The organism is Variovorax sp. F042 (assembly GCF_057814215.1).
The window spans coordinates 1-54,653 of sequence record NZ_JBVASX010000019.1 but is presented as its reverse complement, the minus strand read 5'-3'; the positions used below and the strand labels follow the sequence as shown (position 1 = coordinate 54,653).

52 protein-coding genes and 1 pseudogene (1 of these 53 running past the window's edge) are annotated in these 54,653 nt (G+C 67.6%); 33 read left to right on the top strand and 20 right to left on the bottom strand.

Translation table 11 applies throughout. The features are described 5' to 3' along the window. Both ACZYSP_RS33030 and ACZYSP_RS33025 read right to left on the bottom strand, forming a co-directional pair. Positions 1-770: the 5' portion of an amino acid ABC transporter permease gene (locus ACZYSP_RS33030; RefSeq protein WP_093076217.1), read on the bottom strand. The gene continues 1 nt to the left of window position 1, outside the view; the window shows 770 of its 771 coding nt (coding positions 1-770); the start codon lies at positions 768-770; its stop codon straddles the left edge of the window (only 2 of its three bases are visible, at positions 1-2). Between the two features lie 80 nt (positions 771-850). Further along, positions 851-1,609 carry a basic amino acid ABC transporter substrate-binding protein gene (locus ACZYSP_RS33025; protein WP_093055354.1) on the bottom strand — a complete coding sequence of 253 codons (759 nt, stop codon included), beginning with the start codon at positions 1,607-1,609 and terminating at the stop codon, positions 851-853. A 190-nt stretch (positions 1,610-1,799) separates the two neighbouring features. On the opposite strand from ACZYSP_RS33025, the gene ACZYSP_RS33020 reads away from it, so the two are divergent. After that, on the top strand, positions 1,800-3,476 hold the full coding sequence (locus ACZYSP_RS33020) for a M28 family metallopeptidase (protein ID WP_489018783.1): 1,677 nt from the start codon (positions 1,800-1,802) through the stop codon (positions 3,474-3,476). A 10-nt stretch (positions 3,477-3,486) separates the two neighbouring features. Here the strand turns inward: ACZYSP_RS33020 and ACZYSP_RS33015 are convergent, their stop codons facing one another. After that, positions 3,487-3,984 (bottom strand): Lrp/AsnC family transcriptional regulator, encoded by a 498-nt coding sequence (locus ACZYSP_RS33015; protein WP_093055358.1) that lies wholly within the window; start codon positions 3,982-3,984, stop codon positions 3,487-3,489. A gap of 178 nt (positions 3,985-4,162) precedes the next feature. Here ACZYSP_RS33015 and ACZYSP_RS33010 point away from each other — a divergent pair, with 178 nt between their 5' ends. Further along, complete coding sequence (locus ACZYSP_RS33010) at positions 4,163-7,774, top strand: indolepyruvate ferredoxin oxidoreductase family protein (protein WP_489018781.1); 3,612 nt, start codon at positions 4,163-4,165, stop codon at positions 7,772-7,774. A 22-nt stretch (positions 7,775-7,796) separates the two neighbouring features. Here ACZYSP_RS33010 and ACZYSP_RS33005 read toward each other — a convergent pair. After that, a pseudogene (locus ACZYSP_RS33005) lies at positions 7,797-8,881 on the bottom strand (PDDEXK nuclease domain-containing protein). Positions 8,882-9,246: 365 nt separating this feature from the next. On the opposite strand from ACZYSP_RS33005, the gene yajC reads away from it, so the two are divergent. From yajC to ACZYSP_RS32985, 4 genes are all read left to right on the top strand, one after another. Then, entirely contained in the window at positions 9,247-9,579 is a 333-nt protein-coding gene (yajC, locus tag ACZYSP_RS33000; protein WP_013544185.1) for a preprotein translocase subunit YajC, read from the top strand. A gap of 89 nt (positions 9,580-9,668) precedes the next feature. After that, the gene (gene secD / locus ACZYSP_RS32995; RefSeq protein WP_093055363.1) at positions 9,669-11,552 is read left to right on the top strand and encodes a protein translocase subunit SecD; all 1,884 of its coding nucleotides are present in this window, start codon (positions 9,669-9,671) and stop codon (positions 11,550-11,552) included. A gap of 18 nt (positions 11,553-11,570) precedes the next feature. Further along, positions 11,571-12,524, top strand: a complete 954-nt coding sequence (secF, locus tag ACZYSP_RS32990; RefSeq protein ID WP_093055365.1) for a protein translocase subunit SecF — start codon at positions 11,571-11,573, stop codon at positions 12,522-12,524. 157 nt (positions 12,525-12,681) lie between these two features. Continuing rightward, positions 12,682-15,087 carry a DUF1631 family protein gene (locus tag ACZYSP_RS32985; protein ID WP_489018778.1) on the top strand — a complete coding sequence of 802 codons (2,406 nt, stop codon included), beginning with the start codon at positions 12,682-12,684 and terminating at the stop codon, positions 15,085-15,087. Between the two features lie 13 nt (positions 15,088-15,100). Here the strand turns inward: ACZYSP_RS32985 and ACZYSP_RS32980 are convergent, their stop codons facing one another. The 3 genes from ACZYSP_RS32980 to ACZYSP_RS32970 are packed head-to-tail and all read right to left on the bottom strand — an operon-like array spanning position 15,101 to position 18,044. Continuing rightward, entirely contained in the window at positions 15,101-15,619 is a 519-nt protein-coding gene (locus ACZYSP_RS32980; protein ID WP_093055369.1) for a Smg family protein, read from the bottom strand. 34 nt (positions 15,620-15,653) lie between these two features. Further along, positions 15,654-16,793 (bottom strand): DNA-processing protein DprA, encoded by a 1,140-nt coding sequence (gene dprA, locus ACZYSP_RS32975; protein ID WP_489018775.1) that lies wholly within the window; start codon positions 16,791-16,793, stop codon positions 15,654-15,656. Positions 16,794-16,826: 33 nt separating this feature from the next. Further along, on the bottom strand, positions 16,827-18,044 hold the full coding sequence (locus ACZYSP_RS32970) for a LysM peptidoglycan-binding domain-containing protein (RefSeq protein WP_093055373.1): 1,218 nt from the start codon (positions 18,042-18,044) through the stop codon (positions 16,827-16,829). A gap of 159 nt (positions 18,045-18,203) precedes the next feature. Here ACZYSP_RS32970 and def point away from each other — a divergent pair, with 159 nt between their 5' ends. From def to ACZYSP_RS32945, 5 genes are read left to right on the top strand one after another with little or no spacing between them, the layout of a single operon-like run. Next, positions 18,204-18,722, top strand: a complete 519-nt coding sequence (gene def / locus ACZYSP_RS32965; protein WP_093055375.1) for a peptide deformylase — start codon at positions 18,204-18,206, stop codon at positions 18,720-18,722. A 5-nt stretch (positions 18,723-18,727) separates the two neighbouring features. Then, the gene (locus ACZYSP_RS32960; protein WP_093055377.1) at positions 18,728-19,240 is read left to right on the top strand and encodes a hypothetical protein; all 513 of its coding nucleotides are present in this window, start codon (positions 18,728-18,730) and stop codon (positions 19,238-19,240) included. Continuing rightward, on the top strand, positions 19,237-20,196 hold the full coding sequence (gene fmt, locus ACZYSP_RS32955; RefSeq protein WP_489018773.1) for a methionyl-tRNA formyltransferase: 960 nt from the start codon (positions 19,237-19,239) through the stop codon (positions 20,194-20,196). Before ACZYSP_RS32960 ends, fmt begins: the two co-directional genes overlap by 4 nt. Continuing rightward, positions 20,196-20,936 (top strand): AzlC family ABC transporter permease, encoded by a 741-nt coding sequence (locus tag ACZYSP_RS32950; protein WP_093055381.1) that lies wholly within the window; start codon positions 20,196-20,198, stop codon positions 20,934-20,936. The genes fmt and ACZYSP_RS32950 overlap by 1 nt, the downstream gene beginning before the upstream one ends. A 32-nt stretch (positions 20,937-20,968) precedes the next feature. Beyond that, positions 20,969-21,280: an AzlD domain-containing protein gene (locus ACZYSP_RS32945; RefSeq protein ID WP_093055509.1), complete on the top strand. Its 312-nt coding sequence runs from the start codon at positions 20,969-20,971 to the stop codon at positions 21,278-21,280. A 106-nt stretch (positions 21,281-21,386) separates the two neighbouring features. On the opposite strand, the gene ACZYSP_RS32940 is transcribed toward ACZYSP_RS32945, so the two are convergent. Genes ACZYSP_RS32940 through ACZYSP_RS32915 form a run of 6 tightly spaced genes read right to left on the bottom strand, consistent with a single transcriptional unit; the run spans position 21,387 to position 26,877 of the window. Continuing rightward, positions 21,387-22,361, bottom strand: a complete 975-nt coding sequence (locus ACZYSP_RS32940) for a Bug family tripartite tricarboxylate transporter substrate binding protein (protein WP_093076202.1) — start codon at positions 22,359-22,361, stop codon at positions 21,387-21,389. Between the two features lie 40 nt (positions 22,362-22,401). Next, on the bottom strand, positions 22,402-23,367 hold the full coding sequence (locus tag ACZYSP_RS32935) for an MBL fold metallo-hydrolase (RefSeq protein WP_489018770.1): 966 nt from the start codon (positions 23,365-23,367) through the stop codon (positions 22,402-22,404). After that, complete coding sequence (locus ACZYSP_RS32930) at positions 23,364-23,567, bottom strand: DUF2783 domain-containing protein (RefSeq protein WP_097197677.1); 204 nt, start codon at positions 23,565-23,567, stop codon at positions 23,364-23,366. The genes ACZYSP_RS32935 and ACZYSP_RS32930 overlap by 4 nt, the downstream gene beginning before the upstream one ends. Further along, on the bottom strand, positions 23,564-25,213 hold the full coding sequence (locus ACZYSP_RS32925) for an FAD-dependent oxidoreductase (RefSeq protein WP_489018768.1): 1,650 nt from the start codon (positions 25,211-25,213) through the stop codon (positions 23,564-23,566). Before ACZYSP_RS32925 ends, ACZYSP_RS32930 begins: the two co-directional genes overlap by 4 nt. A gap of 7 nt (positions 25,214-25,220) precedes the next feature. Further along, on the bottom strand, positions 25,221-26,342 hold the full coding sequence (locus ACZYSP_RS32920) for an alpha/beta hydrolase family protein (RefSeq protein WP_093076196.1): 1,122 nt from the start codon (positions 26,340-26,342) through the stop codon (positions 25,221-25,223). Continuing rightward, positions 26,335-26,877 (bottom strand): VOC family protein, encoded by a 543-nt coding sequence (locus ACZYSP_RS32915; protein ID WP_093055393.1) that lies wholly within the window; start codon positions 26,875-26,877, stop codon positions 26,335-26,337. The genes ACZYSP_RS32920 and ACZYSP_RS32915 overlap by 8 nt, the downstream gene beginning before the upstream one ends. Positions 26,878-26,968: 91 nt before the next feature. On the opposite strand from ACZYSP_RS32915, the gene ACZYSP_RS32910 reads away from it, so the two are divergent. From ACZYSP_RS32910 to pyk, 3 genes are all read left to right on the top strand, one after another. Beyond that, complete coding sequence (locus ACZYSP_RS32910; RefSeq protein WP_097197679.1) at positions 26,969-27,874, top strand: LysR family transcriptional regulator; 906 nt, start codon at positions 26,969-26,971, stop codon at positions 27,872-27,874. 91 nt (positions 27,875-27,965) lie between these two features. After that, positions 27,966-29,159, top strand: a complete 1,194-nt coding sequence (locus tag ACZYSP_RS32905) for a phosphoglycerate kinase (protein WP_093076192.1) — start codon at positions 27,966-27,968, stop codon at positions 29,157-29,159. Between the two features lie 89 nt (positions 29,160-29,248). Further along, positions 29,249-30,697: a pyruvate kinase gene (pyk, locus tag ACZYSP_RS32900; protein WP_093055398.1), complete on the top strand. Its 1,449-nt coding sequence runs from the start codon at positions 29,249-29,251 to the stop codon at positions 30,695-30,697. 6 nt (positions 30,698-30,703) lie between these two features. On the opposite strand, the gene ACZYSP_RS32895 is transcribed toward pyk, so the two are convergent. Then, complete coding sequence (locus ACZYSP_RS32895) at positions 30,704-31,720, bottom strand: 1-aminocyclopropane-1-carboxylate deaminase (protein ID WP_093055400.1); 1,017 nt, start codon at positions 31,718-31,720, stop codon at positions 30,704-30,706. Positions 31,721-31,856: 136 nt separating this feature from the next. Here ACZYSP_RS32895 and ACZYSP_RS32890 point away from each other — a divergent pair, with 136 nt between their 5' ends. The 4 genes from ACZYSP_RS32890 (at position 31,857) to ACZYSP_RS32875 (ending at position 35,440) form a co-directional block, all read left to right on the top strand. Continuing rightward, complete coding sequence (locus ACZYSP_RS32890; protein WP_093055402.1) at positions 31,857-32,342, top strand: Lrp/AsnC family transcriptional regulator; 486 nt, start codon at positions 31,857-31,859, stop codon at positions 32,340-32,342. Positions 32,343-32,377: 35 nt separating this feature from the next. Then, positions 32,378-33,307: an alpha/beta hydrolase gene (locus tag ACZYSP_RS32885; RefSeq protein ID WP_489018764.1), complete on the top strand. Its 930-nt coding sequence runs from the start codon at positions 32,378-32,380 to the stop codon at positions 33,305-33,307. A gap of 64 nt (positions 33,308-33,371) precedes the next feature. Next, positions 33,372-34,436 carry a class II fructose-bisphosphate aldolase gene (gene fba, locus ACZYSP_RS32880; RefSeq protein WP_013544161.1) on the top strand — a complete coding sequence of 355 codons (1,065 nt, stop codon included), beginning with the start codon at positions 33,372-33,374 and terminating at the stop codon, positions 34,434-34,436. A gap of 98 nt (positions 34,437-34,534) precedes the next feature. Further along, positions 34,535-35,440 carry a phosphoribosylaminoimidazolesuccinocarboxamide synthase gene (locus tag ACZYSP_RS32875; RefSeq protein ID WP_093055406.1) on the top strand — a complete coding sequence of 302 codons (906 nt, stop codon included), beginning with the start codon at positions 34,535-34,537 and terminating at the stop codon, positions 35,438-35,440. A 4-nt stretch (positions 35,441-35,444) separates the two neighbouring features. On the opposite strand, the gene ACZYSP_RS32870 is transcribed toward ACZYSP_RS32875, so the two are convergent. Beyond that, on the bottom strand, positions 35,445-35,888 hold the full coding sequence (locus tag ACZYSP_RS32870) for an META domain-containing protein (protein WP_093076189.1): 444 nt from the start codon (positions 35,886-35,888) through the stop codon (positions 35,445-35,447). 108 nt (positions 35,889-35,996) lie between these two features. After that, positions 35,997-36,917 (bottom strand): tetratricopeptide repeat protein, encoded by a 921-nt coding sequence (locus ACZYSP_RS32865; RefSeq protein WP_093076187.1) that lies wholly within the window; start codon positions 36,915-36,917, stop codon positions 35,997-35,999. 36 nt (positions 36,918-36,953) lie between these two features. Between ACZYSP_RS32865 and purE the strand changes: the two genes are divergently transcribed. The 3 genes from purE to ACZYSP_RS32850 are packed head-to-tail and all read left to right on the top strand — an operon-like array spanning position 36,954 to position 39,708. After that, positions 36,954-37,514 (top strand): 5-(carboxyamino)imidazole ribonucleotide mutase, encoded by a 561-nt coding sequence (purE, locus tag ACZYSP_RS32860; protein WP_093174286.1) that lies wholly within the window; start codon positions 36,954-36,956, stop codon positions 37,512-37,514. Next, a complete protein-coding gene (locus ACZYSP_RS32855) occupies positions 37,511-38,710 on the top strand; it encodes a 5-(carboxyamino)imidazole ribonucleotide synthase (protein WP_093076186.1) in 1,200 nt (399 codons plus the stop codon). The genes purE and ACZYSP_RS32855 overlap by 4 nt, the downstream gene beginning before the upstream one ends. After that, complete coding sequence (locus ACZYSP_RS32850; protein WP_093076184.1) at positions 38,707-39,708, top strand: L-threonylcarbamoyladenylate synthase; 1,002 nt, start codon at positions 38,707-38,709, stop codon at positions 39,706-39,708. The genes ACZYSP_RS32855 and ACZYSP_RS32850 overlap by 4 nt, the downstream gene beginning before the upstream one ends. On the opposite strand, the gene ACZYSP_RS32845 is transcribed toward ACZYSP_RS32850, so the two are convergent. The 3 genes from ACZYSP_RS32845 to ACZYSP_RS32835 all read right to left on the bottom strand — a co-directional run bounded on the left by ACZYSP_RS32845 (position 39,709) and on the right by ACZYSP_RS32835 (position 43,467). Continuing rightward, positions 39,709-41,274 carry an alpha/beta hydrolase family protein gene (locus ACZYSP_RS32845; RefSeq protein WP_093076183.1) on the bottom strand — a complete coding sequence of 522 codons (1,566 nt, stop codon included), beginning with the start codon at positions 41,272-41,274 and terminating at the stop codon, positions 39,709-39,711. Positions 41,275-41,450: 176 nt separating this feature from the next. Then, positions 41,451-42,872, bottom strand: a complete 1,422-nt coding sequence (gene dacB, locus ACZYSP_RS32840; RefSeq protein WP_307614657.1) for a D-alanyl-D-alanine carboxypeptidase/D-alanyl-D-alanine endopeptidase — start codon at positions 42,870-42,872, stop codon at positions 41,451-41,453. A gap of 7 nt (positions 42,873-42,879) precedes the next feature. Then, positions 42,880-43,467, bottom strand: a complete 588-nt coding sequence (locus ACZYSP_RS32835) for a GDP-mannose pyrophosphatase (protein ID WP_489018759.1) — start codon at positions 43,465-43,467, stop codon at positions 42,880-42,882. Positions 43,468-43,546: 79 nt separating this feature from the next. Between ACZYSP_RS32835 and ACZYSP_RS32830 the strand changes: the two genes are divergently transcribed. The 5 genes from ACZYSP_RS32830 to pyrF are packed head-to-tail and all read left to right on the top strand — an operon-like array spanning position 43,547 to position 47,247. Continuing rightward, positions 43,547-44,314, top strand: a complete 768-nt coding sequence (locus ACZYSP_RS32830; RefSeq protein WP_093076180.1) for a DeoR/GlpR family DNA-binding transcription regulator — start codon at positions 43,547-43,549, stop codon at positions 44,312-44,314. 34 nt (positions 44,315-44,348) lie between these two features. Further along, positions 44,349-45,059, top strand: coding sequence for a tRNA (adenosine(37)-N6)-threonylcarbamoyltransferase complex dimerization subunit type 1 TsaB (gene tsaB / locus ACZYSP_RS32825; RefSeq protein WP_489018757.1), 711 nt, complete (start codon positions 44,349-44,351; stop codon positions 45,057-45,059). A gap of 5 nt (positions 45,060-45,064) precedes the next feature. Further along, a complete protein-coding gene (gene rimI / locus ACZYSP_RS32820; RefSeq protein WP_307614654.1) occupies positions 45,065-45,607 on the top strand; it encodes a ribosomal protein S18-alanine N-acetyltransferase in 543 nt (180 codons plus the stop codon). Then, positions 45,604-46,389 (top strand): uracil-DNA glycosylase family protein, encoded by a 786-nt coding sequence (locus ACZYSP_RS32815; RefSeq protein ID WP_489018755.1) that lies wholly within the window; start codon positions 45,604-45,606, stop codon positions 46,387-46,389. Before rimI ends, ACZYSP_RS32815 begins: the two co-directional genes overlap by 4 nt. 33 nt (positions 46,390-46,422) lie before the next feature. After that, entirely contained in the window at positions 46,423-47,247 is an 825-nt protein-coding gene (gene pyrF, locus ACZYSP_RS32810; RefSeq protein ID WP_093076177.1) for an orotidine-5'-phosphate decarboxylase, read from the top strand. 12 nt (positions 47,248-47,259) lie between these two features. On the opposite strand, the gene ACZYSP_RS32805 is transcribed toward pyrF, so the two are convergent. Continuing rightward, on the bottom strand, positions 47,260-47,994 hold the full coding sequence (locus tag ACZYSP_RS32805; protein WP_093055434.1) for a helix-turn-helix domain-containing protein: 735 nt from the start codon (positions 47,992-47,994) through the stop codon (positions 47,260-47,262). 146 nt (positions 47,995-48,140) lie between these two features. Here ACZYSP_RS32805 and ACZYSP_RS32800 point away from each other — a divergent pair, with 146 nt between their 5' ends. From ACZYSP_RS32800 to ACZYSP_RS32770, 7 genes are all read left to right on the top strand, one after another. Next, entirely contained in the window at positions 48,141-48,995 is an 855-nt protein-coding gene (locus ACZYSP_RS32800) for a hypothetical protein (RefSeq protein ID WP_093055436.1), read from the top strand. Between the two features lie 14 nt (positions 48,996-49,009). Beyond that, on the top strand, positions 49,010-50,965 hold the full coding sequence (locus ACZYSP_RS32795; protein WP_093055438.1) for an MFS transporter: 1,956 nt from the start codon (positions 49,010-49,012) through the stop codon (positions 50,963-50,965). Between the two features lie 126 nt (positions 50,966-51,091). Next, on the top strand, positions 51,092-51,598 hold the full coding sequence (locus ACZYSP_RS32790) for a YiaA/YiaB family inner membrane protein (protein ID WP_093055440.1): 507 nt from the start codon (positions 51,092-51,094) through the stop codon (positions 51,596-51,598). Between the two features lie 27 nt (positions 51,599-51,625). Continuing rightward, positions 51,626-52,084: a hypothetical protein gene (locus ACZYSP_RS32785; RefSeq protein ID WP_489018752.1), complete on the top strand. Its 459-nt coding sequence runs from the start codon at positions 51,626-51,628 to the stop codon at positions 52,082-52,084. Continuing rightward, on the top strand, positions 52,081-52,899 hold the full coding sequence (locus ACZYSP_RS32780) for a DUF2145 domain-containing protein (protein ID WP_489018750.1): 819 nt from the start codon (positions 52,081-52,083) through the stop codon (positions 52,897-52,899). Before ACZYSP_RS32785 ends, ACZYSP_RS32780 begins: the two co-directional genes overlap by 4 nt. A 25-nt stretch (positions 52,900-52,924) precedes the next feature. Next, complete coding sequence (locus ACZYSP_RS32775; RefSeq protein ID WP_093174266.1) at positions 52,925-53,995, top strand: zinc ribbon domain-containing protein; 1,071 nt, start codon at positions 52,925-52,927, stop codon at positions 53,993-53,995. Between the two features lie 137 nt (positions 53,996-54,132). Beyond that, positions 54,133-54,513 (top strand): DUF3597 domain-containing protein, encoded by a 381-nt coding sequence (locus ACZYSP_RS32770; RefSeq protein ID WP_093055446.1) that lies wholly within the window; start codon positions 54,133-54,135, stop codon positions 54,511-54,513. Positions 54,514-54,653 lie beyond the last annotated feature (140 nt).

Sequence of the window (54,653 nt, the reverse complement as noted above, 5' to 3'; positions counted from 1 at the left end):
CAACCCCGGTCGCTGCGTGCGAGGCGGTGTTCGAGGCGGCGCAGCATCGTCGTGAGCACCAGCGTCATCACCCAGTAGATGACCGAGATCGCTAGGTACGGCTCCCAGTAGCGCGCATAGGCGCCGGCCACGGTGCGCGCGGCATAGGCCAGCTCGGCCAGGCCGATGGCGGAGACCAGCGAGGTGTCCTTCAGCAGTGCGATGGCGTTGTTGCCCAGCGGCGGCAGCATGCGGCGGAAGGCCTGCGGCAGCACCACGTAGCGCATCACCTGCGCGGGCGAAAAACCGATCGAGCGGCCGGCATCGAACTGTCCGCGAGAGATCGATTGGATGCCCGCGCGGAACACTTCGGAGATGTAGGCGGCCGAGTTGAGCGTGAGCGCCACCACGCCCGAGATGAGCGCGCCATGCTCCTGCTTGAGCGTGCGCGCGAGTTCGCCGTCGATCAGGATGCCCGAGGTCGGGTGGATGAACACCGGCATCACCGCGAAGTGGATCAGCAGGATCTGCACGAACAGCGGTGTGCCGCGGAAGAAGCTCACGTACACCGTGGCCGGCCAGCGCAGGAAGAAACGCGCCACCCAGGTCCACGGCGCATGGCGCGGGTGCGCCAGGCGTGCGAGCGCAAGGCACAGCCCCCAGCTGGAACCCAGCAGCACGCAGACCACCGTCATGCGCAGCGTCATCCAGGCGCCCTGCCAGAACAGGTCTTTGTATTCCACGAGGATGTCCCAGCGGAACCATCCGAAAAGCAGCACTGGTTGTTCCATGCTTGCGTCCTCAACTCTCAGTCAACGAAAAACGAAACGGCCGCGTGAGGGCGGCCGTGTTCAGGGAAATGCCGTGCGGCTCAGCGCACGTTCGGGTCCTTGTTGAACCACTTCTTGTAGATCGTCACGTAGCTGCCGTCGGCGCGAATGGCCGCGAGGCCGGCCGTGAGCTTGTCGAGCAGGGGCTTGTCGCCCTTCTTCACGACGATGCCGAAGCCTTCTTCGGGGAAGGACTTGTCGTCCAGCGTCTTCAGCTCGGGGTTCTGCGCCACGCGGTAGGCGATCACGCCGTTGTCACCCATGGCTGCATCGACGCCGCCGCCGGCCAGCTCGGAAATGATGAGCGGCGTGCTCTCGAAGCGGCGGATGTCGGGGTTGGTCTTGCCGAATTCGCGCGAGGCGATGTCGTCGGCGGTGGAGGCGCTGACCACGGCGATCTTCTTGCCGGCCAGGTCCTTCAGCGAGGCGACCTTGCTGTTCTTCGGCAGCGCGATCAGCTGGCGGGCCGCGAAGTAGGGAGGCGTGAAGTCGTAGCTCTGCTTGCGCTTCTCGTTGATGGTTACGCCCGAGATCACGAGGTCGACGTCGCCGTTGTTCAGCGCGCCGAAGATGCCGGTGAAGGGTGTGTTGACGATCTTGATCTTCAGGCCCTGCTGCTTGGCGATGGCGTTGATGATGTCGATGTCGAAGCCGACGATCTGCTTGTCCTTGTTCTCGAAGGCGAAGGGCGCGTAGGTGGCGCTGGAAGCCACCGTCAGTTCGCGGTTCTGGGCCTGGGCGCCAAGGGCGAGCGTGGCGGCAGCGAGGCCCAGGGCCAGGGCGCGGCGGAGTGGATTCATTCGGGGTCCTTGCTTTTTCGCCGTCCGGCGGGAGGTGGTGGGCGGGGATTTTAGGCTGTCGCTATCGGCCCCCCGGGGCGCTCCCTGGAGTGCGGGGCTAACTAAGGTTCTCCGGGAGAGATGAAGGGCATCGAGGAGCGATCGCGGCCTGCTGACTAGTATCCGGAGCTTTCCGGCTCAGGAGCCTTGCATGACGACCTCGCGGCTTGCTTTTCTTCTCTGTGGCATCGGCCTCACATGCAGCGCTGCGAGCGCGCTGGCGGCTGATCCTCCGGCGCCGCGCTTCGATCCGCAGCGCCTGTCGCAGATCGTGAAGACGGTTTCCGGCGACGACTTCGAGGGCCGCGCGCCGGCTACGCCAGCGGAGGCCAAGACGGTCGACTATCTCGTGGCCCAGTTCAAGGCCGCGGGCCTCGCGCCCGGCGGCGATCTCGAAAATGGGCGGCGTGGCTGGACGCAATCGGTGCCGCTGGTGAAGACCGAGTTCCACGGCACGCCGCGGCTCATGCTCCAGGTGGGGGCTCATAGCGACGCGCTCGTGCAGGGCGAGCAGATCGCGGTGCGCGCCGCGCTCGACGGCTCGACCACGGTTGCGATCCAGCAGGCGCCGCTGGTCTTCGTGGGCTATGGCGTCAGCGCGCCCGAGCGGCGCTGGGACGACTACAAGGGCGTCGACCTGAAGGGCAAGATCGCCGTCGTGCTGGTGAACGACCCCGACTTCGAAACCGGCAGCGGAGACTTCGGCGGCAAGGCAATGACCTACTACGGCCGCTGGACCTACAAGTTCGAAGAGGCCGCGCGCCGCGGTGCGCTGGGCGTGCTGATCGTGCACGAGACCGCGCCTGCCGCCTATGGCTGGGCCACGGTCAAGAACTCCAATACCGCGACCATGCTCGACATCGAGCGCGAAAAGCCGGCCGCCGTGCATCCGAAGCTGGAGGGCTGGATCCAGCGCGAGGTGGCGGTCGATCTGTTGCGCCGCGCTGGCCTGGACTTCGAGGCGCAGAAGAAGTTGGCGCAAACGCGCGACTTCCAGCCGCAGCTACTGAAGGATGCGAGCCTGTCGGCCGAGTACGCGATCGATCGGCAGGTGATCGTCTCGAAGAACGTGGTGGGCCGCATCGAGGGCCGCAAGCGGCCCGGCGAGACGGTGATCTATAGCGCTCACTGGGACCACCTGGGCGTGGGCGCGCCCGATGCCAGGGGCGACAAGATCTACAACGGCGCGGTCGACAACGGCACGGGGCTGGCCGCGCTGATCGAGATGGGCCGCGCCTTCGCGAGCGCGCCCAGGAAGCCCGAGCGCTCCGTCGTCTTCCTGGCCGTGACGGCCGAGGAGCGCGGCCTGCTCGGCTCCGAGTACTACGGCGCCAAACCGCTGTATCCGCTGGCGCGGACCGTGGCTGTCATCAACATGGATGCGCTCGGCCCGGAAGGCCCGGCGCGCAATTTCAGCACCTCGGGCAGCGCGGCCTCGCAATTGCAGGATCTGCTGGTCGAGCAGGCTAAGGGCTTCGGCCTGGCCTATGCGCCGGACCCGCACCCCGAAGCCGGCTATTTCTTCCGCTCCGACCATTTCTCGTTTGCCAAGCGTGGTGTGCCGGCGTTGTCCTTCGCCTCCGGCAACGACTTGGTGGAAGGCGGCCTCGCGGCCGGCGAAGCGGCCAGCAAGGCCTACACCGCCGAGCGCTACCACCAGCCGGCCGACGAATGGCGCGCCGACTGGTCCTTCACCGGCATGGCGCACGACCTGCCGCTGCTCTATCGCGTGGGCGAGACGCTGGCCAACAGCCGCCGCTGGCCGGAGTGGGGGCAGGGGTCGGAATTCCGCGCGATCCGTGAGGCCAGCCGAGGGGAGCGGCGCTGATCCAAGACGCCTAAGACGCGCGCGTCCGAGCGGAACCGCCGAGATGGCCCAGCGGCAGTGCGCTGCTGGCCTTTACCTCGCCCAGCGAGAAGCTGGTGTGCAGGTCTTTCACGTTCGGCAGGTTCATGAGGTGCTGGCGCGCGAAGGTCGAGAAGCTGTCGAGGTCCTGCGCCACCACCTGCAGCTCGAAGGTGCCGGTGCCGCTGATGTAGTGGCAGGCGATCACGTCGGGCAGCTTGCGGATCGCGTCTTCGAGCCTGCGGGTGGCCTCGTGCGTGACGCGCTCGGTGTCCACGCGCACGAAGGCGAGCACGCCCAGGCCGATCTTGTGGCGGTCGATTTCGGCGTGGTAGCCCTTGATGAAGCCGGCCTCTTCCAGCGCGCGCACCCGGCGCCAGCAGGGCGCAGCCGAGAGGCCCACGCGCTGCGCAAGCTCGGCGTTCGTGAGGCGGCCGTCGGCCTGCAGTTCTTGCAAGATTGCGAGGTCGAACTTGTCAATGCTTTCCATGGATGGCAATCTTAAGCAAGATTCTTTCTGGAAGCGGGTTTTTCAGGGCAAAGAACGCAAACACCTGTCGCGGACCCCGGCATACACTTTGCACGATCATGGGCTCGTGCCCTATCCGGGCACAGACCCACAGTAATCAGCCAGGCTCACAAGGCCCTGCCATACGGAGACAAAGAACATGAATGCACCGCTACCTGCGCACATTCGCAAGGCCCTGGAGACCGTCACGCTCGACGACAAATACTCTCTGGACTACGGCCGTGCCTTCATGAGCGGCGTCCAGGCCCTCGTCAAGCTGCCCATGCTGCAGCGCCTGCGCGACCAGCAGGCCGGCAAGAACACCGCCGGCTTCATCAGCGGCTACCGCGGCTCCCCGCTCGGCGGCTACGACCAGGCGCTGTGGAAGGCCAGCAAGTTCCTCAAGGAACAGAGCATCGTCTTCCAGCCCGGCGTGAACGAAGAGCTGGCCGCCACCGCGCTGTGGGGCACGCAGCAGCTGGGCTTCTCCCCTCAGGGCACCAACAAGTTCGACGGCGTCTTCGGCATCTGGTACGGCAAGGGCCCGGGCGTGGACCGCTGCTCCGACGTGTTCAAGCACGCCAACATGGCCGGCACCACCGAGTTCGGCGGCGTGATCGCTGTGGCGGGCGACGACCACATCTCCAAGAGCAGCACGGCCGCGCATCAGAGCGACCACATCTTCAAGGCCTGCGGCACGCCGGTGTTCTTCCCGGCGAACGTGCAGGAAATTCTCGACCTGGGCATCCACGCCTTCGCGCTGAGCCGCTTCTCGGGCGTGTGGTCGGGCATGAAGACGATCCAGGAAATCGTCGAGTCCAGCGCCACGGCCATGATCGACCCCGAGCGCGTCGAGATCGTCATTCCCACCGACTTCGAAATGCCGCCCGGCGGCCTGCACATCCGCTGGCCCGACCATGCGCTGGAGCAGGAAGCCCGGCTCATGCACTACAAGTGGTACGCCGCGCTGGCCTACATCCGCGCCAACCGGCTGAACCACAACGTCATTCAGGGCCCGAACGACCGCTTCGGCATCATGGCCAGCGGCAAGGCCTACAACGACACCCGCCAGGCGCTGATCGACCTGGGCCTGGACGACGCGGCCTGCCGCCAGCTCGGCATTCGCCTGCACAAGGTGGGCGTGGTGTGGCCGCTGGAAGCGCAGCTCACGCGCGAATTCGCCACCGGCCTGCAAGAGATTCTGGTGGTCGAGGAGAAGCGCCAGGTCATCGAATACCAGCTCAAGGAAGAGCTCTACAACTGGCGCCCCGACGTGCGGCCCAACGTGGTCGGCAAGTTCGACGAGGGCGAGGTACATGCGGCCGAGGGCTACTCGGGTGGCGAATGGTCGATGCCCAACCCGACCTCCCACACGCTGCTGCGCGCCAACGCCGACCTGAACCCCGCGCTCATCGCCAAGGCCATCGCCACGCGCCTCAGGAAGACCGGCCTGCTGGCCGCCGCCGGTGCCGACATGGCCGCGCGCATCGACGCGCAGCTCGCCATCCTCGAAGCCAAGGAGCGTTCGATGGTGGTGCAGCAGGCTTCCACCAGCGTGGTCGACGCCACGCGCCAGCCCTGGTTCTGCTCGGGCTGCCCGCACAACACCAGCACCGTGGTGCCCGAAGGCTCGCGCGCAATGGGCGGCATCGGCTGCCACTTCATGGCGACCTGGATGGACCGCTCCACCATCGGCTTCACGCAGATGGGCGGCGAGGGCGTGCCATGGGTGGGCCAGCAGCCCTTCACGACTGACCAGCACATCTTCGCGAACCTGGGCGACGGCACGTACTTCCACAGCGGCCTGCTCGCCATTCGCCAGAGCATCGCGGCGGGCGTGAACATCACCTACAAGATCCTCTACAACGATGCGGTCGCCATGACGGGCGGCCAGCAGGTCGGCGAACGGCCCGAAGGCCACTCGGTGCTGCAGATTGCCGAGAGCCTGCATGCCGAGGGCGCCAAGAAGGTCGTCATCGTCACCGACGAGCCCGAGAAGTACGAGGGCGTGAACATCCCCGGCGACCACGTGCAGGTCAAGCACCGCGACCTGCTCGACGACGTGCAGCGCGAGTTCCGCAAGATCCCCGGCACCACGGCCATCATCTACGACCAGACCTGCGCCACCGAGAAGCGCCGCCGCCGCAAGCGGGGCACAGCCGTCGATCCGGCCAAGCGCGTGGTCATCAACGAGCTGGTCTGCGAAGGCTGCGGCGACTGCAGCGTGCAGAGCAACTGCCTGAGCGTGGAGCCGCTGGAGACCGAATTCGGCCGCAAGCGCACCATCAACCAGAGCAGCTGCAACAAGGACATGAGCTGCCTGAAGGGCTTCTGCCCGAGCTTCGTGACGGTTGAAGGCGGCCAGCTCAAGAAGAAGGGCAAGAACAAGGCGGCCACGCCGGCCGAGTTCGGCCTGCTGCCCGAGCCCGCGATTCCGTCGCTGGTGGGCGGCAAGGTCTGGGGCGTGGTGGTGGCGGGCGTTGGTGGCACCGGCGTGATCACCATCGGCCAGCTGCTGGGCATGGCCGCGCACATCGAGGCCAAGGGCATCGTCACGCAGGACGCGGCCGGCCTTGCGCAAAAGGGCGGCGCCACCTGGAGCCACGTGCTCATCGGCGACACGCAGGACGACATCCGCACCACGCGAGTGGGCACCGCGGCGGCCGACCTGATCCTGGCCTGCGATCCGCTGGTCACGGTGAATGCCGAAACCATGGCGCGCATGCGCGAAGGGCGCACGCACGTGGCGCTCAACAGCCACAGCGCACCGACGGCCGCCTTCGTGCGCAACGCCAACTGGCAGAACCCCGAAGACGCCTGCGCAGCCGAGATCGCGCGCGCCGTGGGCATCGACGGCATGGGCACCTTCGACGCCGACGCCGCCGCGACCACGCTGATGGGCGACACCATCTACGTCAACCCGATGATCCTGGGCTACGCCTGGCAGAAGGGCTGGATCCCGCTGGAGCACGAGTCGCTGATGCGCGCCATCGAGCTGAACGCCGTGGCGGTCGAGAACAACAAGACGGCGTTCGAATGGGGCCGCCAGGCAGCGGTGCGCCCCGAAGAACTGCAAAAGCGCGTGCGCCCTGGCCAGGTCATCGAGTTCAAGAAGCGCGAGTCGGTCGAGGCCATCGTGGCGCGCCGCGTGGAGTTCTTGACCGGTTACCAGAACGCGGCCTATGCCGACGAATACAGGCAGTTCGTGGGCAAGGTGCAGCAGGCCGAGTCGGCCACCGGCAAGAGCACGGCGCTGACCGAGGCGGTCGCGCGCTACCTGTTCAAGCTGATGGCATACAAGGACGAGTACGAAGTCGCCCGCCTGCACACCGACCGCACTTTCCTCGACCGCGTCGAGGGCATGTTCGAAGGTGACTACAAGCTCAACTACCACCTGGCTCCGCCGATCATCGCGAAGAAGAACTCCAAGGGGCAGCTGCAGAAGCAGAAGTTCGGCCCCTGGATGCTGACCGGCTTCAGGTTTCTCGCGAAGCTCAAGGGCCTGCGCGGCACGGCGCTCGACATCTTCGGCCGCACCGAAGAGCGCAAGACCGAGCGCGCGCTGATCGGCGAATACCGCGCCAGCATCGAGGAAGTGATCGGCGCCCTGCGCGCCGACAACCACGCGCTGGCGCTGGAGATCGCCAGCCTGCCCGAGCAGATCCGCGGCTACGGCCACGTGAAGGATCGCAACCTGGCAGCGACCCGCACCCGCTGGAGCGAGCTGATGGCCAAGTGGCGCAATCCGCAGGCGCAGCGCGTGGCGGCCTGATCCAGGATTGCTGGAGGTCGGCTCAGTCGGTCTTGTCCGCGAGCCGGCCGTCGAGCCGGGCGCGTGCAGCCAGCAGGGCGCCGTGAATCTTCTGTTCGAATACTTCGCGAGGCGGCAGGACGGTGAGGTATTCCGCCACGTGAATGCCTGACTTGTTCAGCTCGAGCAGTTCGATCTGCTCCTGCTTCTTGCCGGTGCAAAGAATGATGCCCAGCGGGGCGCATCGCCCGGCTCCTGGTCGTGGCGGGCCAGCCAGCGCAGGTACAGCTCCATCTGGCCCTTGTACTCGGCGCGGAATTCGCCCAGCTTCAGCTCGATCGCCACCAGGCGGCGCAGCTTGCGGTTGTAGAAGAGCAGGTCGGTGTAGAAATCGTCGTTGTCGAGCTGGATGCGCCGTTGCCGAGCGACAAAGCTGAAGCCCGCCCCGAGCTCGAGCAGAAAGCTCTCCAGCTCGCGCAGGATGGCGTCCTCGAGATCCTTCTCCAGATGGCGGTCCTGCAAGCCAAGGAAGTCGAGCACATAGGGGTCTTTCAACAGCAGCGCCGGCTCGGTGGGGTTCTGGCGCTGCAGTTCGTCGAGTTCCTGGCGGATCAACACGTCGGGCTGGCGCGAGACCGCGGTGCGTTCGTAGAGCAGCGAGCCAATGCGCTCCCGCAGCGTACGGACGCTCCAGCCTTCCAGTTGGCACATCTGTGCATAGAAGTCGCGGGCGAGCGGGTCCTTGACCGGCAGCAACGCGAGAAAGTGCGTCCAGCTCAAATGTCGTATCAGTGGCACGACAATTTGCTCGGACGGGAACACCTCGGCGAACTGCACCATGCGCCGGAGGTTCTTCTCCTCGAAACCGCGTCCGTAGTCGCTCGCCAATTGTCGCGACAGCGTTGCGACAATTTCTTCCCCGTAGCCGGCGCGCTGGCCCCCAAGCACTTCGGTGCGGATGCGCTGGCCAATGCGCCAGTACATGAGCGTCAGCCCCGCGTTCACGGCGGCGACGGCCGTTTGCCGGGCTTGCTCGATCAGTTGCCGCAGGTCTGCCAGGAGGGGATCCGGCCCCTCGTGAAGCGCCGGTGTGGCGTTGGCTGTCGTCAAGCTATTGCGCTTGCTCATGGAGGCTCCTTGCTTTGCGCGTCATGCGGGTGGAATTGTCCGGCGGCTGTCACCTCGGCCTCCACGTGCAATACGGTGTAGTCCGGAAAAGAGCTGAAAGCCGGTGATATTTGCAGGAATTGCTATCAAAAATGCAGCAAATGCGGGGCTTGGAAGCTTCCTGAAAGCCCCGCGCGTCGCGCCGGGATAGCGCCCTGAGAGGCGCCGCGCCCCGAATACAATGCCCGGTGCTGTGCGCGGCCAAGCCCCGCCAAGCTTTGATTTGCGGCCCGTTTCCCTTGTGGCCGCGAAGCCGCGAAAGAGGCGGAATGACGGACCCCGGTCCGCGCTCCTCTCGTTTTCTCTTCCCTCTGCTGGAGACTCTCTTGTTCATTTCCTCTGCTTTCGCCCAGACCGCGCCCGCTGCAGCCGGCGGCGGTGACATGTTGTCTTCCCTCGGCAGCATGCTGCCCCTGGTGCTGATGTTCGTGGTGCTGTATTTCGTCATGATCCGGCCCCAGATGAAGCGCCAGAAGGAAGCCCGCGCCATGATCGAAGCCCTGGCCAAGGGCGACGAAGTCGCCACCGCCGGCGGCGTGCTCGGCAAGATCACCTCGCTGGGCGACCAGTACCTCGGCCTCGAGATCGCCAACGGCATCGAGATCAAGATCCAGCGCAGCGCCGTCGTGCAGGTCCTGCCCAAGGGCGCCGTCAAATAAAAGCGTGAGCCGAGCCTTGCGCTTTGCGGCGCAGGGCCCCATTTCACGCCGTGTTCCATTTCTGAAAAGCTTGTAAAAAGCGCCCTCTCATGAACCGTTACCCGGTCTGGAAGTACGCGATCATCGTGATCGTGTTGCTCGTGGGACTCGTCTACGCCCTGCCCAATTTCTTCGGTGAGGCGCCTGCAGTGCAGGTGTCGGCGGCCAAGTCCACCGTCAAGATCGACGCGGCTACCCAGGCCAGGGTCGAAGGCCTGCTCAAGACGGCCGGCCTCACGCCCGATCTGCTGAGCCTCGAACCCACCGCGGTGCGTGCGCGCTTTGCCACCACCGACGACCAGATCAAGGCACGCGACACGCTGCAGCAGGCGCTGGTGCCCGATGCGGACGACCCCTCCTACGTGGTGGCGCTGAACCTGGTGTCGCGCTCGCCCTCGTGGCTGACCGCGCTGCACGCCTTCCCGATGTACCTGGGCCTCGACCTGCGCGGCGGCGTCGACTTCCTGCTGCAGGTCGACATGCGCGGCGTGCTCGACAAGAAGGCCGAGTCCTTCGCCGGCGACATCCGCATGGGCCTGCGCGAAAAGAAGGTTCGCGGCAGCGCCGTGAACCGCAACGGCCAGACCGTCGAGATCACGCTGCGCGACGCCGACAGCGTGGAAACCGCCCGGCGCCTGATCCAGGACCAGATGCCCGACCTCACCACGGTCGAGAGCCAGCAGGGCTCCGAATGGCGCATCGTGGCCAGCATCAAGCCCGAAGCCGCGCGCCGCATCCAGGACGCGGCACTCAAGCAGAACGTGACGACGCTGCACAACCGGATCAACGAACTCGGCGTGGCCGAGCCGGTGATCCAGCAGCAGGGCATCGACCGCATCGTCGTGCAGCTGCCCGGCATGCAGGACCCGGCCCAGGCCAAGCGGATCATCGGCCGCACCGCCACGCTCGAAATGCGCCTGGTGGACGAAAGCGCCGAAGGCCGCTCGGCCGAACTGAACGGCGGTCCGGTGCCCTTCGGTTCCGAGAAATTCCTCGACCGCTCGGGCCGTCCGGTGATCGTGAAGAAGCAGGTGCTGGTCACCGGCGAGAACCTCACCGACGCGCAGCCCGGCTTCGACCAGCAGAGCAACCAGCCCAAGGTCGACCTGACCATGGACTCCAAGGGCGGCACCATCATGCGTGACGTCAGCCGCGAGAACTACAAGAAGCGCATGGCCATGCTGATCTTCGAGAAGGGCAAGGGCGAAGTGCTCACGGCCCCGTCGATCAACGGCGAGCTGGGCAACCGCTTCCAGGTGTCGGGTTCGATGACCGTGGCCGAAGCCAACGACCTCGCGCTGCTGCTGCGCGCCGGCTCGCTGGCCGCGCCGATGGAAATCATCCAGGAACGCACCATCGGCCCGACGCAGGGCGCGGAGAACATCAAGAAGGGCTTCGACAGCGTGATGTACGGCTTCGCCGCGATCATGGTGTTCATGTGCATCTACTACGCGCTGTTCGGCCTGTTCTCGTCGATCGCGCTGGCCGTCAACCTGATGCTGCTGGTGGCCATTCTCTCGATCCTGCAGGCCACGCTCACGCTGCCGGGCATCGCGGCCATGGCGCTTGCCATCGGCGTGGCCATCGACTCCAACGTGCTGATCAACGAGCGCGTGCGCGAAGAACTTCGCAACGGGGCGTCGCCGCAGGCGGCCATTCATGCGGGCTACGAGCGTGCCTGGGGCACCATCCTCGACTCCAACGTGACCACGCTGATCGCGGGCATCGCGCTGCTGGCCTTCGGCTCGGGCCCGGTGCGCGGCTTCGCGGTGGTGCACTGCATCGGCATCGTCACCTCGATGTTCTCGGCGGTGTTCTTCTCGCGCGGCCTCGTGAACTTCTGGTACGGCCAGAAGAAGAAGCTCAAGACGGTGTCCATCGGCACGGTCTGGCGCCCCAAGACCGACGGCGCTGCCGTGGCCGAAACGAAGTAAGAGGCAGAAGAGACAGTCATGGAATTCTTCCGCATCCACAAGACCATCCCGTTCATGCGCCACGCGCTGGTGCTGAACATCGTTTCCTTCGTCACCTTCGCGCTGGCGGTGTTCTTCCTGCTCCACCGCGGGCTGCACCTGTCGGTGGAGTTCACCGGCGGCACGGTGATGGAAGTCGCCTACACGCAGTCGGCCGACGTCGGCAAGGTCCGCGAAATCGTCGGCACGCTGGGCTACACCGAAGTGCAGGTGCAGAGCTTCGGCAAGTCGGTGCAGATCCGCCTGCCCGTGAAGAAGGGGGCAACTTCCGCCCAGCAGAGCGCCGAGGTGATGACCGCGCTGAAGGCGGCCGAGCCGACGGTGGAACTGCGCAGCAACGAATTCGTCGGCCCGCAGGTCGGCGACGAGCTCACCACCAACGGCCTGAAGGCCCTGGCCATGGTGGTCGTCGGCATCATGATCTACCTGGCGTTCCGCTTCGAATGGAAGTTTGCGCTGGCTACCGTGCTGGCCAACCTGCACGACGTGGTGATCATCCTGGGCTTCTTCGCCTTCTTCCAGTGGGAGTTCTCGCTGGCGGTGCTGGCGGCGGTGCTGGCGGTGCTGGGGTATTCGGTGAACGAGTCGGTCGTGATCTTCGACCGGATCCGCGAGAACTTCCGCCGCTACCGGAAGATGTCGACCACCGAGATCATCGACAACGCGATCACCTCGACCATCAGCCGGACCATCATCACCCACGGCTCCACCCAGCTGGTGGTGCTGTCGATGTTCTTCTTCGGCGGCCCGACCCTGCACTACTTTGCGCTGGCGCTGACCATCGGCATCTGCTTCGGCATCTACTCGTCGGCCTTCGTGGCGGCGGCAATCGCCATGTGGCTCGGCGTGAAGCGCGAAGACCTGATCAAGGGCGGCCCGGCCAAGCGCGACGGCGAGTCCGAAGACGACCCGAACGCCGGCGCCGTGGTCTGACGGATACTTCGGGGTTCAACAAAGCGGTGGCGGCAATGCTGCTACCGCGGTCCGCAGGCAACGCCGGGTACTCTTCGCACTTGTGCGGTAGCGCTTCCCGATGCAAGCTCGCGGTTGTTGCCGATGAATCGATCACCCAGGCCTTTCCGACTTTTCAATGAGCATTGCGCGGTCCGCCTCTTCCCTGCAGCTCGCACGCGAGACGCGTGAGCGTTTCGTATTGGCCACGGAAGGCGCCATTGCGCCGCTGGCCCGCGCGATCCGGGACCGGCTGACGTCGCTGTCCTCCGAGGCCGGCACCGCCCGCGCCATGCAGGAAAACCGCGACGACTTCGTCGCCTTCCAGGGACAGGCTACGCAGTGGGTGACGCTCTCGCAGACCGGCTGGCGCAAGGCGCTGGGCGCCAGCTCCGGCAGTCCGTCGACGCTGCCTTCGGCGCTGCGGCTCGAGCTGATCGGCGACGAAGTGGTGGAAAGCAACATCCTCTCCTCGCGCCTCGCGCAGCTGATCCACGACAAGGCCAGCTTCGAACTCAGCGACCTGCGCCTGCGCATCCAGCACTTGGAAGGCACCACCGAACTCGACGCCAAGGACGTGCTCAAGCCCGAGACGCTGGCCAAGCTGCTGGTCGAGCAATGGCTGGCGGTCGGCCTGAGCCGCGGGCTCTGGACCCGCGTGCAGGACACGGTGCAGCAGGGTCTGGTCGAAGTGGTCGTCAAGGCCTACGAGAGTGCCAATGCCTATCTGATCGCCAACGGCGTGATGCAGGAGATCGACCTCAAGAGCTTCGTCCGTCGCACTGGCAGTGCGGGCGGCGGCGGTGGCGGCGGTGGTGGATCGGGCGCCGCGCCGGTGGACAGCGGCATGTCCTCTGGCGGACCCCACAGCGCGCAGCGGCCTGGTTATGGATTCGGAGGACAGCAGGCATCCGTGCCGTCGACCGTGGCCGCGGCGCCCGCGTCGACCACCGGCGGCTCGCCGCTGTCGATTGCGCGGCAGCGAGCGCAGACCGCGCTGCTGAGCCTCAAGCGCTTCGTGACGGCGCGCATCGGCGGCGAGGCGGGCGGCTCCGCCGCACAGTTCCAGACTGCAGGCGCGGAAGGGCGCGCCACGGGTGGCAGCGGCCAACCGGGCCAGGGCGGCGGCATTGCGGCGCCCCGCGTGTTCTCCAGGACCTTCGCCGGTGCCATCGCCGACGCCGAGGTCGCCTACCGGATGGCTGCCACGCAGTACATGGACGGCGCGGCCGAACAGGCCACGCTGATCCAGCAGACGGCGGTCGACCTGCGCCGGCGCAGCACCGAGCTCAAGAAACGCGCGCCCACCACGGCCGACAAGGCCACGGTCGAGATCGTGGCGCTGATGTTCCAGGCCATCCTTGCCGAGGAGCGAATTCCGTTTTCGGCGCGCGTGTGGTTCGCGCGCCTGCAGATGCCCGTGCTGCGCGTGGCCATTGCCGAGCCCGAGTTCTTCGGCACCCTGCAGCACCCCGCCCGCATGCTGATCGACCGCATGGGCTCGTGCGTCATGGGCTTCGACGCGGCAGCCATCACCGGCAGCGCGCTCGAAGGCGAGATCCGCCGCGTGGTGCAGGTGATCGAGCAATACCCCGAAACCGGCCAGCGCGTGTTCAAGCTGGTGTTCGACGAATTCGTCGCCTTCCTCAACCGCTACCTGACGCAGAGCGACACCACGCAGCGCGTGATGAGCGTGGCGCAGCAGGTCGAGCAGAAGGAAACGATGGCGATCCAGTACACCATCGAGTTGCGCAAGATGCTCAACGACATGCCGGTGCGCGACGAGATCCGCGAGTTTCTCTTCAAGATCTGGGCTGAGGTGCTGGCCATTGCCGCGCTGCGCTACGGCGCGCAGGGCGAGCAGACCGTCATGCTCAAGCGCGTGGCTTCCGAACTGGTCTGGGCCGCGAGCGCCAAGCCCAACCGCACCGACCGCGCCCGCGTCATCCAGGACCTGCCGCAGCTGCTGCAGCGCCTGCGCCAGGGCATGGCGCTGCTGGGCATCGTTGACGAGCCGCAGGAAGCCCACATCAAGACCATCGGCGCCACGCTGTCCGACGCCTTCCTGTCGAAGACCGAGGCGATTCCGCAGGCCAAGATCGAGGCAATGGCCGAGCGGCTGGCGCACCTGGAAGACTTCGTGAGCGACGTGGGCGGCACCGCCGACCTGCCGCTCGATGCCCACAGCATCGAACTGCTGCTGGGCGTGGATGCAGCGTCGATCGAAGTCATTCCGGACGCCGCCGGCGCCAGGGTGCCCGAGGACATGATTGCCTGGGCGCACGAGCTGCAGGTGGGCAACTGGTTCATGCTCGACCATAACGACCGCGTGAGCCAGGTGCAGTTCGTCTGGCGCAGCGAGCGCAAGCAACTGCATCTGTTCGCGACGTCGGACGGGCGCAGCTTCCTCATTCAAGCCGGCCGGCTCGCAACCTACCTGCAGGCGGGCCTGCTGGTGCCGGCGGAAGAAGAAACGCTCACGGTACGCGCCACGCGCGAAGCGCTGGCGAAGCTGGATGCCAACCCGGAGCGGCTGCTGAACTAGCGGCGAGCCTTGGTCAGTGTGCCGTGCGGCCTTCGCGGCTTTCGCACAGTTCGTCGAGCACCAGCGCATCGGGCTCGATGCCGGTGCTCCAGTGCACCATCAACACGATGATCTTCAGCTCGTCGAGCGCCACCGGGTCGCCGGGCGCCGCCATTGCGCGCTCGACGACGATCTCGCGCAGGCCGCAGGGCAGCACGTTCGATGATTCGAGAAAGCGGATGAAGCCGAGGCATTCGGCGCCAAGGTGCTCCTGCTCGGCCTGCGAATAGACGCGCATCGCGTCGTCAGATTGGGGCATTGCCGCTTCGGGTGTGCCCCGAAGAATGACCGTGGCGCTGGCCTCGTCGTTGGCGCTGCGTTCGATCTGCATGCCTTGGGTTGCAAGGCTGAGGCCGTCGAGCCAGTGAAGGGCCTCGCGGATTTCTTCTGCCTCGAAGCCGTGTGCACTGAGCTTGCGGCCCAGTTGCTCCGGCTCTGGGCAGGCATCGCCGCGCCAATAGTTTTCGTACACAAAAACAAGCACTTCGAACATGAGCCCAATATAGCCGACGTTCGTGCAATCCAGACTAGGTGGAAGCCGCTCGCTGGAAGAGTCCGCCCGGCAGGCGTGAGATATGGCCTTCCAGCTCGAGTTCGAGCATCTTCGCCTGCAGCGCGGCCGCACTCCATCCGGTGCGCGCGCTCAGTGCGTCGAGGCTGACGGGGTCGAAGCCGAGGGCCTCCAGCAGCGGGTCTTCGGTGGTGGCGGCCGGGTGCCCGTTGCCGGCAGAGGGCGCGGCCGCAGCTGGTGCCCCGAGGGGCGGAAGTTCTTCGAGGATGTCGCTCACCGACTCCACCAGCTTCGCGCCCTGGCGGATCAGCGCATGGCAGCCGCGCGATTGCGGCGAATGGATCGAGCCCGGAATGGCGAACACTTCCTTGCCCTGCTCCGAAGTGAGCCGCGCGGTGATCAGCGAGCCCGATTGCAGCGCCGCCTCGACCACCAGCGTGCCGCGCGCCAGCCCGGCGATGAGCCGGTTGCGCTTCGGAAAATTCTGCGTGAGGGGCGGCGTGCCCAGCGGCAGCTCGCTCACGATCAGCCCCTGCAGCGTGATGCGGTGCGCCAGGTCGCGGTGCCGCGCGGGGTAGACGCGGTCGAGCCCGGTGCCCACCACGGCCACAGTCGCGAGCCGCGGGGCGTCGCCGGCCGCATCGAGCGCGCCCTGGTGCGCCGCACCGTCGACGCCCAGCGCCAGTCCTGAGACCACGGGCAAGCCCGCCTCGCCCAGCGCCCGCGCGAAGCTGCGCGCATTGGTCGCGCCCTGCGGCGTTGGATTGCGGCTGCCCACCACGGCAATGCTGTGACCCAGTTGCGTGAGGTCGAAGCCGGCGGCGCCGACCACGTAGAGCATCAACGGCGGGTCGGCCATCTCGAGCAGCGAGGTCGGGTAGCTGGCATCGCCCAGCGTCACGACGCGGCGCGAGACACCGTTGTCGGTCGTGTGGAGCCACTGCCAGGTCTGGTCGATCTGTGTCTGCAAGCCCACGGGCGGTTGCAGCAGCGCCTCGGCCTGCGCATAAGAGACGACCTCGCGCAGCGCGGCATGCGGCTGCGCGAAGACGCCCTCGGGCAGGCCAAAGGCCGCGAGCAAACGGCGCGCGGCACCGTCACCGATGCCGGGCGTCAGTGAAAGTCGCAGCCAGCCTGCGAGTTCTGCGCGTTCCAAACGAGTGTCGAGAAGGAAAGCCGGAGTCGCAGGTCAGGGATTGACGAGGAAGTCGCCGGCGCGCGGAGTGTCGTTGATTTCGAGCACCAGCGCGTACGAAACCTTCTCGAAGGTGCGGAACACCATCAGCAGGCCGATGCGTTCGTTCGGCAGCTTGATGGTTTCCTTGCGGGCGCCGGTGCGGTCGAGGATGGTCTCGCCGTTCTTCAGGATGGCCAGCACGTGGCCGTTGTCGATGCCGTCGCGCGTGCCCTTGTTGATGGCCACCACCTGGTTCTGCGCCGCGAACTGCACCGCGTTGCCATAGACCGAGATGATGCGGCCGTCGACCTGCGTCGACGGTGCGCGCGGCACGTAGCTCAGCAACTGGCGCGGCGGCTCGGGCAGCAGGCGGTCGCCGGCGCGCATTTCCTCGCGCGACGCGATGATGTCGATGCTGGCCGGCACCACGGTGATGACGTCCTTGTCTTCCACCGTTTCGACGGTGGTCGACTCGCCGCGCTGCAGCCGGGCCTTGCCCAGGTACTGCGCCTCGTAGCCGAGGATTTCGCCCGTGCCCGGGTCCTTCAGCGGCGTGGCGTTGCGGAAGATGCGGAAGTTCTGCACCGGGCCCGGCACCTCGACCAGCGGCGATTCGGCGTTGCCGCGGGCATAGGCCCGGTCGCCGCGCGACAGCAGCACGCGGCTGTCGTTGCCCGCAACGATGCGCGGGGCGCTTTCCAGCGTGCCGGCGTCGACCACGATGGGTTCGCTGAGGAAGGGCTCGATGATGCTCGGGTTGAGCGTGGGCAGTGCCATGCCGGCCAGCGAGTCGAAACGGGTGCGAGGTGACAGCTTGATGGTTCCGCCGTCGCCGCTGAAGCCGCCGCGGCGGGTGGTCAGGCGGGCGCGGCCACCGCTCTTGTCCAGGTAGAGCACCTGGCCCGGATAGATCCGGTGCGGGTTGGCGATTTCATTGATGTTCATGCCCCACAGCTCCGGCCAGCGCCAGGGGTGCAGCAGGTAGAGGCGGGAGATGGCCCAGAGCGTGTCGCCTGACTTGACGGTGTATTCGTCGGGCGCCTTGGGCGACAGTTCGTTCAGCGGAACGCCGGCCTGGGCAGTCTGCTGGGCGGTGGCGCGTTGTTGCGGCGTGACGGGGTAGTTTTGAGCCCAGGCTGTCGTGGCGCCGCAACTGCCGATCACCGCCAGGGCTGTCAGCGTGGCAAGGAGGGAGGGGCGCTGGCGGTCGGTGAGTCTGAGCTTTTTCATGTCTGGATGGGTGAGCGCGCGACGTATCGCTGCGCATACGAATCTCACAATTTGCTACGAATTCTGCGCTGAACCCCTTGGGAGGGCAACGTTTTCGGGGCCAGATGGCGCGTCACGTCGCGGAATTGGCGAAAATAGCCACAACTTTCCCCCGATTTCATGGCCAAACGAATCATTCTGAGTTACCCGGACAAACGCCTGCACACCGTGGCCAAGCCGGTGCAAGGCGTCGACGCACGCATCAAGACCCTGGTCGCCGACATGCTGGAAACCATGTACGACGCCAACGGCATCGGCCTGGCAGCGACCCAGGTCGACGTGCACGAGCGCCTCGTCGTCATCGACGTGTCCGAGGAGCGTAACCAGCCGATCGTGCTGATCAACCCCGAAATCACATGGGCCAGCGACGAAAAGGTGCTGAATGAAGAAGGCTGCCTCTCGGTGCCCGGCATCTACGACGGTGTGATGCGCTCGACCTCGGTCAAGGTGCAGGCGCTCGACGAGAACGGCGAATCGCGCAGCATCGAGGCCGACGGTCTGCTGGCCGTGTGTATCCAGCACGAACTCGACCACCTGCTGGGCAAGGTGTTCGTCGAATACCTCTCCCCCCTGAAGCGCAACCGCATCAAGAGCAAGCTGCTGAAGCAACAGCGCGAAGACATGCGGGAACGGGCTTGAACGCCATGGCGGCACGGCGCTTCGGCTCCCTTGCGGCACTGGGGGTCTTCGCGGTCGCCGGGCTGGGGCTCATTGCCGGCTGCGCCAACGAACCCACGCGCGTGCAACCCGGTGCCACCGCCGCCGACACCCTGCAGCGCCTGGGCGCCCCCACCGGTCGCTACCCGCTCACTGGTGGTGGCGAGCGGCTGCAGTACTCGCGCATGCCGGCCGGCTTTGAAGTCACCGACATCGACGTCGACGCCTCGGGCAAGGTCGTTTCGGTGACGCAGGTGCTCAGCGAAGCGCGCTTCGGCTACGACATCAAGGTCAACCAGTGGCGCCAGAACGACGTGATGGCCTTCTATGGCCGTCCCTATGAAATCACCCGTGTCAGCTCTTTCGACGGCGCGGTCTGGACTTGGCGCTACAAGGCCGTGAACGAGCGCCGCATGCTGTACATCTACATCGATCCGACCGGCGTGGTCCGGCGCTATCACACGGGGGACGATCTCGATTTCGATCGGATCCGGGATTGAGCCGTCTCAGAGTCGTTTTTGCGGGCACGCCCGAGTTCGCGCGCGTCGCCCTCGAAGCCATTGCCGCCGCCGGCCATGACATCGTGCTGGTGATGAGCCAGCCCGACCGCCCCGCCGGCCGCGGCATGAAGCTGCAGGCCTCCCCCGTCAAGCAATGTGCTGTTGCCAACAACTGGCCCGTGGCCCAGCCGCGCAGCCTGCGACTGGACGGCAAGTACCCCGACGAGGCTTCGGCTGCACGCGACACCCTGCTGGCCGCCAGGCCCGACGTGATGGTGGTCGCGGCCTATGGCCTGATCCTGCCCCAGTGGGTGCTCGACCTGCCGGCGCACGGCTGCCTCAACATCCACGCCAGCCTGCTGCCGCGCTGGCGCGGCGCTGCGCCCATCCACCGCGCCATCGAGGCGGGCGACGCCCAGACCGGCATCACCATCATGCAGATGGACGCCGGCCTCGACACCGGCGACATGCTGCTGCGCGAGGCCGTCGACATCGGCAGCGACGACAACACCGCGCGCCTGCACGACCGCCTGGCCGATCTGGGCGGAAAGATGATCGTCGAGGCGCTGTCGCGCATCGGCACGCTCACTCGCACGCCGCAGCCCGCCGAAGGCGTCACCTACGCCAACAAGGTCGAGAAGCACGAAGCGCTGATCGACTGGGCCCAGCCGGCCGACGCCATCGTGCGCCGCATTCGCGCCTTCGACCCGTTCCCGGGGGCCAACAGCCCGCTCGACGGCGAGACCGTCAAGCTCTGGGCCGCCCACTCTGCAGGCTCGCCCGAGGCGTCCGCCGCGCCGGGCACGATCCTGGCCGTCAGCGATGCCGGCGTGGCCGTCGCGGCAGCCGACTCGGTCGTGAACGTCACCGAACTCCAGCGTCCGGGCGGCAAGCGCCTGCCCGTGGCCGATTTCCTGCGCGGCTTCGACCTGAAGCCCGGGCAGGTGTTCGGCTGATGTTTCTCTCGAAAAGCATCCGCAGCCGCCCTGAATTCCGCGTCGGCATGCGCGACATGTCCCCGGTGGCGATGGGCATCGGCGCGTGGGGGCTCATGACCGGCGTGGCCATGGTCAAGTCGAACATGAGCACGGTCGAGGCGCTGGCGATGACGCTGCTTGTGTACGCGGGCAGCTCGCAGCTGGCGGCGATTCCGCTGCTGTTCGCGGGCGCCCCCGCCTGGGTGATCCTGGCGACGGGCTTCTGCGTCAACCTGCGCTTCGTGGTGTTCAGCCTGCACCTGCGGCCCTACCTCATGCACATGCCGCGCTGGCGCCGCATGACGCACGGCTACCTCACGGCGGACATGAGCTACGCGCTCTTCACGAAGAAGTACCCGAAGCCGCCGCTTACCATCGCCGAGCAGGAGTCGCAAGAGGCCTACCTCACCGGCAATTACTTCGTGACCTGGGGCGCCTGGATGGGCATGAGCCTGCTGGGCGTGGCGCTGGCCAACTTCATTCCGCAGACTTGGGGCCTGAGCTTTGCTGGCGTGCTGAGCCTGGTGGCCATCGTCTGCTCGATGGCAACGACGCGCCTGCGCGTGCTGGCCGCGCTGATTGCCGGCGCCACTGCCGTTGCGGCTTACTCGCTGCCGCTGAAGCTCAACATCGTGGTCGCCATCGGCGTGGCCGTGCTGCTGTGCTTCTGGCTCGAAAAGCAGTTCGGCCTCGACCCCACGGCGGAGGACGACAAGTGAGCGGCGCGAGCGCGACCACCGACTGGTGGACCATGGGCGTGATCGTCGGGCTGGCGCTCGTCACCGTGCTCACGCGCTGCTTCTTCTTCATCCTCGACCGGCCCTGGGGCCTGCCCGAGTGGGCGCACCGTGCGCTGCACTATGCGCCGGCAGCCGCGCTCGCAGGCGTGATTGCGCCCGAGATCGTCATGACGCAGGGCCACCTCATCACCACGCTGCACGACGCCCGCCTGTATGCGGCGGTCGTCGGCGCGGCGTATTTCTACTGGCGGCGTGGCGTGCTCGGCACGATGCTGGCCGGCATGGCGGTGTACCTGCCGCTGCACCTCGGCCTGGGCTGGTAACGGGCGGCCGCCGCCGGGCCGCCCCAAGGCGGGCCGCGCCTCCCCCTTGGGGGGGTGGAGTTACACGCAGCGAAGCGAAGTGAAAAGCCCGGGGGCTCGTGGCTCGTCAATCCAGCTTCACGCCAGCGGCCGCAATGATCTTTCCCCAGCGCTCGCTCTCGGCGCGAGACAGCTTGTAGAAATCCTGCGGTGTTCCGGGCAGCGCCTCGAAGCCGAAGTCCGCGAACAGCTTCACCACCTTCGGCGCCTTCATCGCCTTGTGCAGTTCGCCGTTGAGCCGCGCCACCGTTTCGGGCGGCATGCCGGCCGGGCCGATCAGGCCGTGGAAGGCGTAGGCGTTGACGTCGCTGAAACCGGCCTCGACGAAGGTCGGCACCTCGGGCAGGGCGCTCGCCCGCTGCGGCAGCGCAATGGCCAGCACCCGCACCTTGCCCGACCTGATGATCGGCAGGCCCGAGGCCAGGTCCAGCATCATCGTCGGCACCTGGCCGCCCATCACGTCGGTCATGGCGGGCGCGGCGCCCTTGTACGGCACGTGCGTGATCGTCAGGCCGGCCTTCTGCTTGAAGAGCTCCATCGCCATGTGGTGCGGCGAGCCGTTGCCGGGCGAGGCGTAGCTCACCTTGTCGGGGTTGGCCTTCACGTAGCGCACGAACTCGGCCACGTTCTTCGCGGGAAAGTCGGGGTGCACCACCAGCGCCACCGGAAAGCGGCCGATGGTGCCGATGTAGGTGAAGTCGCTTGCAGGCTTGTACGGCAGCTTGGCGAACATGTGCTCGTTGAAGAGCAGCGCCGCGTTCTCGGCCTGCATGATCGTGTAGCCGTCAGGCTTGGCCTGCATCATCACGGACACGCCGATGTTGGTGGACGCGCCGGGCCGGTTGTCGATGATGAGCGGCTGCCCGAGCGAAGGCTGCATCGCCTCGGCGAGCGTGCGAGCCAGGTTGTCGGTGCCGCCGCCGGCCACGTAGGGCACGATCCATTTGACGGGCTGGCTGGGGTAGGCGGCCGGCTGCGCCGATGCAAGGCTGCTGGCCAGCGTGAGGGCTGCACTCAGCAGGGGCAGAAGGAATCGCTTCATCGTCTCTTGTCTCCGTTGCTTGTTTTGAAATCGGTTCAGGTCATTCGCCGCGCAGCGTCTGCCAGAGCTCGCGGTCACGCTCCGCGGTCCACACCACGGGGTGCTCGATGCCGCGCAGTTCGTCGTACGCGCGCGAGACGTCGAAGGGCAGCACGTGCTGGAACACGGGCCAGTCGCCGAAGCGCGGCGTCATCGCCGCTTCGGCGCGCGCAAAGCAGCCCTTGAGCGTGTCGCCCGCGGCGATGCCGGCCTTCACGCTGTCGAGCAGTGTCGAGAGAAATGCCTTGGTCAGGCCGATGGCCTCGGCGCATGCGGCTTCGTCCTGCAGCACCGCGCCGCGCCCGGGCACCAGCATGCGCGGCTTCAGCGCCGCCACCGCGTCGAGCGTGCCGGCCCAGTCGCCGATGTAGGCGTCGCCCGCGTACACGCCGCAGCGGTTCTCCACCACGTCGCCCGAGAACAGCACGCCGCAGTCGGGCAGCCATGCGACCGTGTCGCCGCCCGAGTGACCGCGGCCCAGCGCCTTCAGATGCACTTCACGGCCACCGCCGAGCTGCAGCGTCATCTCGCGCTCGAAGACCTTCGTCGGAAGAGTCAGGCCAGGAATCTCCTCGACGCCGGCGAACAGGCGCGGAAAGCGGCCGACCTCCGAATCGAAATCGGCCTGGCCGCGCGTGCGGATCCAGTAGAGCGTGCCGTTGCTCGCGATGATGTCCTTCACTTCGTCGAAGGCGCTTGCGCCCATCACGCGCACTGCGTGGTAGTGCGTGAGCACGATGGTGCGAATGGGCTTGTCGGTCACCGTGCGAATGGCCGCGAGAAAGTCGCGCGCCATGCGCGGCGTGGGGCGCGTGTCGATCAGCACCACCTGCTCGTCGCCGACGACGAAGCCGCAGTTGGGATCGAAGTCGCTGATGTAGCCGTAGACGTCGGGCGCGAGCTCGCGCAGTTGCGGCTTCTGCTCGCGGGTGTCGGAAGCAGAGGCGAAAGAGACGGAAGTGGTCATGGGGCGGTTGTTGTCGTGGTGTCTTCGGCGGCTGCGCGGATGCAGGCGAGCAGCACGCGCTGGTCGGCGCACTGGTTGGCCAGCAGCAGCACGAGGCGGGCGTTGAGGTCGGCGCTCTGCGCGTCGGTGCGGCCTTCGTGCGCGGCGAGCAGGGCCGCGTAGAAGCCATCGGGGTCGGGAATGCGGGGCTCGGTGATCATGGGTTGCTGTCGTGGCCCAGCGCGGTGCGCAAGGCGGAGGCGATGATTTCCGGCGTGGCATTCGCCAGCACGGCGGCGCGATAGGCGTCGGGCCGCACGAGAGCAAAGCTGCCCGCATCGCCGATGCCGAGGTGGCTCGCGAGCCTGTCGTCGGCCTGCAGCGTGGGCAGGCCGCTGTCTCCTCCCACGGCCAGCAGGCGCAGCGGCAGCGACGCCGTGGCATCGAGGGCCGCCTTCGCCTGCTCGCGGGTCGGCGCGAACCAGAGGCCGATGCAGTGCGTTCCCTCGGACAGCAGCTGCATCAGCGTCGTCTCGCGGCCATCGGCCCAGCGCAGCGGCAGGTTCTGCACCGAGCGCGCACCCTCGGGCAGTTGCGGCGCGGCCGGGTAGTCGTTGGCGACCGACATGCGCCCGGTGTTCACCAGCGCCCGCGCAAACGGATGGCGGGCCGCCAGCGCCACCACGGCGCGGCGCAGCGTGTGCTCGGCCGGCGAGCGCGGCGCCAGGAAGCGTGCCGATCGGCTCGTCACCTGCAGGTTCTGCTGCGCGGCGGGTTGGCGCTCGGCGTCGTAGCTGTCGAGCAGGGTGTCGCCGGCCTTGCCCTGCGCGACCAGCGCGAGCTTCCAGCCCAGGTTCGCCGCATCCTGGATGCCGCTGTTGCCCCCGCGCGCGCCGAACGGACTCACCACATGCGCCGCATCGCCGATCAAGAACACGCGGCCATGCCGGAAGCTGTCGAGCAGGTGGTCACGGTAGCCGTACGGCCCGATCCACACGAACTCGAACTCCACGTCCGACCCGAGTTGCTCGCGCAACCGCGCGCCCGCCACTTCGGGCTGGCTGATATAGGCCGTGTCGCAGTCTTCGGGCATCTGGTAGTCGATGCGCCACACGCCGTCGGCCATCAGGTGCTGCCACACGCCGCGGCCTTCGTTGAAGGGCGCATCGACCCAGGTCCAGCGCTCGGTCGGCAGCGGCTTCCTGAAGCGCACGTCGCTGATGCACCAGCGGTCGGTGCTGCGCGACGCGTGCGCCTCGATGCCGAGCTGCGTGCGGATCGGGCTGTTGGCGCCCGTCGCGTCGATCAGCCGGTCCGCCTCGATGGTGTAGCTGCCGGCGGGCGTTTCGATGTCCAGGCGCACGCCATCGGCCAGTTGCTCGACGCGCGTCACGCGGCTCTTCCAGCGCAGGTCGGTCAGCCCGAGTTCGAGGATGCGCTCGACGAGGAACCACTCGACGTAGAACTGCTGCAGGTTGATGAAGGGCGGCTGCCTCGAGACGCTGTTGGCCTGCAGGTTGAAGTTGTAGACCTCCTGCTCGCCCGAGAAGGTGCGCCCGAAGGACCAGGTGATGCCCTTGGCCGCGATGCGTTCGTAGATGCCCAGGCGTTCGAAGATCTCCAGGCTCTTCTGCGCATAGCAGATACCGCGCGACGAGGCGCCGCGCACGCCGACGGTGTCGTCTTCGTCGAGCAGCACGGCGCGCACGCCGCGTTGCGCGAGGTCGCAGGCCAGCGTGAGGCCCGAGGGGCCGGCACCGACGATCACGATGGGGTGGCGCACGGGCTTCGTGCTGCCCAGTTCGGGCGGTGGCGTGAAGGGCCAGACCGGCAGTTCGTAGGCCGGCGCGAAAGCAAAGTTTTCCATGTCTCTTCTACAGCGCGTGCGCGAACTCGGCGATGGCGTCCGCCGCCTTGGGGATCAGCTCCGGCTGCCCCGCGAGGTAGTGGTTGCCGCCGACGATGTCGACGTTTCGGATGCGCGACTCGTCCGCTGCCATCCACGCATCGCGCGTGCTCGGAAAGGTCGACTGGTCGCCCGTGTAGGTCAGCAGCAGCTTCGGCACCGTGGTGCGCGCAAGGTTTGTCGGCCCGTCGGCCTGCGAGCGCGACGACCATTGCGAGAGAAACGCCGTCAGCGAGGTGGTACGCCCCATCGCATTGGCCGAGTAGTTCACCTGCCGGGCGTCGCCCCACACGCTGCCCGGAAGGCGGTCGTTGGGGTCGAGCGACAGGTCCACGCAGCGCGGATCGGCATGCGTGCGATAGACGATGAAGGTCTGGTCGCGCGGCGCGCCCGGCGTGTTGCGCAACAAGGCAAGCCGGTCGATGGCCCATTGCTCGATGCGGTCCAGCCGCGCCTTCTGCGCAGCGCTGAAGCGCGCGAGAAAGTCGCTGTCGTAGGGCACGCGGTGGCGCGGGTCGTACATGTCGAGTTCGGGGTTCACCGAGAGCGGGTCGTGCTCGTCGGTGACGGACGGGTCGATCCAGTCGCGCATCAGCCGCGTGCGGCCCAGGTGCGCGGCGCACAGCGCGATGCCGTCCACGGGCGGAAGGTCGCTCGGGTGCAGGTGCGTGGGGTCACCGTCGGGCAGGTGCGTGGCCGTGAGCTTCTCGGCCTGCGCCTGGTAGAAGCTCGCGAGCGCCGCGCCGCCCGAGTTGCCGACGAGAAACACCTTTTCGTAGCCGGCAGCGCGCAGGTACTGCACGCCGGCGCCCAGGTCTTGAATGGCACGCTCCATCAGCAGCACCGTGTCGTTGCCCACGAAGCGCGAGTTGAGCCCCATGCAGCAGATGCCGCGCTCGGCCAGCGGGCCGATCAGGTAGTGGCCCATGAAGTTGCTGGTCGGGTGCATCACGATGGCGGCGACCTTTTTCGGGCCTTGCGGCGCGCGGAAGGCGCCGTAGATGCGCGGGCGCAGCATCTGCAGGCCCGACTGGCTTTCCATCGCCGCGCCGGGCTTCACGTCGATGACGGCGAGTTGCAGCTCAGACATTCGGCGCACCCTTTGCTGCTGTCGCACGAAGTTCGGCCTTGCGCGCGGTCCACGCATCGAGGTCGGCGCGAGCGCGCAGCGCGTGCGCGTCCATCTCCGCTTGCGGCACGGTCGGCGTGGTCAGCTCCACGCGAATGCCGTTGGGGTCGAAGAAGTAGATCGATTCGATGATGTGGTGGTCGGTCACGCCCAGTACCTCGACGCCCGCGCCTTCGAGCCGCGCCTTGGCCGCCAGCAGGTCGGCCACCGAATCGACGCGCAGCGCGATGTGGTTCACCCACGAGGGCGTGTTGGGCGAGGGCAGTGCGGCGATGTCGTCGCCCAGGTCGAAGAAGGCGATGTACGAGCCGTCGCGCATCTGGAAAAAGATGTGCACGTAGGGGCAGTACTCGCCCGTGCTCGGCACGTGGTCGCTCTTGATGACGTGGGCCAGCGGCAGGCCCAGCAGGTCTTCGTAGAAGCGGCGGGTTTCCTCGCTGTCGCGGCAGCGCCAGGCGAAGTGGTGCAGCCCGCGCACGGGTGGGGGGATCGGCATGGCTCGTGTCTCCAGTGAGCCGTTATTGGGCGATGCCGCGTCTTATGATGCAATCGAAATTAATTCATCGATTGATGAAATAACCGTATATATGAATCTCACCCTGCGCCAGTTGCGCGCCTTCGCCGCCGTGGCCGAAACCGGCAGCTTCACCGCGGCGGCGCAGCAGCTGCACCTCACGCAGTCGGCGCTCAGCGTGCTGGTGCGTGAGTTGGAGCGAGAGATGGGTGTGCAGCTGCTCGACCGCAACACCCGCAGCGTGCAGCTGTCGGAGGCGGGGCGCGAGTTCTTGCCGTCGGTGCATCGCCTGCTTGGCGACCTGACGAGCGCGGTGGCCGGCGTCACGGATTTGCGTGACAAGAAGAAAGGCTTGCTACGGCTTGCGGCGCCGCAGCTCATGGCCTGCACGTTGATGCCGCGCGTGATCGCGCTCTACCGCGAGCAGTACCCCGACGTGGATGTGCGCCTGACCGACACGCTGCCCGAGAACCTGCTCGCAGGGGTGACGGCCGGCGACGTGGAGTTGGCCGTGGGGCAGGATGTGGCCGTCGACAGCGCCATCGAGCGCCGCACGCTGCTGCGCGACCGGCACTGGCTGATCTGCCCGCCCGGCCATGCCTTTGCCAACCGCCGCAAGGTTCGCTGGCACGAGCTCGAGCCGTACACCTTCATCGCCCCCACGCGCGATTTTCGCCAGCGCGTGCTGCCCGAGCTGGCCCCGGCAGAGCGCGACTACATGTTGCGCCCCGCCACGCAGGAGGTGTCGTACATGACCACCGCCCTCGGCATGGTGGCCTCGGGGCTGGGGCTCACGGTGTGCCCGACCTATTCCGCGCCGCTGGTGCGCGCCCACGGCCTGCAGATGGTGCGGCTCGAATCGCCCGACTTTCACCGCGAGGTGTGCGTCTACAGCGCGGCGCGGCGCTCGCTGTCGCCGGCCGCCGCGAGCTTTGTCGGCGTTCTCGAAAGCTTCGCCAAGGCGCAGCAAAAGGGCTGAAAAGCATCGGAGCGCTGCAACAGGCGCGTAGAGCGGCAGTGGGGCCAAACCTACAATGCAGGCCGACCCGTCTTCCACCTCCTCCAGATCCATGAACGTCATTCGATTCACCGACCTCTGCGCACAGGGCAAAGCCGCCGGCCAGCGCGTCTTCATCCGTGCCGACCTCAACGTGCCGCAGGACGACGCAGGCAACATCACCGAAGACACGCGCGTGCGCGCCTCGGTGCCTTGCATCCAGCTGGCGCTCGACGCTGGTGCAGCAGTGATGGTCACGTCGCACCTGGGCCGCCCGACCGAAGGCGAGTTCAAACCCGAAGACTCGCTTGCCCCCGTCGCCAAGCGCCTGGGCGAACTGCTCGGTCGCGAAGTGCCGCTGGTCGCCAACTGGGTCGACGGCGTCGACGTCAAGCCCGGCCAGATCGTGCTGCTCGAGAACTGCCGCGTCAACAAGGGCGAGAAGAAGAACGACGAGGCACTGGCCAAGAAGCTGGCCGCCCTCACTGACATCTACGTGAACGACGCCTTCGGCACCGCCCACCGCGCCGAGGCCACCACCTACGGCATCGCGCAGTTCGCGAAGATCGCCGCGGCCGGCCCGTTGCTGGCGGCCGAGATCGACGCCATCACCAAGGCGCTGGCGCAACCCAAGCGGCCGCTGGTGGCCATCGTGGCCGGCTCCAAGGTCAGCACCAAGCTCACCATCCTCAAGAGCCTGTCGGCCAACGTCGACCAGCTGATCGTGGGTGGCGGCATCGCCAACACCTTCATGTTGGCGGCCGGCCTGAAGATCGGCAAGTCGCTGGCCGAGCCCGACCTGGTCGACCAGGCCAAGGCGGTGATCGACGCCATGCGCGCGCGCGGCGCCGACGTGCCGATTCCGGTGGACGTGGTCACGGCCAAGACCTTCGCGGCCGATGCGGCCGCCACCGTCAAGGACGCAAGCGATGTGGCCGACGACGACCTGATCCTCGACATCGGCCCGAAGACGGCCGCGATCCTGGCCGCGCAGCTGCGCGAAGCCGGCACCATCGTCTGGAACGGCCCGGTGGGCGTGTTCGAGTTCGACGCCTTCGCCAATGGCACCAAGGCCATCGCGCAAGCTATTGCCGACAGCAGCGCCTTCTCTATCGCCGGCGGCGGCGACACGCTGGCGGCCATCGCCAAGTACGGCATCGAAAAGCGGGTCGGCTACATCTCGACCGGCGGCGGCGCCTTCCTGGAAGTGCTGGAAGGCAAGACCCTGCCGGCCTTCGAGATCCTGTCGAAGCGCGCGGCCGGTTGAGCAAGGCCCTGCGCGGGAAAACCCATGGGTGACTTCCGTCCGACACACAAAGTGTATACAGTAGCGAATACAAAACGGAGACTACCCTCATGAGCACGGACCGCATCCCCCGCCACGCCACCAAGATCGTTGCCACGCTCGGTCCGGCGTCCAGCACCCCCGAATTGCTGGAAAAGATGATCCAGGCCAAGGTCAGCGTGGTGCGGCTGAACTTCAGCCACGGCACCGCGCAAGACCACATCGACCGCGCCGCCATGGTGCGCGAAGCCGCCCGCAAGGCCGGCCGCGAAGTGGCCATCATGGCCGACCTGCAGGGCCCCAAGATCCGCGTCGGCAAGTTCGCGCAGGGCAAGGTCTGGCTGGAGCCGGGCGCCAAGTTCGTGCTCGACGCCTCGCGCACCGAACTCGGCGACGCCGATGCCGTGGGCCTCGACTACAAAGACCTCCCGCGCGATGTGAAGCCTGGCGACAGGCTGCTGCTGAACGACGGCCTCATCGTGCTGACCGTCGACGCCGTCAAGGGCGAGGCCGTGCACACCACCGTCAAGCTGGGCGGCGAGCTGTCGAACAACAAGGGCATCAACAAGCAGGGTGGTGGCCTCACGGCGCCCGCGTTGACTGCCAAGGACATGGAAGACATCAAGACCGCGATGAGCTTCCAGGCCGACTACGTGGCCGTGAGCTTCCCGAAGAACGCCACCGACATGGAAATGGCGCGCCAGCTGTGCAACGTGGCCGCGGCCGAGTACGGCCACAAGCCCGGCATGATCGCCAAGATCGAACGCGCTGAAGCCATCCCGAAGCTGGAAGAAATCCTGCGCGCCAGCGACGGCATCATGGTTGCGCGCGGCGATCTCGCGGTCGAGGTGGGCAATGCGGCCGTGCCGGCGCTGCAGAAAAAAATGATCCGCATGGCGCGCGACATGGACAAGGTGGTGATCACCGCGACCCAGATGATGGAGTCGATGATCACCAACCCCGTGCCCACGCGCGCCGAAGTGAGCGACGTGGCCAACGCCGTGCTCGACGGCACCGACGCCGTGATGCTCTCGGCCGAGACCGCCTCGGGCCGCTACCCGCTCGAGACCGTGCAGGAGATGAGCCGCATCTGCGAAGCCGCCGAAGCTGCCGAAGACAAGACGCTCGACGCCGATTTCAGCGGCAAGACCTACAGCCGCATCGACCAGTCGATCGCCATGGGCGCGCTGTTCACTGCCCACCACCTGGGCGCCAAGGCCATCGTGGCGCTGACCGAGTCGGGCTCCACCATCCTGTGGATGAGCCGCCACCGCGCGCACATTCCCATGTACGCGCTGACCTCGCGGCTGGCCACGCAGCGCAAGCTGGCGCTGTATCGCAACGTGCGTCCGCTGCTGATGGATTCGGAAAGCGACCGCGACACCGCGCTGCAGCAGGCCGAAAACCACCTGAAGAAGCGCGGCATCGTGCAGAGCGGCGACGTCTACGCCATTACCTGCGGCGAGCCGATGGGTGCCCCTGGCGGCACCAACATGCTCAAGATCTGCCGCGCGAGCTGAGTCGGCTCAACCGTTGCGGAACAGGAAGCTGTAGGCGTTCAGCGCGGGCACCCCGCCCAGGTGCGCATACAGCACCTTCGAGCCGGCCGGGAATTCCCCCAGCCGCACCTTCTCGATCATCCCGTGCATCGACTTGCCCTCGTACACGGGGTCGGTCAGCATGCCCTCGAAGCGCGCGCACAGGCGAATGGCTTCCAGCGTGCCGTCGTTCGGCAGCCCGTACTCGGGGCCGCCGAAGCGGCGGTCGAGCACCACGTCTTTCTCGGTGATGTCGCGGCCCAGCTCCACCAGCTCGGCCGTGTTCTTCGCGATGCGCAGGATCTGGTCGAAGGTCTGCTGCGGCTTGGCCGAGGCGTCGATGCCGATCACGCGGTCGGCCCGGCCGTCGGCCGCGAAGCCCACCACCATGCCGGCCTGCGTGCTGCCGGTGACCGCGCAGACCACGATGTAGTCGAACTTGAAGCCCAACTCGGCCTCCTGCTGGCGCACTTCTTCGGCAAAGGCGACGAAGCCGAGCCCGCCGCGCGGATGCTCCGAGCAGCCCGCCGGAATCGGAAACGGCTTGCCGCCTGCCTTGCGCACGCTCTCCATCGCGTCTTCCCAGCTCTTGCGGATGCCGATGTCGAAGCCTGCCGCGTCCAGCCGCACGTCGGCGCCCATGATGCGTGACATCTCGATGTTGCCGACCCGGTCGTACACCGCGTCGGAGTAGTTGACCCAGTTCTCCTGCACCAGCACGCACTTCAGCCCGAGGTGCGCGGCCACTGCGGCCACCTGCCGCGTCTGGTTCGACTGGATGCCGCCGATGGACACCAGCGTGTCGTAGCCGCCCTCGAGCGCCTCGGGGATCAGGTATTCGAGCTTGCGCGTCTTGTTGCCGCCGAAGGCCAGGCCGCTGTTGCAGTCCTCGCGCTTGGCGTACAGATCGACCTTGCCGCCGAGGTGCGCGCTCAGCCGCTTCAGCGGGTGGATCGGCGTGGGGCCGAAGGTCAGGGCGTAGCGGGGAAACTTCTTCAGATTCATGGGAGCGGCTCCAGGGAGTTGAAGCCTTAGATCGTAGAAAGAAGCGAACGCAACGTGCTTGCGAAGTTTTGTGGATTCTCTAGAGAAAAAAAGGCACTATGGCCAGATCGAAAACTTTCAAGACGAAAAATAAGGCATGAGCACAACAAAATTGCGTATCGCGCCGGAGCTCGATCGCACCGACCGCGCCATCCTCCGCGCCCTTCAGCGCGACGCCTCGCTGTCGAACGTGGCGCTGGCCGCCAAGGTCAATCTCAGTGCGGCCGCCTGCCTGCGCCGCGTCGAGCGGCTCAAGGCGGAGGGGTTCATCAAGGGCATCGTCGCCCTGCTCGATGCCGACGCGCTCGACGTCGGCATGCTCGTGATGATCGGCGTGGTGCTTGACCGCTCCACGCCTGACTCGTTCGCCGATTTCGAGAAGGCCGCGCAGAAGGTGTCGGGCTGCCTCGAGTGCCATGTGGTCACGGGCGAGTTCGACTACTTCATGCTCGTGCGCACGCGCGACAACGACAGCTTCAACCACCTGCATGCCGAGCAGCTGCTGTACCTGCCGGGGGTGCGGCAGGTCCGGACTTTCGTTGTGCTCAAGCAGGTGCTGTCGACCACGCAGTTGCCGATCTGACGAAACCGGCGCCCGCCCGCGTGCGTACTGTTGCGATGAGTCTTCCCACCTTCGCGTCACTCCACCGGCGTCGCGGCGCTTTCTTCATCGCCCTCTGCGTCATCGCCGCCGCGGTGCTCCCGGCCTGCTCGCCGGTCAAGGTGCTCAACGGCCTGGTGCCAACCGACACCTACCGGTTCCAGGGCGGCATCGCCTACGGCCAGGCGCCCCGCCAGTTGCTCGACGTGTACCAGCCGTTGCCGGCCACCCAGCCGGCCCAGGGTGCGCGGCCGCTGGTCGTGTTCTTCTATGGCGGCACCTGGACGACCGGCGACCGCGCCAGCTACAGGTTCGTCGGCGAGGCGCTGGCCGCGCGCGGCGCGGTGGTTGTGGTGCCCGACTACGGGCTGTCGCCGGCCTTCACCTACCCGGCATTCGTGCGCGACAGCGCGCTGGCCGTCAAATGGGCGCTCGACAACGCGGCCCGGCTGGGTGCCGATCCGAAGCAGGTGTTCGTGATGGGGCACAGCTCGGGTGGCTACAACACCGCGATGGTGGCACTCGACGAGCGCTGGCTCGGCGAGGTGGGCGCCAGCCCGAAGCAACTCGCGGGCTGGATCGGCCTGGCCGGCCCCTACGACTTCCTGCCCATCGGCGACCCGCAGGCGCAGGTTGCCTTCAACTGGCCGGACACGCCGCCCGACTCGCAGCCGCTGGCGCATGTCACGCCAGCCTCGCCGCGCGTGCTGCTCATGGCGGCATCGAAAGACGACCTGGTCTACCCCGACCGCAACACCGGGCAGATGGCCACGGCGCTGCGCGCGGCGGGCGTGCCGGTGCAGGTCAGGCTGTTCGACAACCTGAGCCACGTGACGCTGATCGGCGCTTTCGCCAGGCCCATCCAGTGGCTGGGTGGGCCGGTGCTGCCGCCGGTGATGGAGTTCCTCGGGTTGGCGTCAGTCCTGTCCCACAAGGGGGCTCGGTAGAATTGCGGCAGTTTTCTCTCGTCTTTCCGCCTTCTTCTTTCCCTAATTTCCGCGAGGTATTTCCATGGCACTCGTCTCGATGCGCGAACTGCTCGACCATGCCGCAGCCAATGGCTACGGCATTCCGGCCTTCAACGTCAACAACCTCGAACAGGTCCAGGCCGTCATGGAGGCCGCCAAGGAAACCGGCGCGCCCGTCATCCTGCAAGCCAGCGCAGGCGCCCGCAAGTACGCCGGCGAAGCCTTCATCAAGCACCTGATCCAGGCCGCCATCGAGCAGTACCCGAACATCCCGCTGGTCATGCACCAGGATCACGGCCAGAACCCCGACGTCTGCAAGGGCGCCATCGACCTGGGCTTCAGCTCGGTCATGATGGACGGCTCGCTCGAGGCCGACGGCAAGACCATCGCCAGCTACGACTACAACGTCGACGTCACCAAGAAGGTGTCCGACATGGCCCACCGCCTGGGCGTTACCGTCGAAGGCGAGCTCGGCTGCCTCGGTTCGCTCGAGACCATGAAGGGCGACAAGGAAGACGGCCACGGCACCGACGACACCATGACGCGCGAACAGCTGCTCACCGACCCCGAGCAGGCAGCCGACTTCGTCAAGCGCACCCAGATCGACGCGCTGGCCATCGCCATCGGCACCAGCCACGGCGCCTACAAGTTCACGCGCGAGCCCACCGGCGACATCCTGGCGATCGACCGCATCAAGGAAATCCACCGCCGCATTCCCAACACCCACCTGGTGATGCACGGCTCGTCGAGCGTGCCGCAGGAACTGCTGGCCATCATTCGCCAGTACGGCGGCAACATGAAGGAAACCTACGGCGTGCCCGTCAAGGAAATCCAGGAAGCCATCAAGCACGGCGTGCGCAAGATCAACATCGACACCGACATCCGCCTGGCCATGACCGGCGCGGTGCGCAAGTTCCTGGCCGAGAACCCCGAGAAGTTCGACGCCCGCGAGTGGCTCAAGCCCGCGCGCGAGGCCGCAAAGCTGATCTGCAAGCAGCGCTACATCGAGTTCGGCTGCGAAGGCCAGGGCGCCAAGATCAAGGGCGACACGCTGCAAGTGGTCGCCGCCAAGTACGCCAAGGGCGAACTGGCTCAGGAAGTCGTCTAAAAACTTCCTTGCGATTCGAAGGCCACCGTTCGCGGTGGCTTTTTTCTGCGCGCACAATCCGCTTTCCCGTCATCAGTTTCCCCACAGCATCTGTTCCCATGACCACCGTCCACACCTCCTCCATCCAGAGCCTGCCCCTGCTTGCGCGCGGCAAGGTGCGCGACAACTACGCCGTCGGCGAAGACCGCATCCTGATGGTCGCGAGCGACCGGCTCAGCGCCTTCGACGTGATCATGGGCGAGCCCATTCCCGGCAAGGGCGAGATCCTCACGCAGATGGCGCTGTGGTGGTTCGAGCGGCTGGGCCAGATCTGCCCCAACCACCTGACCGGCGACGCGCCCGAAAGCGCGGTCACGCCCGACGAAGTGCCGCAGGTCACGGGCCGCTCGATGCTGGTCAAGCGCCTGAAGCCCATTCCGGTCGAGGCCGTGGTGCGCGGCTACCTGGCCGGCAGCGGCTGGAAGGAATACCAGGAAAGCCGATCGGTCTGCGGCGTGCCGCTGCCCGAGGGCCTGACCAACGCCAGCAAGCTGCCGCGCCCGATCTTCACGCCCGCCGCCAAGGCCGCGGCCGGCGAGCACGACGAGAACATCAGCTACGACCGCGTGGTCGAGATCGTCGGCCCCAAGCTGGCCCAGCAGATCCGCGAGACCAGCATCGCCATCTACGAAACCGCCGCCCAGATCGCCCTGACCAAGGGAATGATCATTGCCGACACCAAGTTCGAGTTCGGCCTGGACGAGGCCGGCACGCTCGTGCTGATGGACGAAGTGCTCACGCCAGACAGCTCGCGCTACTGGCCGGTCGAGGGCTACCAGGCCGCGCTGGCCACCGGCGCCAACCCGCCGAGCTATGACAAGCAGTTCGTGCGCGACTGGCTCGAAGCCACCAAGATCAACGGCAAGCCGTGGGACAAGACGCCCCCGGCGCCGCGCCTGCCGGCTGAAGTCATCGAGAAGACGGCGGCCAAGTACCGCGAGGCGCTGGAGCGCTTGACGGGCTGATCCTTCAGCGCGACGTTCCCGAATTCAACAACGCCACCGTCCGCCCGCCGCCGTCCAGCAGCGCCAGCCGGCTCGGCCCCGCCAGCCGGTAGCTCGCGGTGCTCTGCAGCGCGGAAATGAACTGCGCTTCATTGGCCCCACGCACCGGGTCCGCGCAGGCCATGCGGGTAGAGGCCAGTTGGCCGATCCTCAGCGTGATGCCGCTGCGCGTGAAGGTGCCGGAGATGCGGTTGCAGCCGCCCGAGCCGCTGACGCGGCCGCTGCTGCGGTCGAACTGAACTTGTGCTTCGCTCTGCCCGACCGGCTCGTCACCCAACTGAGCAAGGCGCCAGACCGGCCCTTCGATCGGCTCGTCGAGGCTGATGCCGCTGCCGCAACCGGTCAGGGCGGTCAGCAGCGCCGTCGTGGCAAGAAGGGGAAACACGATACGGCGGGCGAAGGAGCGCATGGCCAGTCTTCCTTTTCAATCTGCAACAAGTTGAATCGGGCGTGATCGTATTCGAGGCGGCCACGAAAAAGCGACCCCGAGGGTCGCTTTGTGGATCCGCTTTCCGGATCAGCTCAGCACGATGCTGCTGAGGCGGCGGCGATAAGTGGCCACCACCGGATCGTCCGGCGGGATCTGCCCGTCGGCCACCTTCACCTTCGGCGGCTCGATCAGGTCGAGGATGGCGATGTAGGTCTTGCGGGCCAGGTCTTCGCTCCAGGTCTTGTCGCGCATCAGGATGTCGAGCAGCTCGTCCATCGCGTCGGTCCAGCGCTGTGCGGCCATCAGCAGGCGGGCACGGCCGAAGCGGGCGTCGAAGTCGCGCTTGTTGGCGGCGATCTTTGCCTCGAACTCGGCGATCGCAGGCGCAGCGCCTGCCACCGGTGCTGCGAAATCGATAGCATCCATCCAGCGCTGCAATGCATCGAAGCGGCGTACCAGCGTGGTCTTGGCGATCACCGGGGCGAAGGCGACCTTGGCGTCGTCGACGCGGCCTTCCTGCAGCAGCAGCTTGATGTAGTCGAAGCGGGCGTCGTCGTTGGCCGGGTCGGTGGCCACTGCGTGCTGCAGCCGTTCGAGCGCGCCCTGGGTGTCGCCCTCGGCCAGCGCTTCCTGCGCGGCGGCTTCTTCAGAGGCGGCCTCGGCCTCGTCGGCGCCCGGCACGTGCTTGTCGAGGAATTCGCGGATTTTCTCGGCCGGGATGGCTCCGACAAAGCCGTCCACCGGCTGGCCGTCCTTGAACATCACGCAGAACGGGATGCTGCGCACGCCGAACATTTCGGACAGCTGCGACGAAATCTGCGGCACCTTGTCGGCGTCGAGCTTGGCCAGCGTGAAGCGGCCGGCGTACTCGACTTCGAGCTTTTCGAGCACCGGGCCCAGCTGTTTGCAGGGGCCGCACCATTCGGCCCAGATGTCCAGCAGCACCGGCGTGGCCACTGAGCCTTCGATCAGTTCGGCCTGGAAATTTTCGAGAGTGATGTCGATCATCGGAACCAGCTGAGGGTGAAACGTAAAATTGAAACCATGAACGAAACCATTCAGGTCGGTGTAGTGATGGGCTCGAACTCCGATTGGGAGACGATGCGCAACGCGGTCGAGATTCTCCAGCAATTCGGAATCAGTCACGAAGCAAAGGTGGTCTCGGCCCACCGGATGCCCGATGCGCTCTTCGCGTACGCCGAAAGCGCCGCCGGGCGCGGGCTCACCGCGATCATCGCGGGCGCGGGCGGCGCGGCCCATCTGCCGGGCATGCTGGCCTCCAAGACCACGGTGCCGGTGCTGGGCGTTCCGGTGGCCAGCCGCCACCTGCAGGGCGTCGATTCGCTCTACAGCATCGTGCAGATGCCCAAGGGCGTGCCGGTGGCCACTTTTGCCATCGGCAACGCGGGCGCGGCCAACGCGGCGCTGTTCGCGGTGGCGATGCTGGCGGTGAACGATCCGGCGCTGCGCGCGAAGCTCGACGCCTTCCGCACGGCGCAGACCGCCGCCGCCGAAGCCATGACGCTGCCACCGGCTACCGCCGGCGACACTGGCAAGGCACCCCCCGTGTCCCCTTTCTCGCCGCAAGGCGGAGGTGCCCTGTGAGCAACAGCAAGAACGGTGACCTGCCCATCCTCCCGGGCGCCACGCTCGGCGTGCTCGGCGGCGGCCAGCTGGGGCGCATGTTCGCCCATGCGGCCCAGCGCATGGGCTACTTCACGGCGGTGCTCGATCCCGACACCGACAGCCCCGCCGGCCGCGTGAGCCACCACCACATCCACACCGACTACGACGACGTCGACGGCCTGGCCCGCCTCGCCGGCCTGGCCGATGCGGTGACGACCGAGTTCGAGAACGTGCCAGCGCCCTCGCTGGAGCACCTCGCGGTCGCGCGGCCGGTGTCGCCCGGCGCCTCGGCCATCGCCATCGCGCAGGACCGCATCGCCGAAAAGGCCCACTTCACCCGCTGCGGCGTGCCCTGCGCGCCCTATGCGGTCATCGAGACCGCGGCGCAGCTCGCCGCCGTTGAAGACAGCCTGCTGCCCGGCATCCTGAAGACCGCGCGGCTGGGCTACGACGGAAAGGGCCAGCAGCGCGTGAAGACGCGCGCCGAGCTGGTCGACGCCTGGCAGGCCACGGGCTGCGTGCCCTGCGTGCTCGAGAAGATGCTGCCGCTGGAGTTCGAATGCTCGGTCATCCTCGCGCGCAGCCGCGACGGGCAGATCGTGCACTTTCCGCCGCAGCGCAACCTGCACCGCGACGGCATCCTGGCTGTCACCGAGGTGCATCCGCAGAACATGCCGAAGACGGTGGCGCAGGGCGCGGTCAATTCGGCGAAGAGCATCGCCAACGGCCTGGGCTATGTGGGCGTGCTGTGCGTTGAGTTCTTCGCGCTGGCCGACGGCTCGCTGGTCGTCAACGAGATGGCGCCGCGCCCGCACAACAGCGGCCACTACACGATGGAAGCCTGCGACGTGTCGCAGTTCGAGCTGCAGGTGCGCACGCTCGCCGGCCTGCCGCTGGCCGCGCCGCGCCAGCACAGCCCCGCGATCATGCTCAACCTGCTGGGCGACCTGTGGTTCACCGAGGGCGGCGACAAGCCGGTTTCGCCGCGCTGGAGCGAGGTGCTCGCGCTGCCGGGCGTGCATCTGCATCTCTACGGAAAGATCGACCCGCGGCGCGGCCGCAAGATGGGCCACCTCACGCTCACCGGCGCCACGCTCGAAGCCGTGCGTGCCACCGCCTCGCAGGCCGCGCTGCTGCTGGGCCTGCCGGCGGTGACCACCGCCGATCTCGCATGATCCTCGACGGCCGCTCCCCCGAGTCCATTGCCGAAGCCGCGCGCGTGCTTCGCGCGGGCGGGCTGGTCGCCTTTCCGACCGAGACTGTCTACGGCCTGGGGGCCGACGCGAGCAGCGACATGGCCGTGGCCGGCATCTTCAAGGCCAAGGGGCGGCCCGCCGATCACCCGCTGATCGTCCACGTGGCGGCCGGCATCAAGGGCACCGAGTCGCTGTCGCGCTTCGCGCAGCCGCTGCCGCTCTTCGCGCAGAAACTCGTGCAGGCCTTCTGGCCCGGGCCGCTCACGCTGATCGTCACGCGCCAGCCCGGCGTGGGCGCGGCGGCGGCCGGCGGGCAGGACACCATCGGCCTGCGCTGCCCCTCGCATCCTGTGGCGCAGGCGCTGCTCGAAGCCTGCGCCCAGCAGGGTGTGCCCGGCCTTGCGGGGCCCAGCGCCAACCGCTTCGGCCGCGTCAGCCCGACCACGGCGCAGCACGTGCACGACGAGTTCGGCGACGCGCTGCTGGTGGTCGACGGCGGAGCCTGCGAGGTCGGTATCGAGTCGACCATCGTCGACTGCAGCCGCGGCGCTCCCGTGCTGCTGCGGCCCGGCCTGATCACGCGTGCGCAGATCGAGGCCGCCTGCGGCGAGAAGCTCAGCGACCGCGAAGTGCTCGAAACACCCGACCCGCGCGCCTCGGGCACGCTGGAGGCGCACTACGCCCCGGACGCCAAGGTGCGGCTGATGGACGCCAAGGCGATCCAGACCGGCCTCGACGTGCTGGGCGCGAATGCCGCGCACATCGCCGTGTGGTCGCGCACCGTGGTGCGCAGCCGCTCGCAGCGCGTGCTGCAGCGGCGCATGCCCGACGACGCGGCGGCCAGTGCGCAGCAGCTGTTCGCGGTGCTGCGCGAGTTCGATGCGCAGGGCGTCAAGCTGATCTGGGTCGAGATGCCGCCCGACACGCCCGATTGGGAAGGCGTGCGGGATCGCTTGCAGCGCGCGTCGGCGGCCTGATCAGCCCCCAGCGGCGAGCACGCCCTGGAAGAAGCCACGGGCGGAGGCCAGGCAGAACGGCGGCGCCAGCGTGCCGTGGTACGCCAGCGTGACCGCCTGCGCCTTGTCAGATGCGCTGCCCGACGTGTTCTGCGCCAGCAGGGCCTTGGCCTGCGCGAAGCCGGCACGGGCCGTCGAGTAGGCGTCGATCGCGGCCGAATCTTCCAGATCGACCACCGCCAGCGCGGTGGCCGGCACGCCCTTGGCGCGGAAGTAGCCTGACGTGGCGCGGGTGCTCACGAAGTTCACCGTCGGATCGTTGGCGCCGCCGCACATCAGCATCGGGCGGGTCGGCGTCCAGTTGCGCAGGTCGTTGGCGAGCGCCGCCTTGCGGAAGCCCGTGGACGGCTTGCAGTCCAGCGGCGAGGCCGTGCTCAGCGACGCCGACGTGGCCGGCAGCGCGTTGCCGGGGCAGGGCGTGGCCTGGATGTCGCCGGCGGCCTGCGTCAGGAAGCTCTGCTTGATGAGGTTGTTGGCGCCGTAGAAGATCGACAGCGAGGGGCTCACCGGCCCCGGCGTGGCATTGGCCGGGAACAGCGCCAGCTGCGGCAGCTTGCCGCTGGAGAACAGCGTGCCGGGCGAGGTGCTCGGCAGCAGGGTGTCGATGCCGTTGGCGTACTGCGCTTCATACACGTCGCTGGTGGAGCTGTAGACGTTGCCGAACTGCTGCTGCCAGCTGGTCGACAGCAGCGGCACGAACAGCGTGGCGCCCAGCGCCGGCCAGCCCTGGTAGGTGTAGTCCGTCAGCAGGCTGATGGCCGAGGGTGCCGACAGCGGCGCCGACGCCGTCACCGTCTTGCCCGTGGCCTGCATCTCGCGGTGCGCCGCCATTGCCACGTAGCCGCCCTGCGAGTAGCCGGTGATGAACAGCGAGCCGGCGTCGTTCGCGCCGATGCCCGAGAAGGTCTTGCGCGCGGCGGTGAGCGCGTCGACCATGTCCTTGCCCTGCTGGTCGCCGTTGAGATACGGGTGGTAGGGCAGGGTCGACTTGTCGTAGCCCGCGTAATTGGGCGCCACCACGATGTAGCCCTGCGCCGCGAACATGGCGGCAACCATCAGGCCCTCGCCGGCAGCCGCCTGCGTGCTGTCGGTCCACTTGGCCAGGTTGTAGGCCTTGGCGGCGGTGGTGCCGTGGGCATAGAGCACCACCGGACGCTGGCCGCCGCAGGCCACGTCGGAGCCGGTGGGCACCATGATCGCGGCGGTGGCGTTGGTGGCCTCGCTCTTCGCGCCGATGGTGCGGTATTCGAGGTAGCGCAGGTCGATGCCGCACTTGGGCGTGCCCGCCACCTGCAGCAGCGCCTTGCCCTGGTCGCTGGCCTGCAGGCTGGCGGTGAACTGGTCGGCGGTCAGCTTCGCCGTCTGCTCGGGCGGGTTGGTGACCACCGAGCCCCGGCCGTCGTCGGTGGCGGGCGGCGGAACGCCCACCCCGATGCCGATACCCCCGCCGCCACCACCGCCTCCGCAGGCGGCGAGCAGCAACAAGGTTGCGCCTGCGAGCGCCGTCAGGGCTGCTGTCTTGCGCATCGGGACGGACGAATGGGGGTGGGGCTTTGTCAAGGCATGTCTCCTGCGTTGGTTTTGTACGGAAAAGAACGACCGTCCGATTCTGTGCAGGGGCATGCCCGCGCGCAAGCGGGCGTTTGCCCTCAGAAGATTTCAGTACACGGCCGCTGGCCGTGCGCCTTGTCGAGCCGTCGGCCTCAGTTGTCCTGCGAGGCCCAGTCGACCAGCGCGTCGAACGCCGCGCGCGCCGCGCCCGCGTTCTCGCCGTTGGCAATGGCCACCAGCACGTAGCGGCGCCCGCTTGCGCCGTCTACGTAGCCGGCCACGCCGGATGCGTCGCGCAGGGTGCCCGTCTTCAGGTGGGCCGAGCCGCCGGAGCGCAGCGTGCGCTTCTTCAGCGTGCCGTCCACGCCCATGGCCGGCAGCGAGGACATCAGCTCCGGCATCACCGGCGAGCGCCACGCCACCTGCAGCATCTTGCCGAGCGCGGCCGCGCTGATGCGCTCGTCGCGCGACAGGCCAGAGCCGTTCTCGAACACCGGCTGCGCCTCGCCCGTGCCGATGCGCTCGCGCCACCACTGGCCCAACGCGGCGCGCGAGGCCTCGAAGGTGCCGCGGTTCTTCTGCGTGAGCCCGATCGTGAGGAACAGCTGCTGCGCCATCACGTTGTTGCTGTACTTGTTGATGTCGCGGATCACCTCGGCCAGCGGCGGCGATTCGAACTCGAAGGCCGGCTTCAGCCCCGCCGGCACGCGCCCCTCGCGCATCTGCCCGCCGACGCGCCCGCCCATCTCGGCCCACATGCCGCCGATGGCGCGCATGGCGTATGTGCGCGGATCGCCGTAGGCCACGGCCCAGCTCTTCTCGCCGCAGCCGGCCGGGAAGCCGCCGTTGAAGCGAATGCGGTTCACGTCGCTGAAGTCGGTGCGCAGCGCGGCGCGCCAGTCGCCGCATTCGCCGGGCACGATCGCCACGGTTGGCGGCATGGCCACGCTCGCCAGCGGGGGCTCGTAGCTCACCCGCGCGATCTGGCCGGCGCGGTCGGGCGCGAAAGTCATGTTGACCGACTTGAAGTTCACCAGCAGCGCGTCGGGCGAGGCGTTGTAGGGGCGCAGCGGCTCGCCGTCGAAGGCGCCCGGGTCGCCCTCGACCGTGGTCTCGAAGGCGCTGCGGTCGATGACGATGTCGCCGCTCACCGTGGTGATGCCCAGCCCCTGCACGTGGCGCAGCAGCAGCCACACGCGCTCCAGCACCAGCTTGGGGTCGCCCTGGCCCTTGATGTAGAGATTGCCGTTGAGCACGCCGTTGTTCACCGTGCCTTCGACGTAGACCGGCGTGGTCCAACTGTAGGCCGCGCCGAGCAGGTCGAGCGCGGCGTAGGTGGTGACCAGCTTCATGATCGACGCCGGGTTCACCGGCGCCTGCGTGCGCCAGGCCAGGCGCGGCTGGCGCGTGCCGTCGGCCTCGGCCACCAGCATGGTCACGGACTCGCGCGGCACCTTGGCGCGGGCGAGGGCGGCATCGACCTGGGTCGGGAGTGCTTGCTGGGCGAAGGCGCCAGCCGGGGCCAGCAAGGAGAGAGTCAGTGCGCAGGCCGCGCGGCGGAAGGCAAGAGGCATGCGGCGATTATCCCGGCGCAAACACATGCAGCTTCGCGTGATACAGCAGCATCACCGTCTTGGCGTCGGCGATGCGGCCGTCGGCCACCATGGCCAGCGCCTCGTCGATGGCCAGCTCCAGCACCTCGATGTCCTCGCCCTCCTCGGCCAGCCCGCCGCCCGCGCCGATGCGCATCGAGGGCTCGTAGGGCGCGACGAAGAAATGCAGCTTCTCGGTGACGGAGCCCGGGCTCATGAAGCTCTCGAAGATCTTCTGCACCGTGCCGAGCCGGTAGCCGAGTTCTTCCTCGACCTCGGCGCGGATGCGCTCCTCGGGCTCCGCGTCGTCGAGCAGGCCGGCCGCGGCCTCGATCAGCAGGTCGTCGTGGCCGTTGACGAAGGCCGGGTAGCGGAACTGGCGCGTCAGCAGCACGGTGCGCTGCGCGAGGTTGTAGGGCAGCAGGGTGGCGCCGTTGCCGCGGTCGTAGGTTTCGCGGTGCATGCGCTGCCATTGGCCGTCGTTGCGCCGCCAGTCGAAGGAGGTGGTGCGCAGCGTGTACCAGTTGTCGGAAAGCAGGGTGACTTCGTGCACCCGGACGCGGTCGTGGATGGTCATGGCGGCGAGCATATGTGCAAATTCGTGCAAAAACAAGAAAAAACGTGCAATAAACGGCGCGCACCGATACCATCGGCCGATGCTCACCAGCCAGCGCAAGCAACACATCCTCTCGGTCCTGCGACGTGACGGAAACGTCGTCGCGAAGTCGCTCAGCGAAGAACTCGGCCTGTCGGAAGACACCATCCGCCGCGACCTGCGCGAGCTGGCCGCCGAAGGCCTGTTGCAGCGCGTGCACGGTGGCGCGCTGCCGGTCGCGGCGGCCGAGGCCGACTTCGCGGGGCGCCAGCAACTGGCCCCCGACGAAAAGGTGGCCATCGGCCGCGCCGCTGCGCGCCTCGTGAAGCCGGGACAGGTGGTATTCATCGATGGCGGCACCACGGCCGTGCAGCTTGCGCGCCACCTGCCGGCGAATCTGCAGGCCACCGTGGTCACGCACAGTCCGTCGGTGGCCATCGAGCTGGTGGCGCATGCCGGCATCGAGGTGGTGCTGATCGGCGGGCGCCTCTTCAAGCACTCGGTTGTGGCGGTCGGCTCGGCGGCGATGGCGGCCATTGCGCGCATCCATGCCGACACGTATTTCATGGGCGTCACCGGTGTGCACGCCGAGGCGGGGCTGACCACGGGCGACCTGGAAGAGGCCGAGATCAAGCGCGCGCTGATGGCGTCGGCGGCCGAGACGGTCGTGCTGGCCTCGTCGGAAAAGCTCGGCGCAGCGTCGGCCTGGGTGGTGAACCCCGTGACCTCGGCCACCAGCCTGCTGGTATCGCCGGACGCTCCTGCCAAGGCGCTGGCGCCGCTGCGCAAGGCGGGGCTGGCCATTTTGCGCAGCGATAACGGCGCGTGACCCTGGGGATTGGCCGCCCCTCGATAATCGGCGGATGCCCCTCGCCCTGCCCAAGCTGCTCGCCTTCGACACCAGCACCGAGCACCTGTCCGTGGCCGTGCTTCACGGCGACAGGTTGCTCGCGCACAACGGTGTGGGCGGCGCGCAAGCCTCGACCACCCTGCTCCCGTTGATCCAGCAACTGCTGGGCGACGCCGGGCTGGCGCTGGCTGAGCTCGACGCCATCGTCTTCGGCCGCGGTCCCGGTTCGTTCACCGGGCTGCGCACCGCCTGCTCGGTGGCACAGGGACTGGCTTTCGGCGCCAAGGTGCCGCTGCTGCCGGTCGACACGCTGCTCGCCGTGGCCGAGGAAGCGCGCCATGCCTTCGGTGCCCAACAGGTGGTGGCCGTGCTGGACGCCCGCATGGACCAGATCTACGCCGCGCGCTACGACTTCGCGGCCAACGGCCCGCTTGGTGGCGACGACGAGCCTCTGCTGCTGTCGCCCGAAGACCTCGAAGTGCCCGCCGGCTGGGCGCTCGCCGGCAATGCCTTCGCCGCCTACGGCCTTCGCCTGGCCCCGCCCGCCACCCGCCACGAGGCGCTGCCGACCGCCACCGCCATGCTGCGGCTGGCCCCCGCGCTGCTCGCGGCCGGGCGCACAGTGCCGGCCGCGCAGGCCTGGCCGCTCTATGTTCGGGATAAAGTGGCGCAAACCACCGAAGAGCGCGCCGCCATCAAGGCGGCCGCAGCCGCCGCCAACTGACCCGCATGAGCGCCGTCCTCCAGCCCGTCGAAGCCCGCCTCGAACCGCTCACCGTCGAGCGGATCGATGCCGTCTGCGCGGTCGAGCAGACGGCCTACAGCCATCCCTGGACGCGCGCCAACTTCACCGATTCCATGGCCGTGGGCTACCACTGCCAGTGCCTGCTGGCGCCCGGCGTGGCACCGGGTGTGAGCTCGCCGGTCACCGATCTGGGCGAAACGCTGATCGGCTACTTCGTCGCCATGAAGGGCGTCGACGAGGTGCACCTGCTGAACATCACCGTCGCGCCGGCCTTCCAGCGCCAGGGCTGGGCGCCGCTCATGCTCGAGGCGCTGGGCGGCTGGTCTCGCGGCGAGGGCGCGCAGTGGCTGTGGCTCGAAGTGCGCCAGAGCAACCAGCGCGCGCTCGACATCTACATGCGCCAGGGCTTTCGCAGCGTCGGCGTGCGCAAGGGCTACTACCCGGCGCACGACGGCAAGCGCGAGGACGCCGTCGTCATGAGCCTGCGTTTGAACGAATCAGGCTCCGCCTGGGGAGCCTTGCGATGAGTGCGGTACAGACATTGAAGCTCGACGCTCGCCAGCGCGCGATGCTCGACGAGATGGGCGTGAAGGTCTGGTGGCCTGTGCCCGAGGCTGTCGAAGTGGCGGTGCCTGAGACGGCTGCTGTTGCCGAAGAAGAGGTGGCCGTGGCCGAGGAACGCGTGCAGGTCGAAGCACCCGTTGCCGCGCCAGCACCAGCCGCCCGGCCTGCTGCGGCACCAGCACCGGCTGCCCGCCCGGCGGCTGCGCCGCTGTCCCAGGGCGCTGCCGTACTGGTCGAGGCGCCCTGCCGCCTCTACGCCGACGCCGGCGCAGCGGAATCCACGCAGGGCGGCTGGCTGGTCGTGGCCGACATGCCGCCCGAAGCCGACGGCCGCCACGGCGAGCCCTTCGAGGGCGACGCCGGCCGCCTGCTCGACAACATGCTGCGCGCCCTGAAGCTGCACGACGGCCATACGCCAGTGCACCTCATGCGCACCCACCGCGGCGTGGCCGCCGGCCAGCCCGGCAGCCCGCGCGCAATCGATGAGGCCTTCGACGAGCACGCCGCAGCGCTCGCACCCCGCGTCGTACTGGCGATGGGCCCGCTGGCGGCGCAGAGCCTGATGCGCAGCGGCGACCCGCTGGGCAAGCTGCGCGGCCGCGTCGTGCCGCTGGATTCCGTCAGTGGCGCGGCGGTGGTGGCGACCTACCACCCCGCGTATTTGCTGCGCAACCCCGCCGACAAGGCGCGCGCCTGGGCCGACCTCTGCCTGGCCGCCGAACAGCACACGCCCGCGCCCAACTGAGGGCCGGAAACGGGCCGCCTAAAATCAGGCCCCATGACTTTCCTCGACAAGCTGGCCGCCGCACAGCAAAAAAACGGTTCCTTGCTCTGCGTGGGGCTCGATCCGGAGCCAGCCAGATTCCCGGGGCAATTCAAGGGCGACGCCAGCCGCATCTATGACTTCTGCGCGCGCATCGTCGACGCGACGGCCGACCTGGTCATCGCCTTCAAGCCGCAGATCGCCTACTTCGCGGCCCATCGCGCCGAAGCCCAGCTCGAACAGCTGATGGAGCACATGCGCCGCAACGCGCCCCACGTGCCCACGATCCTCGACGCCAAGCGCGGCGACATCGGCTCCACCGCCGAGCAATACGCCCTGGAAGCCTTCGAGCGCTACGGTGCCGACGCGGTGACGCTGTCGCCCTTCATGGGCTTCGATTCGGTCGCGCCGTACCTCAAGCACGAGGGCAAGGGCGCCTTCCTGCTGTGCCGCACCAGCAATCCCGGCGGGTCCGACCTGCAGGGGCAGCGGCTGGCGGATGTAGCGGGGCAGCCCTTTTTGTACGAACACGTCGCCAGGCTGGCGCAGGGGCCGTGGAACCTGAACGGCCAGCTCGGCCTGGTGGTGGGTGCGACCTACCCCGCCGAAATCGAGCGCGTGCGCGAGCTCGCGCCGACGGTGCCGCTGCTGATTCCGGGCGTCGGCGCCCAGGGCGGCGATGCTGTAGCCACGGTACGCGCCGGCTGGCGTGCCGATGCGCCGATCGTCGTGAACTCGTCGCGCGCGATCATTTATGCGTCGTCGGGCGACGACTTTGCCGAAGCGGCAAAAATCGCCGCGCGCACCATGCGCGACACCCTGGAAGCCGCCAAGCCCTGATCGGCCCCGGGTTCAGCCCCGGCGCAGGCGGGTGAAGAGCTCGAATTCCCAGTTGCGCATGCCCAGCAGCAGCGTGTAGCCCTCGCGGTCCTTGGCCGACAGCTTCTGGTCCGTCTGGTGCTGCTGCGCGAAGTCCTGCGCCACGCGCTGCAGGCGCTCCAGGAAGGCCGGCGCCAGCGAGCGGCTGATCGAGCCGTGCACCAGCAGCAGGCCCTCGGCCGGGCCGTCGAAGCCGCCGCGGTAGTAGTCGAGCACCACGTTCTCGCGAAAGAACTCCATCACCGGGCCGTGCGGCCGCCAGCGGAAGGTCTTGGCGAGCTTCAGGCGATACCGGTTGAGCGGGCGCAGTTCGATGATGCCGATGCGGTCCAGCTGCGCCAGGCAGCCGATGCATTCGGCCTCGCTCACGCGGTAGGCCGCCACGATCTGCTCCAGCGTCCACTGGCTCAGCACGCTGATGGCCACCAGCAGCAGCTTCTTGTCCTTGACCACGGCCTTTTCCTGCTCGTGCGTCAGCTCCTTCAGCAGCGGCTGGGCGTCGGCCACGCGGCGCGCCAGCTCGGCGAAATCGATCTTCAGCGCCCGGCAGATGGCGTCCACCCGCGACAGCGGCATGTCGCTCTTGGCCAGCATCCGCTTGACGCTGGATTCGGCCATGTCGAGCGACCGCGCCAGGTCGGCGTAGGTCATGCGGGCGCTCTTGAGTTCGTTCTTGAGGGCTTGGACGAGATCGACGGTGGTGCTCATGGGGCGGAAGCGTACACGGGCGCCGGCAAGTATCGATTGAAGATACCGTCAGGTGTGAATTAGTGCCACGTATCGATTCTCGATGCCTGTGGAGCGGCCCGCCACTAAATTCCGCGGCTCGTACAGACCACCCACCGAGGACCGCCATGCTCTTGCCCTCTCTCAGCCGCCGCGAACGCGGGTTGCTTTTCACCTTCGTGCTGCTCGCGCTGATCGCCTTCTTCGGGCCCGAGCTGCCGGCCGCCGAAGTCGCCATCGCCTCGGTGTTTGCCGACGACCGCGCCTGGCACGGCCTGCCCAACGCCATGGACGTGCTGAGCAACATCCCCTTCGTGGTGATCGGCCTGTGGGGCCTGTACCGGCTCAACCGCATCGACCGTTCGCACCAGGAGGCGCTGTCGCAGTTCCCGCTGGCCCCGCCCGCCAGCGACCCGCCCGACAACACGCTGGACTGCGCCTGGCTCTTCTTCGCCGGCCTGATCGCCACCGCCGCGGGCTCGGCCTTCTTCCACCTCGTGCCCGACGCCCCCCGGCTCGCGGCGGACCGCGCCGGCATGGCGGTGGCCTTCGCAGGGCTGATCGGGGTGGCGGTCTGCGAGCGGGTGAGCCAGCGCGCCGGCTGGCCCGCCGCCTGGTTCGTGCTGACGGCCGGCCTGCTCTCGGCCGAGGTGTTCCAGGAAACCGGCAACGTCATGCCCTGGGCGCTGGTGCAGTTCGGCGGCATGGCGCTGGTGGTGACGCTGGCGCTGGCCACGCCGATGCGCAAGTCGGTCGGGTTGAAGCTGGGCTGGGTCATCTTCTTCTACGTGCTGGCCAAGGCTTTCGAGCTGGCCGACCACCAGATCTACGAATTCACGCGGCACACGGTTTCGGGCCATACGCTGAAGCACCTGACGGCCTCGCTCGCCGGGCTGCCCGTGGTGCTTGCGCTCCACAAGCTCGAAATGCGCTGGGAAGCCGCACTACGGCACAATCCGGGCGCCGCCGCCGTGGCCGCCTGAGGAGCACTCTTCGAATGACAAATCCCGCCGCTGCCGCAGCCACACCCGTGGCCCATGAAGCGAACGCCCACGCCAACCAGTTCGCCCTCCTCAAGCAGCGGCGCTTCGCGCCTTTCTTCTGGACCCAGTTCGCCGGCGCGGCGAACGACAACCTCTTCAAGTTCGCCTTCACCGTCATGGTGACCTACCAGCTCCAGCTGAGCTGGATGCCGCCGGCCATGGCAGGGCTGGTGATCGGTGCGCTGTTCATCCTGCCGTTCTTGCTGTTCTCGGCCACGTCCGGCCAGCTCACCGACAAGTTCGACAAGACGAAGATGATCCGCTTCGTCAAGAACCTCGAGATCGTCATCATGCTGATCGCCGCCTGGGGCTTCGTCACGGCCAATGCCGTGGTGCTGCTGGGCTGCGTGTTCCTCATGGGGCTGCATTCCACGCTGTTCGGGCCGGTCAAGTTCGCCTACCTGCCGCAGGTGCTCGACGCGCGCGAGCTCACGGGCGGCAACGGCATGGTCGAGATGGGCACCTTCGTCGCCATCCTGCTCGGGCAGGTGGCGGGCGGGCTGCTGGTGGCGATACCGCAGATCGGCCACATGAGCGTGGCCGTGGGCTGCGTGCTGCTGGCGCTGGTCGGACGGGGCGTGGCGCAGGCCATTCCGAAGGCGCCGGCCACCGATCCGGGGCTGGTCATCAACTGGAACCCCATCAGCGAGACCTGGCGCAACCTCAAGCTCGCGAACGAGAACGTGGTGGTGTTCCGCTCGCTGCTGGGCATTTCATGGATGTGGTTCTTCGGCGCGGTGTTCCTGAGCCAGTTTCCGAGCTTCGCCAAGGAAGTGCTGCACGGCGACGAGCAGGTGGCCTCGCTGCTGCTGGTGGTGTTCTCGGTGGGCATCGGCGTCGGCTCGCTGCTGTGCGAAACGCTGAGCCGCCGGCAGGTTGAAATCGGCCTGGTGCCGCTGGGCGCCATCGGCATGAGCGTGTTCGCGATCGACCTGTACTTTGCCTCGCGCGGCCTGCCCAAGGTGCCCGAGATGGGCATCGGCGCCTTCGTGCACCAGGGCGCGCACTGGCGCGTGATGGCCGACCTGGCGCTGCTGTCGCTGTTCGCGGGGCTCTACAGCGTGCCGATGTATGCGCTGATCCAGCTGCGCAGCCAGCCCACGCACCGCGCGCGCATCATCGCGGCCAACAACATCCTCAATGCGCTGTTCATGATCGGTAGCTCGGTCATCGCCGGCGCGCTGCTGGGCGCTGGCTTCACCATTCCGCAGATCTTTTTGTTCACCGGCATCGCCAACGCGGTGGTGGCGTTCTACATCTTCATGCTGGTGCCCGAGTACCTGCTGCGCTTCGTGGCCTGGGTGCTGTCGCGCTTCGTCTACCGCTTCGATATCAAGGGCGAGTCGCACATTCCCACCGAGGGCGCGGCCGTGCTGGTGTGCAACCACGTGAGCTTCATCGACGCGGTGCTGCTGATGGCGGCGAGCCCGCGGCCGATCCGCTTCATCATGGACCACCGCATCTTCAAGGTGCCGGTGCTGGGCTGGCTGTTCAAGCTGGCCAAGGCGATCCCCATCGCGCCGCAGAAGGAAGACCCGGCAGCGTACGAAGCGGCCTTTGCCAAGGCGCTGGGCGTGCTGCGCGAGGGTGACCTGCTCGCCATCTTCCCGGAGGGCGCGATCACGCGCGACGGCACGCTGCAGCCCTTCAAGGGCGGCGTGATGAAGATCGTCGAGAGCGCACGCGCCGAAGGCCTGGAGCCGCCAGTGATCCCGATGGCGCTGATCAATCTCTGGGGCTCGTACTTCAGCCGCATCGAGCTGCGCGGCGGCGAACAGGTGGCCATGGCCAAGCCTTTCCGCCGCGGCTTCTTCAGCCGCGTGGGCCTGAACGTCGGCGGCCCCGTGCCGCCGGCCGAGGTGCAGCCCGAGTCGCTGCGCCAGCGCGTGAGCGCTCTGCTGGGCGCCTGAAACACCTCAAAAGTATCGGCTGCAGATACCGGTGGCGCTGAAAGCCGCCACTGGTGCAAGCATTCAAGCCTCGCGGTGCGGGGGCGAACCATCATTCGCTCACCTTCACTACGCCGCGAGGCACACATGCAACCCCTCTCATCCACCTCGACCGTTTTCATCCAGCGCGACACGCGGGCCTGGCAGTTCCAGGCCTGGGCTTCGTTCGCGATCGCCGTGTTCCTGTGCGCCACCGGGCTGAGCTGGCTGCCAGGGGAGGCGCTGGACCGGGCGTTCATGGTGATGGGCTACGTGTTCTGCCTGAGCACCGCCTTCATGCTGGCCAAGTTCGTGCGCGACAGCCAGCAGGCTGCCGAGCGCGGTGCCGATGCGGGCCGTGACGTGCCGATGTGGAAGCTGGTCGTCTGGGGCAGCTTCTTCACCGCGATGGGCCTGACCGGCTGGGGCCTCGTGCGCATGGAGATCAACGAGGCCTACAAGGCCTTCCTGGGCGTGAGCTGGCTGTTCCTCATCAGCTCGGCCTTCACGCTGGCCAAGACGCTGCGCGACCGCCATGAGGCCGATATGGCCGAAGCCCGCATGCAGGGCCGTCGCCAGGCCCGCGCCGAAGCCGCTGCTTCCTCTGCCGAATAACCCGTGTCCGATCAACGAAAGCCCATCATGAAAAAGTCGATTGCCGCTGTCCTCGTCGCCGCCTGCACCGCCTTCGTCGGCGTCACGGTTCCCCTGCATGCCCAGGCGCAGAGCGAAGCCTCGGTTGCTCTCTCTTTGATGCCTGTGGCATCGGTGGTGGTTACCGCCTCGGCCGTTGGAGCTTCTGCCACCACGGCGGTTGCGCTGCCTGCCGCGCTGTCGGTTGCCGGCTCTACGCTCACCGTGGTCGCGGTCGAAGCCTCGGCCGACGGCACGGTGTATGTACTCGAACGCGCCTCGGACGGCGCGCGTGCCAGCATCAAGGTGGCAGGGCGCGCGGCCAACGGCCTGTCGAATGCGGTGGGCACCAGCGTCGTCGTCAGCGTGATCGGCACGGGCGTCGTGCTGTCGGCCGCCGGCGAGGTGCTGGCCTTCGTGCCCAACGCCATCGGCCGCGCGCTGCTCTACAACGAGAGGCTGTCATGAAGCGCGGCGCGCTGCCGGTGTTCTGCGGGCTCGCCACCATCGTCGTCTTTGCCGCGATGGCCTTGCTGCCGATGCAGGCGCAGGCCGGCCGCTCGTGCGAGCAGGTCAAGCCGACGCCCGACGTGATCGTCAAGGGCATGCAGATGGCCGAGCGCACCTCGCAGGCGCTCGACGCCAGCGGCGCGCGCGTCGTGATCCTCGCGCGCGCCGGGCAGGACCTGAGCAAGTACGGCCTGCGCTATTCGCACCTGGGCTTCGCCTACAAGACCGAGGCCGGCCCGTGGCGCGTGGTGCACAAGCTCAACCAGTGCGGCACCGCGGTGGCCGCCGTCTACCGCCAGGGGCTGGGCGAGTTCTTCCTCGACGACCCGTGGCGCTACGAGGCGGCCTGGGTCGTGCCCACGCCCGACGTGCAGACGCATCTGCTGGCCGCGCTGAACGAATCGCCCGCGCGCATCGTGCGGCTGCACACCGCGCCGTACAGCATCGTGAGCTACGTCTGGGGCCAGAAGTACCAGCAGTCGAACCAGTGGGCAGTGGAGACGCTGGCCGCCGCCATGGAGCCCGCCACCATCAACAGCCGCGCGCAGGCGCAGGCCTGGATGCAGTTCAAGGGCTACGAGCCGACCACGCTGAAGCTCGGGCCGCTCACCCGGCTGGGCGGGCGCGTAGGCTCGGCCAACGTGGCCTTCGACGATCATCCGAACGACAAGCGGTTCTCGGACCGCATCGAGACGGTGACGGTCGATTCGGTGTTCGCGTGGCTGCCGCGTGCGGGGCTGGGTGCGGCGCCGGTGACACTCAGGCTTCAATGAAGAAAGACAAGAAGGAGAAAACAACATGAGCAAATCCCTGCGCCTTTCCGAAAAATGGTTCCGCCGCGGCCTCTGGCTGGTGGCGCTGGTGTTCGCGAGCTTCCTCATCGGGCTCGGCAGCACCGTCGTGAGCGACCTGCCGCAAGTCGAGCGCGTGCGCCAGCTCGACGACTTCATCGACAAGCCCAGGGCCGAGCCGCTGCGCGCCACCATCAAGGCCTCGGAAACCGCGGAGCTGCAGGCCGCGCGCGACCTGGACCAGATCCGCCTGCAGCTCAGCGCCGCGCAGCAGGCCAGCGCCAATGCACGCGAAACCTTCGGCAACTGGATCGCCACGCGTCGCGCCACCGCGCAGCCCGACCAGGACACCGAGCTCATTGCGCGCACCAAGACGCTCGACGCCTTCAAGCAGAAGGAAGACGAGCTGCAGCGCAAGGTCAACGCGCAGCAGCAGATCACGCTCGATGCGCGCCAGGCCGAGCAGCGCGCCCGCACGGCGCTTTCCGACCTGGAGCGCGACGCGCAGATCAAGCTCGACGCCGAATACCGCCGCATCGAGCTGCGCGTGTTCGCCTACCGGTTGGCGCTCACGCTGCCGTTGCTGCTGGTGGCCGGCTGGCTGTTCGTGAAGAAGCGCAAGAGCACCTACTGGCCGTTCGTGTGGGGCTTCATCTTCTTCGCGCTGTTCGCCTTCTTCGTCGAGCTGGTGCCCTACCTGCCGAGCTATGGCGGCTATGTGCGCTACGTGGTGGGCATCGTGCTCACGGTGCTGGTGGGGCGCTATGCCATCGTCGCGCTCAACCGCTACCTGGCGCGGCAGAAGCTGGCCGAGCAGCAGCCCGACCAGGTGCGGCGCGAAGAGCTCAGCTACGACACCGCACTTGCGCGCCTGGGCAAGAGCGTGTGCCCCGGCTGCGAGCGGCCGGTGGACCTGAAGAACAACGAGATCGACTTCTGCCCGCACTGCGGCATCGGCCTGTTCGACCACTGCGGCAATTGCGAGACGCGCAAGAGCGCGTTCTCGAAGTTCTGCCATGCCTGCGGCACCTCGGCCGCGCCGCGCGTTCTGCCGCCCATTGCGTCACCTGCCGCGTAGTCTGCGAATTCGGTCACAGGAGGCGGCCCGATCGACACACCGTGTAGCTGGTATGCCGCACGGTCGTGCTACAACCGCCGACTGCGACACAAACGTTGCCGCAGACTTCCAGCCAACCCCTTCGACGGAGCACCAGCATGAGCATTTTCGGCAGCATCCTTTCCAAGATTTTCCCGTCCGCAAACGCCGCGCCCGCACCTGCTGCGCCGGCCCCCGACGCACCCGCAGGCGCCCCCGCCGCAGCGGCGCCGCCGCCCGCCATCACCGTGGTGGACGTCGAGGCCCTGCTCGACGGCATGCCCGGCGCGAGCAGCCTGAACTGGCGCACCTCCATCGTCGACCTGATGAAGCTCCTGGGCCTGGACAGCAGCCTCGACGCACGCAAGCAGCTGGCCGCCGAACTGAGCTACGGCTCGGACACCAGCGACAGCGCCAAGATGAACATCTGGCTGCATCGCCAGGTGATGACCAAGCTGGCCGCGAACGGCGGCAAGGTCCCTGCCGAACTGCGCGACTGATCCGCTCGCAGTGTGACCCGTCCTGCCATAGGTTGACACCTATGAGGGACACAGAGCCGGCCTGTTCAAGCCGGCCAGAGACGCCCGATGGACCTCATCGGGCGTTTTCAATTTTAGGGATTGATGCGGTCGCTCCTGGT

What these genes read in the sequence shown, in the direction of transcription:
- ACZYSP_RS32980 (WP_093055369.1), bottom strand. Translation starts at nt 15,619, where the DNA reads ATGTTCGAAGTGCTTGTTTTTGTGTACGAAAACTATTGGCGCGGCGAT.
- ACZYSP_RS32850 (WP_093076184.1), top strand. Translation starts at nt 38,707, where the DNA reads ATGATCCTCGACGGCCGCTCCCCCGAGTCCATTGCCGAAGCCGCGCGC.
- ACZYSP_RS32935 (WP_489018770.1), bottom strand. Translation starts at nt 23,367, where the DNA reads ATGACCACTTCCGTCTCTTTCGCCTCTGCTTCCGACACCCGCGAGCAG.
- ACZYSP_RS32770 (WP_093055446.1), top strand. Translation starts at nt 54,133, where the DNA reads ATGAGCATTTTCGGCAGCATCCTTTCCAAGATTTTCCCGTCCGCAAAC.
- ACZYSP_RS33025 (WP_093055354.1), bottom strand. Translation starts at nt 1,609, where the DNA reads ATGAATCCACTCCGCCGCGCCCTGGCCCTGGGCCTCGCTGCCGCCACG.
- ACZYSP_RS33015 (WP_093055358.1), bottom strand. Translation starts at nt 3,984, where the DNA reads ATGGAAAGCATTGACAAGTTCGACCTCGCAATCTTGCAAGAACTGCAG.
- ACZYSP_RS32960 (WP_093055377.1), top strand. Translation starts at nt 18,728, where the DNA reads ATGGCGGCACGGCGCTTCGGCTCCCTTGCGGCACTGGGGGTCTTCGCG.
- ACZYSP_RS32890 (WP_093055402.1), top strand. Translation starts at nt 31,857, where the DNA reads ATGAGCACAACAAAATTGCGTATCGCGCCGGAGCTCGATCGCACCGAC.
- rimI (WP_307614654.1), top strand. Translation starts at nt 45,065, where the DNA reads ATGAGCGCCGTCCTCCAGCCCGTCGAAGCCCGCCTCGAACCGCTCACC.
- ACZYSP_RS32830 (WP_093076180.1), top strand. Translation starts at nt 43,547, where the DNA reads ATGCTCACCAGCCAGCGCAAGCAACACATCCTCTCGGTCCTGCGACGT.
- ACZYSP_RS33020 (WP_489018783.1), top strand. Translation starts at nt 1,800, where the DNA reads ATGACGACCTCGCGGCTTGCTTTTCTTCTCTGTGGCATCGGCCTCACA.
- ACZYSP_RS33010 (WP_489018781.1), top strand. Translation starts at nt 4,163, where the DNA reads ATGAATGCACCGCTACCTGCGCACATTCGCAAGGCCCTGGAGACCGTC.
- ACZYSP_RS32930 (WP_097197677.1), bottom strand. Translation starts at nt 23,567, where the DNA reads ATGATCACCGAGCCCCGCATTCCCGACCCCGATGGCTTCTACGCGGCC.
- dacB (WP_307614657.1), bottom strand. Translation starts at nt 42,872, where the DNA reads ATGCCTCTTGCCTTCCGCCGCGCGGCCTGCGCACTGACTCTCTCCTTG.
- def (WP_093055375.1), top strand. Translation starts at nt 18,204, where the DNA reads ATGGCCAAACGAATCATTCTGAGTTACCCGGACAAACGCCTGCACACC.
- ACZYSP_RS32970 (WP_093055373.1), bottom strand. Translation starts at nt 18,044, where the DNA reads ATGAAAAAGCTCAGACTCACCGACCGCCAGCGCCCCTCCCTCCTTGCC.
- pyk (WP_093055398.1), top strand. Translation starts at nt 29,249, where the DNA reads ATGAGCACGGACCGCATCCCCCGCCACGCCACCAAGATCGTTGCCACG.
- ACZYSP_RS32915 (WP_093055393.1), bottom strand. Translation starts at nt 26,877, where the DNA reads ATGCCGATCCCCCCACCCGTGCGCGGGCTGCACCACTTCGCCTGGCGC.
- ACZYSP_RS32920 (WP_093076196.1), bottom strand. Translation starts at nt 26,342, where the DNA reads ATGTCTGAGCTGCAACTCGCCGTCATCGACGTGAAGCCCGGCGCGGCG.
- ACZYSP_RS32885 (WP_489018764.1), top strand. Translation starts at nt 32,378, where the DNA reads ATGAGTCTTCCCACCTTCGCGTCACTCCACCGGCGTCGCGGCGCTTTC.
- ACZYSP_RS32925 (WP_489018768.1), bottom strand. Translation starts at nt 25,213, where the DNA reads ATGGAAAACTTTGCTTTCGCGCCGGCCTACGAACTGCCGGTCTGGCCC.
- ACZYSP_RS32950 (WP_093055381.1), top strand. Translation starts at nt 20,196, where the DNA reads ATGTTTCTCTCGAAAAGCATCCGCAGCCGCCCTGAATTCCGCGTCGGC.
- ACZYSP_RS32845 (WP_093076183.1), bottom strand. Translation starts at nt 41,274, where the DNA reads ATGCGCAAGACAGCAGCCCTGACGGCGCTCGCAGGCGCAACCTTGTTG.
- ACZYSP_RS32790 (WP_093055440.1), top strand. Translation starts at nt 51,092, where the DNA reads ATGCAACCCCTCTCATCCACCTCGACCGTTTTCATCCAGCGCGACACG.
- ACZYSP_RS32895 (WP_093055400.1), bottom strand. Translation starts at nt 31,720, where the DNA reads ATGAATCTGAAGAAGTTTCCCCGCTACGCCCTGACCTTCGGCCCCACG.
- fba (WP_013544161.1), top strand. Translation starts at nt 33,372, where the DNA reads ATGGCACTCGTCTCGATGCGCGAACTGCTCGACCATGCCGCAGCCAAT.
- secD (WP_093055363.1), top strand. Translation starts at nt 9,669, where the DNA reads ATGAACCGTTACCCGGTCTGGAAGTACGCGATCATCGTGATCGTGTTG.
- ACZYSP_RS32780 (WP_489018750.1), top strand. Translation starts at nt 52,081, where the DNA reads ATGAAGCGCGGCGCGCTGCCGGTGTTCTGCGGGCTCGCCACCATCGTC.
- secF (WP_093055365.1), top strand. Translation starts at nt 11,571, where the DNA reads ATGGAATTCTTCCGCATCCACAAGACCATCCCGTTCATGCGCCACGCG.
- ACZYSP_RS32815 (WP_489018755.1), top strand. Translation starts at nt 45,604, where the DNA reads ATGAGTGCGGTACAGACATTGAAGCTCGACGCTCGCCAGCGCGCGATG.
- ACZYSP_RS32870 (WP_093076189.1), bottom strand. Translation starts at nt 35,888, where the DNA reads ATGCGCTCCTTCGCCCGCCGTATCGTGTTTCCCCTTCTTGCCACGACG.
- ACZYSP_RS32945 (WP_093055509.1), top strand. Translation starts at nt 20,969, where the DNA reads ATGGGCGTGATCGTCGGGCTGGCGCTCGTCACCGTGCTCACGCGCTGC.
- ACZYSP_RS32795 (WP_093055438.1), top strand. Translation starts at nt 49,010, where the DNA reads ATGACAAATCCCGCCGCTGCCGCAGCCACACCCGTGGCCCATGAAGCG.
- ACZYSP_RS32775 (WP_093174266.1), top strand. Translation starts at nt 52,925, where the DNA reads ATGAGCAAATCCCTGCGCCTTTCCGAAAAATGGTTCCGCCGCGGCCTC.
- ACZYSP_RS32865 (WP_093076187.1), bottom strand. Translation starts at nt 36,917, where the DNA reads ATGATCGACATCACTCTCGAAAATTTCCAGGCCGAACTGATCGAAGGC.
- purE (WP_093174286.1), top strand. Translation starts at nt 36,954, where the DNA reads ATGAACGAAACCATTCAGGTCGGTGTAGTGATGGGCTCGAACTCCGAT.
- pyrF (WP_093076177.1), top strand. Translation starts at nt 46,423, where the DNA reads ATGACTTTCCTCGACAAGCTGGCCGCCGCACAGCAAAAAAACGGTTCC.
- ACZYSP_RS32905 (WP_093076192.1), top strand. Translation starts at nt 27,966, where the DNA reads ATGAACGTCATTCGATTCACCGACCTCTGCGCACAGGGCAAAGCCGCC.
- tsaB (WP_489018757.1), top strand. Translation starts at nt 44,349, where the DNA reads ATGCCCCTCGCCCTGCCCAAGCTGCTCGCCTTCGACACCAGCACCGAG.
- ACZYSP_RS32875 (WP_093055406.1), top strand. Translation starts at nt 34,535, where the DNA reads ATGACCACCGTCCACACCTCCTCCATCCAGAGCCTGCCCCTGCTTGCG.
- ACZYSP_RS32785 (WP_489018752.1), top strand. Translation starts at nt 51,626, where the DNA reads ATGAAAAAGTCGATTGCCGCTGTCCTCGTCGCCGCCTGCACCGCCTTC.
- ACZYSP_RS32835 (WP_489018759.1), bottom strand. Translation starts at nt 43,467, where the DNA reads ATGACCATCCACGACCGCGTCCGGGTGCACGAAGTCACCCTGCTTTCC.
- ACZYSP_RS32940 (WP_093076202.1), bottom strand. Translation starts at nt 22,361, where the DNA reads ATGAAGCGATTCCTTCTGCCCCTGCTGAGTGCAGCCCTCACGCTGGCC.
- ACZYSP_RS32910 (WP_097197679.1), top strand. Translation starts at nt 26,969, where the DNA reads ATGAATCTCACCCTGCGCCAGTTGCGCGCCTTCGCCGCCGTGGCCGAA.
- ACZYSP_RS32800 (WP_093055436.1), top strand. Translation starts at nt 48,141, where the DNA reads ATGCTCTTGCCCTCTCTCAGCCGCCGCGAACGCGGGTTGCTTTTCACC.
- ACZYSP_RS32805 (WP_093055434.1), bottom strand. Translation starts at nt 47,994, where the DNA reads ATGAGCACCACCGTCGATCTCGTCCAAGCCCTCAAGAACGAACTCAAG.
- ACZYSP_RS32985 (WP_489018778.1), top strand. Translation starts at nt 12,682, where the DNA reads ATGAGCATTGCGCGGTCCGCCTCTTCCCTGCAGCTCGCACGCGAGACG.